Raw genomic sequence first — 55983 nt, forward strand, 5'->3', positions numbered from 1 at the left:
TGTCCAGGCGGCGATTGACAGGCTATTCGGCAAGGCCATCCGGCTGTTCGGGCTGAACGAGGAACAGCGCTACGAAACACTGTCGATTTCGCGGCTCCTCCGGGACGGGCGCAATGCGCTGGCGATTGCACCGCTGCAATATTCCGACATCGATGTCGGCGAGACGAGCCCCGTCAAATGCCTCGATAACGGCCTGTGGCTGTGCGAGCAGGACGGCCTGCGTTATGCCGTCTTGCTCAGCGCACATCGCGAATTCAGCCGCGAGCCGGGCATTCGTCTTGAAATCATCATGCCTGTGGGCACCGCGGGCGCAATCCTCGTCCAGCAATGTTTTGGCGAGTTGGAACAGGCCGTGCAAGCCGCCCGCAGCTATCGCGGCAAGATCCTCTCGCTTGATGCCGATTCCGACTATCGCGGCTACTCGCGCGGCATCACTGTGCATCGATTGCCGCCGATCGCCCGGGACGAGGTGATCTTGCCGGAGCGAACCCTGCGACTACTCGATCGCAACGTGCTGACCTTCGTTGGCACCCGCGAGCAGTTACGGCGACTTGGCCAATCCACCCGCAAGGGCATCCTTCTGTACGGCCCGCCCGGCACCGGCAAGACCCATACGATCCGCTATCTCGCAACACATCTGCCCGGGCATACGACGCTGATTATCACCGCCGAGCAGATCGGCCTGCTCGGCGCCTATATGAGCCTGGCACGGCTGCTCCAGCCGTCGATGGTGGTGATCGAGGATGTCGATCTCATCGCCCGCGACCGCGACGACATGGGGCCGTGCGAGGAATCCATGCTGAACAAGCTGCTCAACGAGATGGACGGGCTGAAAGAGGACGCGGACATCCTGTTCGTCCTGACCACCAACCGGCCCGAAGACCTCGAAGGCGCCCTCGCCGGTCGCCCCGGCCGTATCGATCAGGCGATCGAAGTGCCGCTCCCTGACGAGACCGGCCGCGACAAGCTGGTCCGGCTCTACGGCAAAGGATTGCCGCTCGACGAAGCGGTCATCGCCGAGGCAGCCCGACGCAGCGAGGGCACGAGTTGCGCGTTCATCAAGGAGTTGATGCGCCGCCTGGCGCAGGCCAGCCTCGCGCGCGACGGCGGCAACTCGGTGACGTCAGCCGATATCGACGAGGCGCTCGACGACATGCTGTTCTCCGGCGGCCGGCTCAATGCGCGATTGCTTGGCGGCGCCCAAGCGATGGCGACGGGGTAAATCAGCCGCCGTCGCGCTCTGCTGCATCTGCCTCTACGGCGCGCAGGCAAAGCTCGCGGCCTCCGTCGCCGGGCCGCTCTTGTACTGCGGCCAGGCCGGCCAGCGGCACAGCGGCAGCGCGCGCATGACCGCAAAGGAGGGTGCCTCGACCTTCTGCTCGCTGACCTCCAGGTCGCCGGGCGCCTTGCCCTTCTCGACCCAGTCGACCAGCACGCTCAGCATGTCGACATTGGCCGGCGCGCCGGAGCCGACATGGTCGACACCGGGCGCGGTGTAGAGCCGTGCGAACTCCGCCGTCTCGGCCTTGCCGAGCTTGCGCTCGACGCTCTCGAAATAGCGGATGCCGGCATAGGGGCTCTGCGCATAGTCGGCCATGTGCTCGAGCATGATCAGCCGGCCGCCGCGCCCGCGAAAACGGCTGAGATCAGGATCGGTCGAATCCATGAGATTGGAGACCTCGAGCAGCCGCGCCTTGTGGTCCTCCACCTTGTAGGTGGCGACGTCGAGCTTGGGATCGCGTGCGAATACATGTTGGATGCCGCCGGCGCCGTAGATCCAGGCGATGCCGTTGTTGGGCGCCGGCGGCTGCGCGGGCGGCGCGGTGCCGAGCCACCATGCGACCCAGCCGCCGGTCGGCCCGATCGCCGGCGTATCCTCGCCGGAGATGCCCCAGCCCGGATAATCATCGAGCCCGTTGGCGAGCGCGAACGGGAATTTGTAGGTTCCGTGCAGCGTGATCACGGCCCTGATCTGCGGCTCGGTGAGACATTGATCGCCACTCTGGCCGCTGGCGCAACGCAGCGTCTCGAGCTTGAATGCGGTCTTGCAGGCGACGGGATCGCGCACCAACGCGTTGCCGGAGCCGTCGGCCTTGTCGCAGGTCGCTCGCACCGCATCGGCGACGAGCTTGACCTGCGTTGGATTGATCCAGCCCTCGCCCATGGTCGCAAGCCCCGAGCGCGTGCCGGCATGCTGCAGGCCGACCCAGTTGATGACGGGCACGCGGGCGAAGATGCCGTCGAAATCGTCGGGGTAGCGCTGGGCCATGGTGAGGCCTTCGCGGCCGCCCTCGGACGAGCCCATGAAATACAGCTTCTCCGGCTTCTTGCCGTAGGCGCGCTCCATCAGCGTAACGGCGGCGTCGCGCACCTTCTTGTAGGCGCGATGCGCAAAGTTCTCGAAGGCTTCGTCGTTCGCCGCGAACAATTGCGGCGGCTCGCCCGGCTTGGACTCGTGCCCGGAGTCCGTGCCGTAGGTGACGAAGCCGCGCGCCAGCGGCGACGGCTTGTCGAAGGGATAGGCCGGCGGCAACCCGAGGCCCGTGATCAGCACGCCATTAAAACCGCCGCCGCCATATTGCAGCGAGCGGCCGTTCCACTCGACGGGCAGGTTGACCTGGAATTTGATCGGCGGCGCCTTGGGATCGACGGGGTCGATATGGCCGAGCACCTTGCAGAAGGCGGGATTGGCCGGCGTGATGCGGCCCGACGGCGTCGGCCCGCGCTCGGCGACGGCAATCTGCGATGGCGCCTGCAGCGTTGCGGAATCGATCTTCACGGCATCGGCCCCGCCAACGAGCCCCTTGCAGACGGTGTCGGCATCTTCGGCCAATGTCGCCGCGAACGCGCCGGTCGCGCCCAGCGCCGCTGCCGTCCCCACCAGCCACGCGCACAGCTTCGCCCTCGATAGCGTCATCGTTTCCACCCGGTTTTCTCTGTTCTGCGTCCGACAGTCGGCTGCATTCAACGCAACCTTCACGCCTGCGTCAATCGCTTCAAAACGATCCAAGCGCGCTACCCAGCGCGATCACGGCCACCAGCGCCAGCAGCGACGTCACGATGCCCACCATCACGATGTCGAAATAGCTGTCGCGATGCGTCAGGCCGCAGATCGCAAGCAGGCTGACGACGGCGCCGTTGTGCGGCAAGATATCCAGCGTGCCGGAGCCGATCACCGCGACGCGGTGCATCAGCGCAAGGTCGATGCCGGTGCGCTCGGCGAGCTCGACATAGGTCTGGCCGAGCGCATCGAGCGCGATCGTCAGGCCGCCCGATGCGGAGCCGGTCAACGCGGCCAGGATGTTGGTCGCCACCGCCAGCGACACCAGCGGGCCGCCTTCGATCGCGAGCACCCAGTCGCGCACGATCGTGAATGCCGGCAGCGCGGCGACGACCGCGCCAAAGCCGACCAGGCTGGCGACGCTGAATGCAGGCAGCACCGACGCATTGGCACCGGCATCCATGGTCTGGCGCAGCGCCGGCAGCCTGCTCCAGTTCAGCACGATGGTCGCGACGATGGCCGCGGTCAGGGCAACCGCGACCGACCACACGCCCGCCACGGCGGCGAGCGAGGTGCCGCCGAAGCGCTGTTCGGCGAGATAGGAGACATCGAGGCGCGGCAGCACGCCCAGCGACATCACGAGATTGACGGCGACGACGACGACCAGCGGCACGATGGCGCTCACGACAGGCGCGGCCGCGCTACTGCGATGGCCGTGCTTCATCTCTGCCGGATCGAATTCACGTGCCGTGGTCGCGCGTTCGCGCACGAACTCGTCGGACGCCGCCCGCTCGGTCGTATCCTCGGCGTCGTCGCCATAACCCTCCCCGGCGCGCCGAGCCCTGGCCTCGGCGCGATGCAGCCACCACAATCCCGTGCCGAGCATGATCAGGGAGGCGATGATGCCGAGGCCCGGCGCGGCAAAAGGCGTCGTGCCGAAGAACGGCATCGGGATCGCATTCTGGATCGACGGCGTGCCCGGCAGCGCCGACATGGTGAAGGTCGAGGTGCCCAGCACGACCGCGGCCGGAATCAGTCGCTGCGGTATCGCGGCCGCGCGAAACAGCGAGCGCGCCATCGGAACGATGACGAAGAATGCGACGAACAGGCTGACGCCTCCGTATGTCACCAGCGCACCGGCCAGCACGACGGCCAGCACCACGCGCCGCTCGCCCAGCCGCTTCGCCATGAAGCCGGCAACGGACGTGACCGCGCCGCTGTCGTCCATCAGCTTGCCAAAGACGGCACCGAGCAGGAAGATCGGAAAGAATTGCGCCAGGAAGCCGCCCGCGCTTGCCATAAAGACCTGAGTCAGGTTCGCCAGCAGCGGCTCGCCGCCGAACAGCGCCGCCACGAGCGCGGCGAACGGCGCGAGCAGGAGAACGCTCCAGCCGCGAAAGGCGAACAGCACCAGCAGTCCAAGCCCGACGAGAAGGCCGAGAAGCCCCATGCCTCAGCACTCCGCCAGCAGGACGTCGAGATCGGCGGTCGAGCGCTGGCCGATATCGGCGCCGTGCTCGTTGAGAAAGGCCTCGGCCGCCAGCCGGCCCTCGGCCCGGAGCATCGAGACGAACTCCCACTCCGCATTGAGCTTTGACGAAGCGCCGAACTTCGCCAGCATGTCGCTCTTGATCCGGTGCGTCCGCATCTTCGCCCAATGTACGCCCTCGCCGCTGCCGGGATCCGCGGCCTGACGCAGCAGCGCGATCATCCGCAGCTCCTTCATCAGCGGCGAGTTGAAGGAGATTTCGTTGAGCCGGTTGAGGATCTCCGCCGCCGTGCGCGGTTCCTCCGGCCGCTCAGTCGGATTGATCTGAACGAGGATGGTGTCGTAGGCGCCGCTTTCGCGCACCAGCGGCGTGATCGTCGGATTGCCGGCGAAGCCGCCATCCCAATAGAGCTCGCCATCGATCTCGATGGCCCGGAACATGGTCGGCAGGCAGGCCGAGGCAAGCAGGACGTCGGCGGTGATCTCCGCGTTGCGAAAGATGCGGCCGCGCCCGGTCCGCACGCTCGTCGCGGTGATGAACAGCTTGATCGACGAGCTCGCGAGGCGCTCGAAATCGATACTCTCGGCCAGCACCGCGCGCAGCGGATTGTAGCCGGTCGGATTGAGGTCGTAGGGCGATAGCACCCGCGACATCAGGTCGGTGAGGACGTAGAAGGGCGAGGTATCGAGCGTCCAGCGTCCCATCAGCCGGTCGAGCGGGGAGCGCTGCAGCGGGCTGAAGGCCGCGGCCCGGGAGACGCGCCGCCAATATCGATCGAGTGCCTCGCGCCCGCCCTCGGCGCCGCCGGCGGTCCAGCCATCCGCCAGCACGGCCGCATTCATGGCGCCGGCCGACGTTCCCGAGATCGCGGCGATGGTAAGCCATTTTTCTTCGAGCAGCCGGTCAAGCACGCCCCAACTGAAGGCGCCGTGCGAGCCGCCGCCCTGAAGTGCGAGATCGATCAGTACGGCGTCCCGTTCCATCGGCACCCACGCAACTGAAGCTCAAATTCGACGAGATTTGTTCCTCGCCGAAGACAGTTTAGAGAGCCGTAGCCGCACAATGCAACCGGAACGTGACGACGGGCTAGTGCTCGAAGATCAGCCTTGCGCCGACCGTGCCTTCGAGACTGCGGATCTGGTCGAGCAGCACGCCTGAATCCTGGCCGCCGAGATCGGCGTCGAGCACGACGTAGCCGAGGTCGCCGGCGGTCTCCAGATATTGCGCGGCGATGTTGATGTCGCGCTGGAGGAACACCTCGTTCAGCCGCCGCAGCATGCCCGGCACGTTGCGATGGACATGGCTGAAGCGCGCGCCGGCGGGGCGCAGATGCAGCTGCACCTCCGGGAAATTCACCGCGCCCATGGTCGAGCCCGTGATGAAATAATCGACCAGCTTGCGCGCGACCTCGCCGCCGATGCGCTCCTGCGCCTCCTCGGTCGAGCCGCCGACATGCGGGGTCAGGATGACGTTGTTGAGGCCCTGCACCGGGCTCTTGAAACGCTCCGCGTTCGAGGACGGCTCGACCGGAAACACGTCGATTGCGGCACCGGCGATGTGACCGTCGCGCAGCGTGCCGGCGAGCGCATCGAGATCGACGACCGTGCCGCGGCTGTTGTTGATCAGGAACGAGCCGGGCTTCATCGCGCGCAGCTCCTTCTCGCCGATCATGCCGGCAGTTTCCGGCGTCTCCGGCACGTGCAGGCTGACCACGTCGCTCTGCGCCAGCAGCTCTTCGAGCTTCTCGACCGGCTCGGTGTTGCCGTGGCGGAGCTTGTCGGTGCGATCGTAATAGATCACGCGCATGCCCATGGCCTCGGCCAGCGTCGAGAGCTGCGAGCCGATATTGCCATAGCCGATGATGCCGAGGGTGCGGCCGCGCACCTCGCGGCTGCCGGCCGCCGACTTGTCCCAACCGCCGCCATGCGCCGACACCGAACGCGGAAAGATCTGGCGCAGCAGCATCACGATCTCGCCGATCACGAGCTCGGCAACGCTGCGGGTGTTGGAGAACGGCGCGTTGAACACGGGAATACCGCGCTTGCGCGCGGCCAGCAGATCGACCTGGTTGGTGCCGACGCTGAAGCAGCCGACCGCAAGCAGCCCGTCGGCCGCCGCGAGCACCTTGTCGGTGATCTGGGTGCGCGAGCGGATGCCGAGCAGCGACACGCCCTTGAGCGCCCGGCGAAGGTCTTCGCCATCCAGCGCCTTGGTCAGCCGCTCGACATTGGTGAAGCCCGCGCTCCGGAACAGGTCCACGGCGCTGTCATTGACGCCTTCCAGCAGCAGCGCCTTCGCGCTCCGCTCAGGGCTTTGGCCTGGGGCTGACATAGAATCTCCATAGATGACGGCTTTGCCGCAGCTCTTAGACCGCGTACGGTGGGCAGCACAATAGGCCTTGGATATGGGAGGAAGATGGCGGGGCGGGAGGGTGGGCTTGGTATCCCACCAGCTCCGTCCTTCCCGCGCTCACAATGACCGTCCGTCATCCTGAGGTGCGAGTGGCGCGATGCCAAGCATCGCGCCGGGAGCCTCGAAGGATGAACGGCCCCGATGCAGCCGGGCCGTCGCCCTTCGAGGGCCGCCAAGAGGCGGCCACCTCAGGGTGACGGTGCTACTCGGTCGTCCGTCAAATCACATAGAATCCGTGCGTGCCGTCCAGGCGGAGCTGCTCGACGAGACCATACTCCCAGTCGAGATAGGCCTGCATCGCGCGCTCGGCGACTTCGGTGCCCTCGTAGGGACGGCGGTAGCGGTGCGCCGGGTCCAGCTTCGGCAGCACGAGCGGCGGGGCGATCTCGAGCGCGCCGTCATAGCCGCCTTCGAGCACGTAGACCTCCCAGCCCATCTGCGCGAGCCAGGACGCCGTCATGTCGGCACGGACGCCCTTGTCGTCGGTGAGGACGATCCGCGCGCCGCGCACCGGCGCGGCCATGTCGGTTTCCTGGACGAGCTGGCCGCCCGGATAATGGCGAAAGCCGGGGAGATGGCCGGCCGCATGTTCCTCGGCATCGCGCACGTCGAAACGATAGAGCGTGCGATGGGTTTCCGCACGCAGCGCCGACATCTCGCTCGCGCCGATGTGGCGAACGCCGGCGCGATAGGCGACGTCACGGGCATTGGCCGGGCCGCCCGCGAACGATCCGATCCCGCCGCGCTTCTCCGCACCGTGGTTGAGCGTGTGCCGCGCCAGCGTCCAGCCGATCGTGCCGTTGCGCAGCGCCCGCACCTTGTTGGGCACGCCGGCATTGATCAGCGACTGGGTGCCGATGATCGAGCGGGTGCGGCCGGCGCAATTGACGATGATGGTGGTCTCGGGATCGGGCGCGGCCTGACCTGCCCGCAGCACCAGTTCCGCGCCGGGTACGCTGACCGAGCCCGGAATGTTCATGGTCGAATATTCATCGAAGCGGCGGACGTCGAGAATGGCGATGTTGGCCTTGTCGGCAATCAGCTTCGCGACCTCGTCGGCGCTGAACGACGGCGTGTGGCGGCGCGCCTCGACCAGTTCGCCAAAGGCCTTGGAGTAGGAATTGACGTCCTCGAACATCTGATAACCCGCATCGCGCCAGGCCATCAGCCCGCCATCGAGCGCACGGACGTTGGTGTAGCCGAGCCCGGCCAGCCGTTCGGCGCCGGTCGCGACGAGCCCCTCGCCGTCATCATAGAGCACGATCGCCACGTCCTTGCGCGGCAGCCTCACCGCGGCTTCGATCTCGATCCGGTCCGCAGCCATGTTGGCGGCGAACAGGGGATGGCCGGTGGCGAAGGCGGCCTCGTGCCTGAGATCGAGCAGCGCGACCTCCTCGCGCAACAGCAGCGCGCGACGGATATCGGCGGGAGAGACGGTCGAGAGCTTCATGGCAAGAACCCTAGCAAGAACCCTAGCGAGGACAGGCCAAGGCTTTTGAACGATTAGGGGCGCGTTGGCTAGCCTTCGCGCACGCTCACTCGCCCGGAACCAGCCGCCCGAGCGGTGGCTGCGCCGGGCGCCGCAGCTTGCGGCGCGACAGATAGAGCAAAATGCCGGTGACCGAGAACAGCGGCATCAGCGCGGCGGCGATCATGAAGGCGAGCTTGCCGGGCCAGCCCAGGAATGCGCCACGGTGGATGTCCAGCACGTTGGCGATGATCTTCTCGCTGAACGTCTTGTCGGCATAGCGTTCGGCCGAGATCACTTGCCCCGTGATGGCATCGATGCGGAATTCGTCGCGCGTCGTATCGAGCGTCGAGTCCTTCGGCCACGACCGGATCCGGATCACCGTTCCCGGCCCGCTGGGCAGCGCCAGCAGCACCCTGGAGAAACGGCCGGCCTCCTCGCGCTGGATCGTCGTCCAGGCGCGATCGAATCCGATCGGCTGGGCCGGCTGGTCACGACCGGCCGCGCGCGGCGCCTTCGCAGCCATCTTCGGCTGCATCTTTGCGGCAGCGATCTCGGGGCGCGACAGCAGCCAGACGACACCGTCCTTGTACCAGTCGAACGAGTACCACAGCCCGGTCAGCGTCATCACCAGATAGACCGGGAGCACCCAGGTGCCGATCACCGCGTGCAGCGAGCGATGCAAGCCGCGGCCGCTGAGGCCAATATTGGGCTTCAGCCACATCTTCACGCTGCTGGCGCGGCGCGGCCAGCGCAACACCAGGCCCGTGATCAGCATGACGATCAGGCCGATCGCGGCAATGCCGGTGATCGGGCGACCCCAGCCCTTGGCCTCGCCGGGAATGAGCAGCCAGCGATGCAGTTGGCGGACGGTGACGAAAAACTCTTCGCCGCGCGGCACGCCCAACACGCGGGCATCATAGGGATCGACATAGAGCGAGCCGCGCCGGGCGCCCTGCTCGTCGCGGCCGAAGCGGACACGCACCGCCGCCGACGGATCGCTCGACCGCGTCAGGGATGCGACCTTGCCGATATCAGGCATCGCCTGCAACCGCGCGACCAGCTCGTCGGGCATCAGCGCCGGCGTCTGGCGCGGCGCGACCTGCATGATGCCGTTGTTCAGATAGTCACCGATCTCGTCCTCAAAGCTCATGATCGAGCCGGTCAGCGCGATCAGCGCGAGCAGCAACGCAAGCACCAGGCCGGCGATGGAATGGACCTGGTGCAGGACGGCCTTGATGGTGTGCCCGACCCTACTCATCGAATCCCGCCTTCTTGATGAGCGCGATCGCGGCTTTCTGGGCTGCGGAGATCTCGTCGACCGGCAGCGCATCGGCATTGAATGAGCCCATCTCGGCAACCACGGGCGCGCGTTCAGCCGTGGCGACCACGGGATATTCCAGCTCGGCGGCGGCAAAGATCCGTTGCGCCGCCGGGGTCACGAGGAATTCGAGGAATTTTCGTGCGTCGGCGGGATGGGGCGCGTGTTTCGCGATGGCCGCGCCGGTGAGATTGACGTGCGTGCCGCCGCCCCTGAATGCCGTCGGCACCGCCTTGACGTCCGCCGCCCAGTTGCGCCAATCGGCCCCCTCCCGTCCGTCGCGCAATTGCGCCAGGGCCACGGTGTTGCCGATGCCGATCTCGCACATGCCTTGCGCGATCTCGCGGACGACGTCGTTGTCCTTGCCATCGGGCTTGTGGGCGAGATTGGCCTTCAGGCCGGCGAGCCAGCCTTGCGTCGCGGCTTCGCCGTGATGGACGAGATAGGCCGCGACCAGCGCGACATTGTTCTGGTGAAGCGGCGCGCGCATGCAGAGTTTGCCGCGCCATTGGGGATCCGCGAGGTCTTCGTAGTCGATTTGCGCAAGCGCGCTGTCCTTGCGGGCAAAGACGACGCGCGGGCGGATCGCGAGCGCAAGCCATTGCGCGTCGCTGCCGCGGAGATTTGCCGGGACAGCCTGCTCGATGCGCGCGGACGAAACAGCCTGTGTGAGCCCAAGGGCCGAGAGCTCGGTCGTCTTGTCCAGTCCGATCGTCAACAACACGTCCGCGGGCGACGCTGCGCCTTCCGACGCAAGGCGCTTGACGAGCCGATCCTCGACGAAGACCACGTTCACCTTGATGCCGCTGGCTTCCGTGAAAGCGGCAACGACAGGCGCGACCAGGGCCGCTTCCCTGGTCGAATAGAGTATGATCTCCTCGGCGCGGCTCGCACCCGTGGCGGCAAGGCAGGCAGCCGCCAGCGCGATCAGGACCCCGATGGCTTTGTGCCGCGCCGCCATCGCTAGAAGTTCACCGTTGCCGACAGCGAGAAGCGGCGGGCATCGCCGATGGCGACGGCTAAAGCGCTCCCGGTAGTGGACGTATAGTAGAGCTTGTCGAACAGGTTCTTGACGTTGAACTGATAGGTCACCGGCAGCTTGTCGATCTTCGTGTCGTAGGTCGCAAAGACGTCTGCGACGGTATAGGCTGGCAGGAAGAACGAGTTGGCGGAATCGGCCGGCCGGTCACCGACATAGTGCGCGCCGCCGCCGAGCCGCAGACGTCCGGGCAGCCGCTCGCCGAAATCGTAGACGAGATAGAGCGAGGCCGTGTTCATCGCGGCGTTGAACAGCTTGGCGTTCCCGACATCGGGATCGTTGATCAAGCGCGCATCGGTATAGCCGTAACTTCCGATCATGCTCCAATCGTCAGTCAGCTTACCGGTCACGTCCAACTCGACTCCGCGCGACCGGGCCGCGCCGGACGTTCGCGCCGAAACCGTGCCGTTGCCGAGATCGTCCCTGACCAGCACATTCTTCTTCTGGATGTCGTAGAACGCCAAGGTGCCCGACAGCCGCTTGTTGACGTCGAACTTGAAGCCGGTTTCCCACTGCGTACCTTCCTCGGGCGGGAGATTTCCGGTGACCACAAAGCCTATGGTCGTCCCCGCGAACTGCGCAATCGTCGAGGTCGGCTTCAGCGACTGCGTATAGCTCACGTAATAGGAGAGCTGATCGTTCAGCTTGAAGATGACGCCGCCGAGCGGCAGCACCTTGTCGCCCGCGAGATTCGTGTTGGTGATGAATTTGGGCCGGCCCTTTCCGGCGAGTTGCTCATATTCCATCCAGCGCACGCCGCCGACCACGGACAGCCAGTTGGTCACATGGAACGTGTCCTGGGCGAAGAAGCCGCGGGTGCCGAGCAGGTCGGTCTGCTCGCTGTCGACTGCAGAAATGGTCGTGCCCGGTGTGACCAGCCCGTAGACCGGATTGTAGAAATTGAAGCTCGGGGTCGCCTGGCGGATCAGGTCGCGACGATCGATGGTGCGATACAGCGCCTCGCCCCCGAACAGGATCTCGTTGCGGAAGCCGCCCACCCAGACGTCACCCTGGAGATAGGAGGTGCCGTAGCTGGCGTTGCTCAGCGAGTTCTGGGTACCGTCATTGCTGCGGGTCTCGACGCCGGTCTTGGCGTTGACGCCGGTGATGCGAAGCTGATTGGCGCTGTAGGTCTCGGTGTTGTAGCTGTAGGCCGCCGTGACCTTCCAATTGTCGTCGAGCTTCTGCTCGACGGAGGCCTGTATCAGGTCCGAGTTACCCCACATGTTGTTGAAGGGCTCGTCGAGCCGGCGCGTCTTCGGGATCGCCAGCGGCGCGCCGTTGACGAAGGCCGTGCCGCGGTCGAACGGAAAGATGAACTCGCGGTGCTCATAGGTCAGCTGGACCGTCGTGGTCTCGCCGTACCAGGCGAGCGACGGGTTCACCAGCATTTCCCGGTGGCGGCCAAAATTGCGCCAGTAATCCTCGCTGACGCCGTAGCCGATGAAGCGATAAGCAAGGCCGCCGTCACCGATCGGACCGGTGATGTCGAGCGTGCCGTCGGCGCCGCTCCGGTTGTTCGCGTAGGTCGAACCGAGCAGCGTGACCGAACCGTGCTGATAGAGCTCGGGGCGCTTGCTGATGGTGTTGACGATGCCGCCGGGATCCATGATGCCGTAGAGCAGCGAAGCCGGTCCCTTCAACACCTCGACGCTGTCGACCGCGGCGTTCAGGCTGCGGCCCTGCACCAGCGGCATGCCGTTGCGCATGATCGAGCCGTCGCGGTTGTCGCCGAAGCCGCGGCGGATCACCGCGTCCTGGGTGCCGGCCAGCGTGTTGGTCTGCGTGATCCCGCTGATGTTGACCAGCGCATCGTCGATGTTGCGCGGCAATTGGTCCTTCAGCACTTGCGCTGGCACGACGTTGACGGTCTGCGAGGTATCGAGCGGCGAGGCGCCGCTGCGCAGCGTCGTCGCGCTCGGCATCGCACGGTAACCGAGCTTTGCGGCCTCTTGCGCGGCAGCCGCCGCGGCGGCGCGCTCCGAGAGCGTCGGCTCCACAGGGGCGGCCGTCGCATTGCGGCTGCGCTGACGTGCGGCAGTTTGCTTGCGACGCGGAGACTGTTCCGCGGCACGGGCCGCCGGTTTCGGCCGCTGCGCCGGTGCTTCCACCGTCACCGGCGGCAGCGCCGATTGCGCCTGTGCGCTCGTCGTGTTGGCGGGAGTTTCGGCGAACAGCACGGCTGCGCCGATGAGAAGACCTGCACGGCTCTTGCCGGCACGAAGACGATGGCCGCTGACGCGCTGGCCATCCACGAAGGCACGCACTTTCATTCCACTTCAAGTCAAGAACGTTGAAGTGTCGGCCTGTAACAGTCGCTGCGAGCGAAGAGAACCGCAGCCGGGCTTGAATAGCTCTAGTGTTGAATCGTTCTAAGCGCAGAAGCGCGCCGAACGTCAATCAAGGATTGATCTCGCAACAATCGTGACACGCTGGGCGCGAATTCGCGGCAACGTGTCACGGATTTGTGCGATCTCACACGGCGGCGGGAGCGGTCAGCTCGTCGAGCTTTTGCTTGAACGCCGCGCCATCAGACCAGGCGCGGAGCGGCGGACGAACGCGCAGCCATGCCGCATCCCCGGTCTGTGCCGCGAGGATCGCCTTCAGCGTCGCGGTGAATGACGGTGTCTTCAGCACGATGTCGACCGCGGCCTTCATGCGCGCTTCGACATCCTTGCCGTCGACCATGCCCTTGACCAGCTCAGGCACGACATTGGCCATGCCGCAGATGGTGCCGGCGCCGCCGCCGGCAATCACGCGAGTGATATCGGTCTCGTTGCCGACGGTGATGGCGAGCTCGGGCGCGGCGGCACGGAATGCCTGGAACTGCTTGAAGTCGCCGCTGGAGTCCTTCAGGCCGGCAACCACCTTGCCGTAACGCTTGCGCAAATTCGCGGCGACGCTGGTCGGGATCGCGACGCCGGAGACCTGCGGGATGTGATAGAGATAGGCGCGCAGGCGATCGTCGCCGACACCGTCGAAGATCGCAGCGAACGCATCCTCAATGCCCTCGGGCGAGACGCCGCGATCGAAATAGGGCGGCAGATACAACACGTGGCGGAGGCCAAGGCCGAGCACGGCGCGCGTCAGCGCGATGCTGTCGCTGATGGCGGGAAAGCCGCCGCCGATGCCGATGCGCTCCGGCGCGATGCCAGCCTTGAGCACGGCTTCGATGGTCGCGACGCGCTCGGCGACATTGAACGAGGTGCCCTCGCCGGTGGTGCCGAACAGCACGACACCGTCGACGCCCTTGCCGAAGAGTTTTTTGGCGTGAGCTGCGAGCTTGGCGGAGTCCACACCGCCGTCCGCCAACAGCGGCGTTGCCGACGCCACCCAGAACCCGCGAATCGCCTCCGTCATCTCACCACCCTTTGCTGCAACCTCGGAACCAAGCCCCTGATCTCCAACGATCTTGGCGGCCTTCCGAGCCTTGTTTTTGCTTTACTTTTCATGTTGTACCTTACATACAAGACCGACGCAAACCCTTTCCACCGTCGCTGCACGCATGAGGCGCAGCCGAATTTAGAGGAGGTCTCGCATGAACATGGTGACCCCCATCGAGCGTCCCGACCAATTGCTCGGCGCGTTGCGCGACAAGCTCGGCGCAGCCGCGGTGCTGACCGGCGCGGATGTGCCGGCGCGCAATTGCAACGACTGGAGCGCGAGCCTGCCGCAGACGCCGCGCGCGGTGATCCGCCCGCTCGATGCGCAGGGCGTTGCCGATGCGATCCTGACCTGCCGGCAGGCGCGCCTGCCGTTCGTGCCGCAGGGTGGCTTGACCGGGCTGTGCCGCGGCGCCTCGCCTGAAACGGGCTGGGTCGCGATCTCGCTGGAGCGCATGACCGGCATCGAGGAGATCGATCGCGCGTCGATGACGATGACGGTGAAGGCGGGCACACCGCTGGAGACGATCCAGAAGGCTGCGGACGAAGCCGGCTTCTTCTTTCCGCTCGATCTCGGCTCGCGCGGCTCCTGCGCGATTGGCGGCAACCTCTCCACCAATGCCGGCGGCAACCGCGTGATCCGCTACGGCATGACGCGCGAGCTGGTGCTCGGCCTCGAAGTGGTGCTGCCCGACGGCACCATCATCACCAATCTCAACAAGCTGATGAAGAACAATGCGGGCTATGATCTGAAGCATCTCTTCATCGGCTCGGAAGGTACGCTCGGCATCATCACCCGCGTCGTGCTGAAGCTGTTCCCGAAGCCGCGCTCGACCATGGCCGCGCTCTGCGCGCTGAAGGACTATGCCGCGGTGATCGCGCTGCTCGATGCCGCGCGCAGCGGACTCGGACCTTTGCTGTCGGCCTTCGAGGTGATGTGGCCGGACTATTGGGACGTGATCACGACGCGCGCCGGCGTGAAGCCGCCGGTCGCTGCGGGTCTCGGCCTTTACGTGCTGGTCGAGGCGCAAGGCACCGACGAGAGCATCGATGCACCGCGCTTCCAGGCCTGGCTCGAAGAGCTGATGGAGCGCGGACTGCTGGCCGATGCCGCGGTGGCGCAATCGCTGGGCCAGACGCAGGCGTTCTGGCGTGTGCGCGACATCTGCGCCGAGTTCGGCCAGGTGCTGGGGCCGCACATCTCCTACGACATCGGCCTTGCGGTGGCGCGGATGGACGAGTTCGCCACGCGCTGCAAGGCCGCGCTCGCTGACGGCATCAAGGGCTGCGAGAGCGTCTATTACGGCCATATCGGCGACGGCAATCTGCATCTGGTGTCCTGGGTCACCGGCCTCACCGTCGAGCAGCAGCCGAAGGAAGAGATGGACGCGATCATCTACGGTCTCGTGCGCGAGATGGGCGGCAGCGTCTCCGCCGAGCACGGCATCGGCACCTTGAAGAAGAAGTGGCTGGGGCATGCCAGGAGCGAGCCCGAGATCGCGCTGATGCGTACCCTGAAGGCTGCGCTCGATCCCGATCATCTGCTCAATCCCGGCAAGGTGATCTGAACGGGAGAGCGCATGAGATCGCTCAAGCTCGATACGCCGAAATCGCTGTCGCAGCGCGTGATGCAGAGGCTGCGGCAGGCCATCATCGAGGGCGAGTTCTCGCTCGGCGCCGCGATCTCCGAGGAGATGGTGGCGAACTCCTTCGGCGTCAGCCGCACGCCGGTGCGCGAGGCGATGGGCCAGTTGCAGGCGCAGGGGCTCGTGGTGATCCGGCCGCAGGTCGGCAGCTTTGTCTTCACCCCGAGCGCGGACGACATCACCGCGCTCTGCACCTTCCGCATCGCGCTTGAACCCAAGGCGGCCGAGCTTGCCTTTCGCCATGATCGCGCCGGCGCGCTCGCATCGATGAGCGAGTCGATCGCGGCAATGGAGCCTGCGGTCGAGGCCAGGGACAACATCGCCTATGGCCGCGCCGACGCCGCCTTCCACGAGGCGCTGTTTGCCCATTGCGGCAACCGCTATCTCGCCGAGTCCTACCAGCTCGTCGCGGGCCGCGTCGCCGCGCTGCGCACCAATCTGACCTCGCCGATCGACGTGCGGACGCGCTCCTCCTTCGACGAGCACCGCAAGCTGCTCGACCTGTTCGCGCGCGGCGAGTTTGCGGCGTTCGAAGCGAGCATGACCACGCACATCACCAATTCGGCTGTGGTCTATGCCAAGGCCTTGAAAGTGGACGCGCTGAAGGCGGATTGACCGTTACCGCCCGTCCTTCGATTCCGGCCGGTCCAGGAAGTCCAGCGCGGTGTTGATCTGTTCGAGTTGGTGCTCGATCCTGTCGCGATCCTCGACGGCGTGCGCCTTCTCGAGTTCCTCGACGAGCTTCTGCTTCCGAGCCAGCAAGTTCTCTATGACCGTACTCACAAGACCCCCATCGCCCCGAAGCGAGCATCGGGGCAAAAACCGGTTGCGGACACTGGCGCCGGAGTTGCCGAGGCGCGCGGGAGCGTGGCTCGCGCGGGTGCCTAGGTCAGAATGTCCACGGGGGCGGATGGTTCCTGCAAATGAACCCGAGCCGATGCAACTATTTGTGGCGAAACTCCAGCACCAGAAGCCGCATCATGATCTGCATCACAAATGTCCTTGCTCGCGGAGCGCCCGCAGATCCGATGCCGGCCGCAGTGAGAAGGCGGACGAGGGATCGCTGAAGACGCAGCCGGCCGGTATGTGGATGGAATCACATAGCCGAGCGCGCTGGCCTCGCGAGGCGGGCGTGATACGGTCCTGCAAAACAAGCATCGTCAGTTCGGGCGGATGAGGGAGGCGCACCATGCACAAGGTCTGGATCGAAGCGGCGTTGAACGGACCGTGGAGCCGCGCGCTTCAGCCCGGCATCCCCGACACGATCGAGGCGATCGTCGCCGAGGGCATCGCCTGCGCGGAAGCGGGCGCGGCGATCATTCACACCCATGCCTATGACGGCGGCGGGCCGCAGACGTTCGACTGGCAAATCTATGCCCGCATCATCGAAGGCATCCGCGCCAAGGTCGATGTGCCCGTCTATCCCTCCATCCCCGGCCTCGATGCGCTCGGCAATGTTGCCGATCCCAAGGCGCGCTTTGCCCATATCGAACGGCTTGCCGAACGCGGCCTGCTCGAATTCGCGGTGGTCGATCCCGGCAGTGTCAATTTCACGCTGACCGCGACCAATGCGCAGGCGAAGCCGGCGGAGACCTATCTCAATCCGGAGACCCATATCCGGCACGGGCTTGATGTCGCCAAGCGCCACGGCATCCACCCCGCCTTCGCGATCTACGAACCCGGCTTCATCCGCGCAGGTGCCGCACTGGCCCGCGCGAGCGGCGTGAAGTCGCCGGTCTACCGCTTCATGTTCTCGGAGCAATTCGCCTTCTGCTTCCCGCCGAAGCCGTATGGCCTCGCCGCGCTTGTCACGCTGGCGGAGGAGGAAGCGGCGGGTGCGCCCTGGATGGTCTCCGGCCTCGGCGTCGACATCACGCCGCTGATCGGCGAGGCCGTGGCCCGCGGCGGCCATATCCGCGTCGGGCTGGAGGACGCGCTGCTGGGCTCCACAGTGACCAATCTTGGCCTGGTCGAGGACGCGGTGCGGAGGGTCCGCGAGCATGGCGGCGAGCCGGCGACGACGGCCGAGGTGCGGCAGGCGCTGGCGAAAGGTTAACCCGACCGAACGACTACGGAACCTCAATCTTTCACGCGTCCGTCGGTTGAATTCGCGGGGCCGGGGTCTTATCCCTTGGCCCCATGGACACCCAGATCATCGCCGCCGAAAAGCCCCTGATGGCCCAGGCATGCCCGCGCAAGCCGGCGCCGTTCCTTCCCATGAGCCGCGCCGAGATGGACGCGCTCGGCTGGGATGCCTGCGACATCGTGCTGGTGACCGGCGATGCCTATGTCGACCATCCCAGCTTCGGCATGGCCATCATCGGCCGGCTGCTGGAGGCGCAAGGCTTTCGGGTCGGCATCATCGCGCAGCCGGACTGGCAGTCGGCCGAGCCGTTCAAGGTGCTGGGCAAGCCAAAAGTGTTCTTCGGCGTCACCGGCGGCAACATGGACTCCATGGTGAACCGCTACACCGCGGACCGGCGCCTCCGCCATGACGACGCCTATACGGCCGGCGGCGAAGGCGGCAAGCGGCCCGACCGCTGCACCGTGGTCTACGCCCAGCGCTGCCGCGAGGCGTTCAAGGATGTGCCGATCATACTCGGCGGCATCGAGGCCTCGCTGCGCCGGATCGCGCATTATGATTACTGGTCCGACAAGGTGCGCCGCTCGGTGCTGGCCGACGCGAAGGCGGACCTCTTGCTCTACGGCAATGCCGAGCGCGCCGTCGTCGAAGTCGCGCAGCGGCTTGCCACAGGTGAAGCGCCGCGCGAGCTCAACGATATCAGGGGCGTCGCACTGTTCCGCCGCGTGCCCGAAGATTATTCCGAGCTGCACGCCGACGATCTCGATTCCGCCGACGAGGGCGCAACGCGCCAGAAGGGCGCGACCGTGATCCGGCTGCCGGCGCTGGAGCAGGTGGAGCAGGACAAGGAAGCCTATGCCCGCGCGTCACGCGTGCTGCACCGTGAGAGCAATCCCGGCAATGCGCGGCCGCTGGTGCAGCGTCACGGCGACCGCGACCTCTGGCTCAACCCGCCGCCGATCCCGCTGACCAGCGACGAGATGGACGCGGTCTACGACCTGCCCTACGCGCGCGCGCCGCATCCGTCCTATGGCGATGCGAAGATCCCGGCGTGGGACATGATCAAGTTCTCGGTGACGATCATGCGCGGCTGCTTCGGCGGCTGCACCTTCTGCTCGATCACCGAGCACGAGGGCCGCATCATCCAGAACCGCTCGGAGGGTTCTATTCTGCGCGAGATCGAAAAGATCCGCGATAAGACGCCGGGCTTCACCGGCGTCATCTCCGACATCGGCGGCCCCACCGCCAACATGTACCGGATGGCGTGCAAGGACCCGAAGGTCGAGGCGGCGTGCCGGCGGCCGTCCTGCGTGTTCCCCGAGATCTGCCCCAACCTCAACACCTCGCATGACGATCTGATCCGGCTCTATCGCAAGGTGCGCGAGACCAAGGGCATCAAGAAGGTGATGGTCGCCTCGGGCGTGCGCTACGACCTCGCGGTCGAGAGCCCCGAATACATCAAGGAGCTCGTCACCCATCACGTCGGCGGTTACCTGAAGATCGCGCCTGAACATACCGAGCGCGGCCCGCTCGACAAGATGATGAAGCCGGGCATCGGCGCCTATAACCGCTTCAAGCGGATGTTCGATGCCGCCGCCGAGCAGGCCGGCAAGAAGTACTATCTGATCCCGTACTTCATTGCGGCGCATCCGGGCACGACCGACGAGGACATGATGAACCTCGCGCTCTGGCTCAAGAAGAACCGCTACCGAGCCGACCAGGTGCAGACCTTCCTGCCCTCGCCGATGGCGACGGCCACGGCGATGTACCACACCGGCGTCAATCCGCTGCGCGGCGTGCGCCACGGCGGCAGCGACAAGGTCGATGCGATCAAGGGCCTGCGCCAGCGCCGCCTGCACAAGGCGTTTTTGCGTTACCACGACCCCGACAATTGGCCGGTGCTGCGCGAGGCCTTGATCGAGATGGGCCGCCGCGACCTGATCGGCTCGCAGCCGCACCAGCTCGTGCCCGCGCACCAGCCGCCCGGCACCGGCAAGGCCGCCGGCACCAGGCGCCCCGTCCGCCCCGGCGGCAAGACGCAGAAGTTCACGACCAAGGGCGTGCGCATCATGAAGTAGCGGGCGACCCGCCCGCTAAAGATCGAGCACCACGTCTCCCGACACGGCGTCTGTGACACCGCGCCCGTTGCCCTGGTCCTCGAGCACGGACCTGAAACTGTTGAGGGTCTTGATCATCGCCGATCGTGCCGCGATCAGCGCGTCCTGACTGGACCACGTGCCGATCAGGCAGAAGGTTTGCTCACCGGTCTGGATGATGACTCCGCGCTCGAGTCCCGGCCATTTCGCCTTGCCGTCGCGGTGCGCATCGAGGAAGGCGGCCTCCTTGCCCCGCTTCACCCTGAACTTCACCACGTTATAGACTTGCATGATGCGCCTCCCAAAAATCGGCTGATGAAAGCGGGCGCCGTTCGAGGTCCAGGACGAAACGTCCCTACGGCCGCCTCGGCCGATTGTTGCCCTCGGGTGCAGCGACGTCACCGTGACAAATCATCATGGCGAAACGGCGCACTGGCGCGACGCAAGCCAGCCAAAACAAAAATGTCGAAAACAACCCCATGCACAGTAGACGGCATGAGCGGGATCAATGACTTAGGCACGGTGCGGCGAATGTTGACCCGTCGGGCAAAACGGGAGCATGATGTCACCATCGACTGCGTGCGCTAACGCGGGCCGTACAGCTACTCCGCATCGATATCCTGAAGCTTCACGCCGCGTCCCGCGCGCAGGTGATTGCGCGCCTGTACTCCGGTCTCATCCCACACCTAGCCTGTATCGAGGCCAGCGCGGCGACGGCCTGCCGAAAGCGGTTGACCTCTCCGCCATCATGCAACATATATAGTTACATGAAACGCGACAGCCGCTTGTCCGGCGTGCTCCATGTGCTCCTCCACATGGCGCAGCAGCCGGGCCCCTTCACATCCGAGACCCTGGCGAAGGCCATGGACACCAATCCGGTGGTGATCCGCCGCATCATGGCGGGGCTACGGGACCTCGGCTATGTCCGCTCGGAGAAGGGACACGGCGGCGGCTGGACGCTCGCTTGCGATCTTTCGAAGGTGACGCTGCGCGACGTCTACACCGCGCTCGGCAGTCCCGCGTTGCTGGCCATGGGCAACCGGACCGAGGCGCCCGGCTGTCTCGTCGAGCAGGCCGTCAATGCCGCGCTCGACCAGGCATTTGGCGATGCAGAGGCGTTGCTGCTGGCGCGCCTCGGCGAGGTGACGCTGGCGCGGCTGGCCGACGATCTGCGCAAGCGCCTCGGATCCCGAAAGCATCAAGGCATCAGCGCGCATCACGCGTGACCGGCGCCATTCAACAGGACAACATCGTGACCGACATTCAGAGCGCGTTCGCCGATCCGAAAATGGTGGCGACATACACCGAAGGACCGCCGCGGTTCGTACCCGGCTACAATTCCATGCTGTCGATGGCGGCGATCCTGCTGGCCGAGCATGCGCGTGAGGATGCACGAATCCTCGTCCTCGGCGCCGGCGGCGGCCTTGAGTTGAGGGCCTTTGCGCAAGCGCAGCCGCGCTGGAGTTTTGACGGCGTGGACCCGTCGGCGGCGATGCTGGCTCTCGCCAAGCAAACGCTCGGCGCGCTCGCCTCGCGCGCGCATCTCCGTCAGGGCTATATCGACGATGCGCCGGAGGGACCGTTTGACGGCGCGACGTGCCTGTTGACTCTGCACTTCGTCGATATCGCGGAGCGGCGCCGCATCGCCTCGGAAATCCACCGCCGGCTCAAGCCGGGCGCGCCGTTCGTGGCGGCCCATTTCAGCATCCCCGGCGGCGACGATGAGCGTCCGATCTGGCTTTCGCGCTATTCCGCGTACCTGGCTGCATCCGGCATCGAGCCCGACAAAGCGGCGGCCGCCCGAAAAGCGGTCGACGGACAATTGAGCATTCTGGCGCCGGAGCAGGATGAAATGATTTTGCGGCAGGCCGGCTTCTCGGGCGCATCCCTGTTCTACACCGGCTTCACCTTCCGCGGCTGGGTCGCTTACGCCTGAAGCCTCGCGCCTTCAAATGCGCTGCGGCATTCCGTCTGTCGTCACAGCACCTTGACATGTTTGGAGAAGATGCGCACCGGCTCGACCTTGCGCTTACCCTGCCGTTCGAACGCGACCAACGCAAGGCGCTCGACCGTTTCGCGCAGGCGCATGAATTGGGCCTCCCTTTCGCCGGGCAGCGTGCCCTTCGTACCGTCGAGATCATCCAGCGCACTGCTGCTGATCTCGCAATCGACGACTTTTGCGCCGTGCATCATCGTAAAGAGAAATGCCATGCGCTTGGTGTCGTACGCTACTGGCTGGCCGCGGGTCAGCAGCATGGCCTGTCCCGATTTGGAACGCGCACTGAAATTGGCAATTTCAGTGCTCCATGTCGCCGACCGCACACAGCGGCACCTCGGCCAGGCGACTCGCCCGCGACGCAAAATCCTCGAAGGTTGCGACCGCATCGCTCATGTTATGGCAGCCTCGACTGTCGCGTGATGCATGAACGCGAAGGTCGAACAGCTCCATCCAGAACAACGGGCTCCCGGGTAAGCCCGCTCCCAGCGCTTCGAACATGCTGATCTCGCAATCCCCGACACGTTCGAGCGCAACCATCCGCGAACCATGAGCGATATCGGGAAGTCCGAGCAACTTTCCGTACCCTCGCAATATCTTCACGTTGATGGGCGGCGCGGCGCCGTCACTGCTGGACATCAAGGCCATCGTAGCTTTCGGGGAAAGGGGCTGCCCCGAGAACGCAAGACCAGTCTGAGGGCAGACGAGCGATTTAAGTCACACGACACCGAGTTTCTTGTTATCTTGAGCCAATAACTTGATTTTGCGTGCCGCGATCGCGCCCCCGACAACAACAGAATGTCGAAAGGGTTCGCTGTGCCTGCTGCCCGTTCGCCTCAGTTCCAATCGCTGCCCAGTGCCACCGGGGCAATCGCACGCCTCGTCTGGGCCCGCCTGCTGGAGGCCGGCATTCAGGCAGACAGTCTGCTGTCCAGGGTCGGATTGACGCGCGCGCAGATCGAAGATCGCAAGGCGCGCATTGGCGCTGAAAGCCAGATCCGATTTCTGGAGCTTGGTGCCGAGACGCTGCAGGACGACACGCTCGGATTTCATCTGGCACGTGACTTCGACCTGCGTGAAATCGGCCTGCTCTACTATGTCGCGGCATCCTCCCGCACGGTCGCCGAAGCCTTGTCCAAGGCCGAGCGCTATTGCCACCTCGCCAATGAAGGGGTTTCGCTGCAATTTGCCGCGAAGGAGATGAAAATTGCGCTGAGATATGTCGGCGTAGACCGGCGGTCGGACCGGCACCAGATCGAGTTCTGGCTGACCACCATCATTCGAATCAACCGCGTCCTGACCAATCGCCGGCTGGTCCCGAGCCAGGTCCGGGTCGCCCATCGCCGCCGCACGACGCCTGCGGGCGTGAAGTCGTTCATGGGGTGCGAGATCGAGTTCGGTCGCGACGTCGACGAGATCATCTTCCCTCAATCAGCGGGCCTCACCCCGATCGAGAGCGCCGACCACTATCTGAACGATCTGCTGGTCACCTATTGCGAAGAGACGCTGGCGCACCGCAAGTCCCGCGCGACCTCGCTCAGGTCGAGCGTCGAACATGCGATCGCGCCTCTGCTGCCGCATCGCGAGGCACGGGTCGAAGAGATCGCCCGCCGCCTGGGGATGAGCCATCGCACACTGGTGCGGCGTCTCGCCCTGGAGGGATTGACCTTCAGCGGCGTCCTCGACGAGATGAAGATCGACCTCGCCAAGAGCTATCTGAAGAACGACGAACTGCCGATTTCGCAAACCGCCTGGCTGCTGGGCTACGGAGAAGTCAGCGCATTCACCCATGCCTTCAAGCGCTGGACCGGAATGACACCAAGGCAATGGCGTGCCCTGGACAGCCCCGAACGGGCCAACGACGCAGGCGACGGCGCCGCTCGTGACCAGGTTTCCTCCGAGATGCCCATCGCAAATCGGCGCGACCATCCCTAGATTGCCCCCATGAAGAAAATCGGATTCTTGTCCTTCGGACATTGGACACCCTCGCCGCAATCGCAGACCCGCTCGGCCGGCGACACGCTGCTGCAATCGATAGAGCTCGCCGTCGCGGCGGAGCAGCTAGGGGCCGACGGCGCCTATTTCCGCGTGCATCATTTCGCGCGGCAGCTCGCCTCGCCCTTCCCGCTGCTTGCCGCGGTCGGCGCCAGGACAAGCAAGATCGAGATCGGCACGGCCGTGATCGACATGCGCTACGAGAACCCGCTCTACATGGTGGAGGACGCGGGCTCTGCCGATCTCATCGCCGGCGGCCGGCTGCAGCTCGGCATCAGCCGCGGCTCGCCCGAGCAGGTCATCGACGGCTGGCGCTATTTTGGCTATCGGCCGGCCGAGGGCCAGAGCGACGCCGACATGGGCCGGCGCCATGCCGAGGTGTTTCTCGACCTGCTCCGCGGCGAAGGTTTTGCCGAACCCAATCCGCAGCCGATGTTTCCGAACCCGCCGGGACTGTTGCGCCTCGAGCCGCACGCCGCAGGATTGCGCGAACGGATCTGGTGGGGTGCCGGCTCGAACGCCACCGCAGTGTGGGCCGCGAAACACGGCATGAATTTGCAGAGCTCGACGCTCAAGAACGACGAGACCGGCGAAGCCTTTCACGTGCAGCAGGCCGCGCAAATCCGCGCCTATCGTGCCGCGTGGAAAGACGCCGGCCACAGCCGCGAGCCCCGCGTCTCAGTCAGCCGCAGCATCTTTGCGCTGATGGACGATCGCGACCGCGCCTATTTCGGCGGCGAGCGCGGCGGCGAAGACCAGATCGGCTTCATCGACCCGCGCACCCGCGCGATCTTCGGCCGGAGCTATGCCGCCGAGCCGGACGCGCTGATCGAACAATTGCGACAGGACGAGGCGATTGCAGAAGCGGACACGCTGCTGCTGACGATCCCGAACCAGCTCGGTGTCGACTACTGCGCGCATGCGATCGAGGCGATCTTGAAGCACGTCGCGCCGGCGCTGGGGTGGCGGTAAGGCGTATAATGGGTTGAGCGATGCCGGACGATATCCGCATTGAGCCATTGTTGGTCGAAATAGCAATTGAGCCAGCGTCAAAGGCCGATCGAGACAAGCTCGATATCGCTCTGGCCAGGCTCGCTGCCGAAGATGCATGCTTCGGATTCGCGACCGACCGCGAATCCGGCCAGACGGTCGTGAAGGGAACGAGCGAAAACCATCTCGCCGACAAGACCGATAATCTCAGGCGCATTTGCGGGATCGACATCAAAGTCGGCGCGCCGATGGCGGCGCTGTTGGAACGTCCGACGCGGCGCGCCGAGGTGGAATTCACCTACAAGAAGGCGCTGGGCCCCAAGGGCGATTTCGCGGCCGTGAGGCTCTTGGTCGAGCCGAACGAGCCCGGCACAGGTTACTGGTTCTCATCGCGCGTCTCCAGCCGCGCCGTGCCCGACGAGTATATCCCCGGTGTCAAAGAAGGTCTCGAAAGCGTTCTCTCTTCGGGAGTGGTCGCAGGCTTTCCGGTGGCCGATGTAAGGGTCGAATTGGTCGATGGAAAATATCACGACGTGGATTCTTCGCCCAATGCCTTCAGCGTAGCCGCGCGTGCGGCGTTTCGCGAAGCGCTCCAGAAAGCAAACTCGGTGCTGCTCGAGCCGATCATGGAGCTCGAAGTGACGACACCCGGCAATCTTGTCGGCGCTATTCTCGCCGATCTGAAGTCCCGGCGCGCACGAATCATTGGCCAGGAGACCTCCGACAACGCCACCGTCGTCAAGGCAATGGCGCCTCTTATGACCATGTTCGGATACGAAAAAGCCCTGCACGCATTGTCGGGCGGGCTAGCTTCGTTCACATTGCGATTCGTTCACTACGCACCGGCACCTTCGCCCGGAGATGATCCGCCGTTTCGTCCCGCGGTCGGGATGCGGGCTTGACCCACGGTGGACGGCGCTGGTCAGTGCCCTGTCTTACTGCCCTTGATCTTTTCGAGCCAGGCCGCCAGACGCGGATGTCCCGTGTATCGGCCTCCCAGGCTTGCCAGTTCCTGCTGAAACACCGGCAGCGACAATAGCCTTTCGATGTCGGGCTCCCTGATCTTCCAGATCGCCGGTGGAAAGAAGCCATGCACCTTGAGCTCATAGAGCTCGAAGATCGAGTGGATGATCTCGTGCACGGCCTGCCGCTCTTGCGCCGTGATCTCGATGTCGCCGGCGGCGCCGCGATCGAGGAACACCGAGACCGGAAGGCGGCGCCGCAGGTCGGAGACACGATCGGAATAGCGCAGGAAGATGTCGGCGCCCAGCCGCCGGTTGTTGGTGTGGAGCGCGGCGTAGATCGCAGCCATGCCGACGATGACCGTCCCGAGCGTCATGAATCTGAGGATATGGTCGAGCACGCGTCTGTCTCCTTGCGCCAGGCACCGGAGCAATAGAGATAGACCAGACTGCGGGCCGATCAAATGGGTCGGCCGCGTTGTCCCCGCACCGGGGCGGCGCTCGGTCTACGTTCAGGCCACGGATGCAGACCACGAAGAGTTGAAGAAGCAGTTCACCGACGAGGAGATCGCCGATCTCACCGTCCTCATCGGCATGTGCTACGTGCACGATGTGAGCTGACGCGACCGGGCCGGTGTCGTGCTATCCTCGTCTTCCTGGCGGCGAGCTTGCCGCCATCACCCGGGTCGCGCGATGAACCAGCATCTGTCCCTCGTCAGTCTCGTGGTCGCGGATTATGACGAAGCGATCGCCTTCTTCACGCGCGCTTTGAATTTCGAGCTTTGCGAGGACACGCCGCTCGGTGGCGGCAAGCGCTGGGTGGTGGTGCGGCCGCGGGGCAATCTTGGCTCTGGCCTGCTGCTGGCGCGGGCGGACGGACCGGAGCAGGCGGCGCGCATCGGCGACCAGACCGGAGGACGCGTCTTCCTGTTCCTGGAAACGGACGATTTCGAGCGCGATCATGTGCGCATGATCGCCGCCGGCGTGCGTTTCGTCGAGACGCCACGACATGAGGCCTATGGCGTCGTGGCCGTTTTCGAGGATCTCTACGGCAACCGCTGGGACTTGATCCAATCCATCAAGCGCAGTTGATGCCCGCCGCCAAGAGGGTGCACGCCTTGATGACGTAGCCCGCAGCGTCGCCACATGTGCGAGCGCCGGCCGCTTGCGCATCAGGCGCGCGCCTGCACCACTCCAGTCGCCGAAGAGCCGCAGCAAGTCAGTGCAAAGAATAATATCTCAAAATGGAATGGATGCCCTTCCACGGAAAGTCCAGATTTGCGCCTTGCTGCCGATACCGCCGAGTTCGGCGCCCACGGCAACACTGGCTTCGTTGCCGAGACGAACCGCCAGCCCTCCGGTTGCCCGCGCGGACCAGCCATCGAGCAGCGGGACCGAAGCGAGCGGCATTGCCCCGGCCAACGCCGATGCAGCGGCGTCATCGCCGGTGAAGTAGTAATCCGCATAGAGGCCCGCATAGGGCGCGAGCGCCACGGCCGCGCTGGCGACCCAGGGATAGCTGACCTTGAGACCGGCCGAAGCACGACCGGTAAAGAACCAGCGATCCGCCTGAGGCATGCCGAGCGAGTCAGTGTAGGCGTTCTCACTTTCCCAGAGCGCATAGATCTTGGCTGAAGGCTCGATCCCAAAACCATAGGCCTTGGTGTCACCGGTCAGACCGCCCGACACCAGCCAGCGGTGGCTGCCGAACTTGCCGATCGCGGTGTCTGCAATGGCGTTGTAGCCGATCCCGGAATACGCCGCGGCCGCGTCGAGGCGCAGTCCCGGCGCGAACCTCCAGCCGAGGTATGAACCGGCCGTCCAGCCATCGCCCTTGAGATGCCCGCTCAATGCGTCGGATCGATAGTCGAAGGTTTCGTAGCCGCCGAGCGCGCCGACCAGAAAATTCGGCGTGAGCCTGCGCGTCAGGCCCAGCAGCGCGTTGATCTGGGTGCCGTACAGAATCGGTGTCGAAGTCGACGACTCCCAGCTGTCGATGCGGCTGCCTCTGACATCCGCCCATAACAGCCAGTCCTTCGGCTCGACGTAGCGCAACGCGGGCACCTTGACCGGCATCGCATTGCGATTGATCGCCGCGAAGGCATCGTCGACACCGGATGCGCCTTGCGGCAATTTTGACGGCGCATGGCTGTCGGCACTGCCCGGCAGGCCAGTTGCGGCCTCACGCTGCGCCGGATCGGCGGAGAAATTGAAACGGACGCCGCTTGCGCCCGGCGTGATCAAATCGCCACCGTCGCTAAAACCTTCCGAGATCGCGGCATCGACCGCGCCTGTAATGGCAGCACCCGAGTTTTGCGCCACGGTCTTGGTTGCGATGACCTGCAGGGCTCGCAGCTTCAGACTGTCCTGGGACGTGCTCACGGCCTGCAGCAGCGCCGCTGACGTGCCGGTCGCATTGCTGGTGTCGCCGCTGTAGACGGCGGTGATCGCATGTGTTCCGGACGTCAACGCCGATATGGTCAATGTCGCCCGCCCGCTGCTCAGGATACCGGTGCCGAGCGTCGTCGCGCCGTCCCTGAAAGTGACCGTGCCGGTGGGTGACAAGCCCGATACCGTCGCCGTGAAGGTGACCGCCTGCCCCACGAGGCTCGGGTTGGGCGAGGCGACCAGCGCGACGCTGCTGGTCGTCAAGGCGAGGGCGACGTTCCGGGTCACCTGGCTCGCTGCCGCGTAAGTGGTGCCGTTGCCGGCCTGATCGGCAGCCAGCGTGCAGGTGCCGGCGGCGATCATCGTCACCGTGCTGCCGCTCACCGTGCAGACGCCCGTCGTCAGCGAGGAATAGGTCACCGCCAGGCCGCTGCTTGCCGTGGCCAGTGGGTTGATCGCGAACGTGCCGCCGGAGACAAAGGTCTGCGGTGCCTGGGCGCCCAAGGTGATGGACTGACTGACCGGACCGACCGAGTAGTTGTTCGAAACGGCGGTGCCGCTGCCGGTCTCGAGGCTTCCGTTCATCACGCCGGGCAAGTCCACTACCACATGGTTGGTTGGCACTGCCACGCCCGAGGCAGCCGTGAGCGTGGTGGTATAGGTGACGTTGTCCGGGGTCGACAGACCCGACAGGGTAGCGTTGCTGAAGGTCAAATCACTGAGGTCAAAGCCGGTCACGGGTTGGGAGAATGTGATTGTCACATTGGCCGTTTGACCGGCGCCCAGTTGAGTTGGGCTGACAACGACGACCGCCGTCGGGGGTGCCGCTTGGGCCGACGTCGAAATCGCAAGAAAGGTGGAGACGACGAGTGCGACCAGCTTGATGCAGCGAACGATACGACCAGACACATGAACCCCAAATCATTGCCGATACGGCAAGCGCGCCCGGAATTTTCATCACATCCCGCCGAGCCGCCTCACGCGGTTCGTCGACCGGTTGAGCCCGCGGCATCCTACGAGCTGCCGCCGGCTTTGGCCGAACTCCGCTGCACATCGCGCGAGATCGACGCGAGCCCTAGCAGGCCGGCCGTCCCCGCGATGTGCCGGGCGTCTCAAGCGCAGATTTTTGCGGATACTGGTGCGTGCAGGACACACGCATGCAAGACGGGCAGCCGTAGATCAGTGCGGCTGCGACATAGGCCAGGCCGGCATCGTGGCGCGCAAAATACCATCAACGCGACATCACCCCGCCTTCACGCTCGCATCGATCAGCAGCTTCGCGGCCGCGACCGCCGATTGCGCGGGGCCGTCTTCGGATTGCTGGCCGGTGACGTAGATGCCTTCGATCAGGAGCAGCAGCGCGTCGCCGAGCACGTTCGGCTGGCGCGCGCCCATGCCGGCGGCGAGCTCGCGCAGACGCTTGCGGAACACCTTCTTGTGCGCTTCGGCGACCTGGCGGGCTGGATTGTCGCGCGCGGGATATTCCACCGCGGCGTTGCTGAGGCCGCAACCGCGATAGCCCTTGGCGACGGCGCGCGACGAAAGCTGGCTGATATAGGCGAGCACGTGATCGCGCGCATTGGGATAGGTCTTGCCGCCGGGGCGCTCGAAATTCTCCCAGAAGCTCAGATCGTAGTCGCGCAAATAGGCGGCGGCGAGATCGTCCTTGGAGGCGAAGCTGCGATAGAGGCTCGGCTTGGTGACGCCGGCCCGGTCCACCACCTCGTCGACGCCGACGGCGCGGATGCCCTCGCGGTAGAACAGCTCGCTGGCGGAGGCGCGAATGCGGTCGGCGGCCCGGACGGGCGCTTCAGTGGGCTTTTCGGCTTTTTTCGTCATGGGGCGTCGTCCGACTTCAGGCACGGGACTTGACAATGTTACTAACCGGTACGTACTAATGCGGCATCGCAATACGTACCGGTAAGTAACATGCCCCAGCCCTCGGTTCAACCTGCCTCTCAATCCTCCTCCGTCTCCCGGCGGCCGTTCGGCCAAAACTACGCCTTCGTGGTCGTCGCCGTGATTTTCCTCGCGCTGCTTGCCTCGGCGGGACTGCGCTCGACGCCGGGCGTCCTGATGCTGCCGCTGCAGAAGGCGTTCGGCTGGGACGTCAGCGTGATCTCGTCCTCGGCCGCGATCGGCATCTTCCTCTATGGCCTCGCCGGTCCCTTCGCCGCAGCGGTGATGCAGCGCTTCGGCATCCGCCGCACCGTGCTGGGCGCGCTGGCGCTGATGTCGGCCTCGACGGCTGCGAGCTACTTCATGACCGCGCCGTGGCAATTGCTGATGACCTGGGGACTGCTCTCCGGCATCGGCTCGGGCGCCGTCGCCAACGTGCTCGGCGCCACCATCGTCAACCGCTGGTTCACCACCAATCGCGGCCTCGTCATGGGGCTTTTGACCGCGAGCACCGCGACCGGCACGCTGATCTTCATGCCGGGCCTTGCAGCGCTGGTCGAATGGGGCGGCTGGAAGCCGGTGGTGCTGACGGTGGCCGCGTGCTGCGCGGCGCTGATCCCGCTGGTCTATGTCCTGGTGCCGGAGCGGCCGGCCTCGATCGGCCTGCGCTCCTATGGCAGCACGCATGACGACCAGCCCGCACCGCCTGCGCAGGGCAATCCGTTCGTCGCGGCCATCAGCAACCTCGTGCGCGCGGCGAAGACGCAGACCTTCTGGTTCCTGTTCGCGACCTTCTTCATCTGCGGCTTCACCACCAACGGCCTCGTCGGCACCCATCTGATCGCGTTCTGCGGCGACCATGGCATCCTCGAGGTGCAGGCCGCGAGCCTGCTGGCGCTGATGGGATTCTTCGACCTGTTCGGCACCACGCTGTCGGGCTGGCTGACCGACCGTTTCGATCCGCGCAAGCTGTTGTTCTTCTATTACGGCCTGCGCGGACTGTCGCTGATCTACCTGCCCTACTCGGATTTCTCGTTCGTCAGCCTGTCGGTGTTCGCAGCGTTCTACGGGCTCGACTGGATCGCCACGGTGCCGCCGACCGTGCGAATCGCCAACGAGACGTTCGGCGACAAGAACGCACCGTTGATCTTCGGCTGGGTCGTCGCCGGCCATCAGTTGGGCGCGGCGTGCGCCGCCTTCTTCGCCGGCTTCATGCGCTCGTCGCAGGGTGACTATCTGCAGGCCTTCATGATCGCCGGCCTAACCGGCATCGTCGCGGCCCTGCTGTCGCTGCTGATCGGCCGGCGGCCGGCACAGCCGGCGCTCGCGCCGGCGTGAGGGGACGCATCGGGATCGCAAGCTAGGTCCGGGGCAGGCGAATTGGCTGCCCCGGACCCTGTCGTCTTCGGAGTGCGCGTCAGCCGGTCTTCGTTCCCGTGACGACGGCAAGCGCCTCGACGAGACGGTCGAGATCGGCCTCGTCGGTGAAGAGCGCCGGCGTCACGCGAATGCACTGCCCCTTGGCGACGCCGGCGCGGCGCACCGTCATGATCTTGTGGCCGTCCCTGAGCTTCGCCACGATGGCGTCGTTGTCAGCCTTGCTGGTCTTGCCTGCGAGACGGAAGGACGTGATCGCACCATATGAGCCGGCTTCGTCCGGCGTCAGGATCTCGATGTCCTTGAAGCCGCGGGCGCGGCTCACCCAATAATCGCGCAAGTAACGCAGGCGGGCCTGCTTGGCCGCGGCGCCGATCTGCTGATGCAGCGCCACCGCCGTCGGCACCGTCAGCACCGTGGCGAAGTTGACCGTGCCGGTGTGAACCCGCGAGCGGATATCGGTCTCGGCAAAATCCTCGTCGCCCATGTCGCGGTCGATGTCGGCGAGGCGGTCCTTCCTGATGTAGAGGAAGCCCACCCCGAGCGGCGCGCCGATCCATTTGTGCAGATTGAAGCCGGCGAAATCGGCCTCGAGTTCGCCGACCCGGAAATCCATCTGCCCCCAGGAATGCGCGGCGTCGACGATGGTGTCGATGCCCTTGGCCTTCGCCATGCGGGCGATCTCGGCGATCGGCATGACGAGGCCGGTGCGATGGCTGACATGGGTCAGCAGGAGAAGCCGCGTTTTCGGGTTGGCCTCGATGGCGCGGGCATAGGCGTCGAGCACGGCCTGGCGGGTGGCGGGCTCCGGCACGTCGAACTTGACCACGTCGACGCCGCGGCGCGCCTTCAGCGAATTCATCGCATATTGCATCGAATCATAGTCGAGGTCGGCATAGAGCACGCTGTCGCCGGGCTTCAGCCTGTTGTAGCCGCCGATGAGGAGCTGCAGCGCTTCGGTCGCGCCGCGGGTAAGCGCGATCTCGTCGGTCGCAGCACCAACCGCCTCCGCTACCTTGGTCCGCACGGCCTCGAAATCCGTGCCCGCGCGCTGCCGCGCATAATAGGTGTTCTGATAGTTGATCATGCCGGACTGGCGGATGAACTCGCGCCTCACCGGTTCGGGCATGATGCCCCAATAGCCGTTCTCGAAATTGACGATTTCGGGCGTCACGGCGTAGAGCCCCTTCACCGCCGCCCAATAGGCCTTGTCGGTGGCGATGGCAGCCGGCGTGCCGGTCGGCGCCGCCGGGAGGCTTTCCGCGGCAAACGCCGGTGCCGCAAGCGGCGCCACCGCTGCGGCCACAAAACCCTTCAGGATCGACCGGCGGTCGGACGACATGGTCTCAGTCAGATGCATTTCAACTCTCCACGATGCGCGGCGAAGGGAACAGCGATCAGTAGAGCGCGAATGACGGAGCGATGACAGTACGATGATCGGCACGCCGCCGGCGGCGACCTCGCCGATCGCTGCGGCAAGATCCGTCTGACGCGAACACCCGTTGCACGACTTCTGGTCGCGATTGACTTCAACCACCACCCAAGCCAATGATGCCGCGGGGATATCTGGAATTGTGGGGCGAGAATGCGTTTGGGTGTGGGGGTTCTGGTCGTGGCCACGTTGCTTGCGGGCTGCGCATCCGGGCCGATGGGCAGCGCGGCACTGACCGACAACGTCAAGTCGAATACGGCGCGCCTCATCATCTACCGTTCGTCGTCACTGGGATTTGCGGTCATGCCCAACTACGCCGTCGATGGACGCGTGATTGGCGGAAGTCAGGCTGCCGGGTTCTTGTCGTGCGATCTGCTTCCGGGTCGCCATGAAGTTGCCGTCAACAATCTGCCGCTGAGCAGCAATCTGTTCGGGCAGGGCAGCGAGAAGGTCAGCGTCGAGCTGCGCGCCGGCAGCACGACCTACCTGGCCGCGCAGCCGCAGATGGGAATCGTGACGCTCGGCGCGGTCACGCTGATCCAGGTCACGGAAGGCCAGGGCCGCGCCGATGTCGCCAGCCTGCGTCAGAGCAACAGCTCATGCGGCAACGCATGATTCGCATCATTCCGCCGACGAGTGGATGAGACGCCTCGTCCTGAAGATCATCCTGCGTCTTGGTCGCTACGCGGTGCTGCCGGTCGTCGCGTTGGCCTGCGTGATCCTCGCCCTCTGGCTCTTGGCCATGGATCGTTACACGATCACTGCGCTGGGCACGGCACCGGTCGTATTCTCGATGTTCCTGGGCGCATTGGCGCTCGCGATCGGCCTCCTGCTGCTGCCCTCGCGCAAGCATCAGGATTTCGAGGCCAATGAGGAGACCGCCCCCGGCCTTTGGGCGATGTGGAGGGAGCTCGATCCGACCTTCGTCCGGTCGCGGCGCACCCTGCTGATCAGCACCGACTTCAACGCCTCGATCGGCGAGGTGAGCCGATATGCCGGACTGTTCAGGCGACACGTCACGATGACCGTCGGCTTGCCGATGCTGATCATCCTGGATGAGCGCGCGATCCGTGCCATCGTCGCCCATGAGGTCGCGCACGCCCGGCTTCAGCATACTTCGGGAAGCATCAACCTCGCGGATTTCATCGCGGCTTCGGAGAACGTCTTCCTCTACGCGAATCCGGAGTGGACCGTCACCGGGCGCATTCTCCGGGTGCTGCTCCATTCCATGCTCGAATGGCTCGAGAGGGAATATCGCGCGCTGTCGCGGGAGAACGAGCTTTATGCCGATCTCGGCTCGGCCGAGCAGGTCGGACACGCCGAGGCGGCGCGTGCCCTGGTGCTGATGGAAGCATGCGGAACGCGCCTCGCCGATCTCGTGTACAAGCCTCTGGAAAAGGAAATGCTGGGCGCAATCAACGCGCCGCGCCCGCCCTTCGAGCGCATCGTCAAGCAGCTTGGGGACATCACGGCGCCAGAGCCGATGGCGGCCGCTGCCACCGCCGGCCTGACGCGCGAACACGATCCGGACTCGACACATCCGCCTTTCGCCAAACGGCTCGCCAATCTTGGTTATGCCGGCATTCCCGGGATCGACGAGGTTCGCACATCCGCCATCGATCAGCTTTTCTCACGCGATGCCGCAAAAGACATCCCCGCCCGCTTTGACGCGGACTGGCGGAAGAAGGCGCAGGCCTGGGTCACGATCGGCAGGTGAACGCCGTCACCCCTGGTACTTGACCACGCCCTTGCCGGCATAGCTGCGCGTGACATTGGAGAACTCGCCTTCGAACGTTGCGGCGATGGCCCAGCCGTTGAACCAGCTCTTTTCCGCTGATGCCGTGACGAGCGCAGCATCAACGGCTTGCGCGGCGCCGTTGACGACGAGCTCGCGCCGGGCAGCGCCTGGAACGTCGCGCCGGTCGAACGGTTCCGATTGAAGTCATGTGCCCAGGCGAGGCACCAGCCAACAGAGCCAGCTCGTCGCCATGCTCAAGATCGTGCAGACACCGCTGCCGCGCTAAAGCTCGACCTTGCGCCAGGCTTGCGCCGCGACGGCAACGCGCGGCCGTCCAGCTTTCGACGCTCGCGAGAATCGTGCATTTCTCGACGATCCAGACATCGAAAGCCGAGCGAGAATTGACCGGACATCGCGAGCACTTCGCCGCCAGCATGAGCTCGATGACGGCTGTGCCGGCGGTCGGCACGCCCGCCACCCTCTGCGAAACGGGCCTTCAGCATCTCAAGGCAGGACGGCATCCCGAGGCGCGCGCCTGCTGCGGGCAGGCCCTCGCGATCGATGCGGAGAACGCGGACGCCCAGCATCTCATGGGGCTGCTGCTTCTCCACGCCGAACAATACAACGATGCCCTGGCGTGGATCGTCCGCGCGATCCAGCGCGCGCCCAAGCCCGAGTTTCTTGCAAGTTTCGGGACGGCCTTGCTGCGGCATGGGCGCTTCGCGGAGGCGCTCAACGTCTTCGACAAGGCGATCCAGCTCCGACCTGACGACGCCGGGCTGTGGCAACAGCATGGCGACACGCTGGTTCAGCTTGCGCGCCTCGACCAGGCGCTCCTGAGCTATCAGCATGCGCTCGAGCTCGATCCGCATCATCACGACGCCCTGCGCAACAGCGGGATCGTCCTGCACAAGCTCGAGCGGAACGAGGAAGCCATTGTGCGTCTCGATCTCTGCGACAGCCTGTTCCCGAACTATGCCGCGACGCTGCACGCGCGCGCATGGGTTCTCTTCAACCTGAAACGATTCGAGGAGTCCGTGACCGAGGGCCGGCGGGCGCACGAGTTCGCCCCCGACAATGCCGACACCTGCAACAATCTCGGCCTGTCGTTGCGGCGGCTCGGCAAGGATGAAGAGGCGCTGGCGTGGTTCGAAAAAGCCGTCGCGCTTCAGCCGCGCCGTGTCGATGCCCTCAACAACAAGCTGACGGCGCTCTACCATCTGCATCGCTTCGACGACGTCTTTGCACTGGCCGATCGCATGAAATCGCTCAGGCTGAGCGATATCGTGACAGAATGGAACGTGGCCCTGGCTCAGCTCCTCACCGGCGATTTCGAAGCGGGCTGGCGCGGACACCACACCCGGTTGAAATTGCCCTCGGCAAAATACCCTGCGTTTCCGCAACCCATGTGGCTCGGCGAGGAAGACGTTGCAGGAAAGACGATCCTTGTCGCCGCGGACGAGGGCCTGGGAGACACCATTCATTTCGTCCGGTACGTGCCACTGCTGGCGGCGCGCGGTGCACGCGTTCTTCTCGTCGTCCAGGCCCCGCTGCTTCGCCTGATGTCGACCCTGAGCGGTGTCTCTTACTGCGCGCCGACGTCGAATCTCACCACGTTGCCGGCGTACGATTTGCACTGTCCGGTCTCCAGCCTGCCGCTCGCCTTCAAAACCCGGCTCGATACGATCCCTGCGCAGATACCGTATCTGCCCTCTCCTCCGGACGACCGCATTCAGGCCTGGGACAATCGTCTTGGTCCGCGCACCAGGCTGCGGGTCGGGCTGGTCTGGTCCGGCGATCCAAACCACGTCAACGATCGCACCCGCTCCATTCCGCTGCGGACGCTGTGCCGGATCCTCGACGTCGATGCCACCTTCGTCAGCCTGCAGAAGGGCCCGCGCGCGAGCGATGCGGCGGTCCTGCGGGAGCGAAACGACATTCTCGACCCGACCGCTGATCTCGCCGACTTCACCGAAACCGCCGCTCTGATCAGCTGTCTTGATATCGTGATCACCGTCGACACCAGCGTCGCCCATCTCGCCGGCGCGCTTGGCCGTCCGACCTGGATCCTGCTGCCATGGACGCCGGACTACCGCTGGCTGCTCGATGGCGCGGACAGCCCCTGGTATCCCGGCATGCGGCTGTTCCGGCAGACCGAGACGCGCGACTATGACAGCGTGCTCGATCGCGTCCGGGACGAATTGCGGATTGAGGCCGCAAAACGCGGGGCCCTTTCGCGCAGCGACGAAGCTTAGCCGGGTCTTCCTACGTAGAGCGAGATAAACCGGTCGATCATCGGGTTGATCTGCTCCGGCACTTCCAGCGACAGGAAATGCCCGGAGCCGACGGCCTTGGCCGTCACCAGTTGCGGGCACAGCGCCGCAAAACGATCCAGATCCGCGAGCCGATGGGCCGCTTCGATGTAGAGCACCGGGACCCGGCACGCCTGGGCACACTCACGCGCCCGATGCACGTCCCAGGGGAACAGACTTGTAAACGTGGACACCAGCACGTGCTGTGGCGTCGCCAGAAAGGTCTGTTCGACATGCGCGCGGCATCTGTCGGTCGGCAGACAGGAGTCCGCCACGATCTTCCGTGCCTCGTCGGCAAAATCCGCGCCCTTCAAGCCCTCCAGATATCCGGCAAACACCGTCCCTGCCGAGGCAGGGAAGAGCACCCCTGAATCGAGCAGCACCAGGCCTGCAGGAAAGTCCGGATAGCGGGCGGCGATTTCGAGCGCCATGTTGCCACCCATGCTCTGACCCACGATGATCGGCTTGGTGATCTGCTGTCGGTTGCACAGAAAGACGAGATCATCGGCGAAGCCTTCGATCGAATACGCCTGTTGCGGCTTATCGCTCTCACCATGCCCCCGCAGTTCGGCATTCAACGCCCGACCTTGACGGGCGAAATACTCCATCTGCGGCGCAAAATGCGTGCGATCCCCGCCCAGTCCATGGACGAACAGGAATTGAAGCGGTCCCGCCCCGGCGACGTCGAAGGAGAGCTGGATTCCGTCGTGCGCGAGCTTCATGGGTCATCTCCACCGACATGTTCAGGTGTCTCTGGCGAGTCCTGATCCAAGTGGCGCACCACGGCCGATGAAGATGGGCGCGACTGCTCGCCGTGGCGCTATGATGGACCGGCCGACACCGCGATCAAGATGACCATTGCGCGCTGCGGTTGCCAAGGGGCACGGGCCAACATTCAGATTAAGGCGATCCGGGGTGGCTCGCGCCGGTGTCGGCGCGTTGGATCGAGGAGACTTCAAGGAATTTGAGAATATCGAGGAGCTGCAAACTCTTTTGAATGACCTCATCATGGCAGACCTTGGCACGCTCCATCTTGAGCGATGGGGTCGTTGTGGACGTCATTTCCGATGGACCGAGCCGCGACATAATTGAAATTACATGCGATTTTCCTGCCCCTAGCGGTCGACCGCCGCGACGCCGACTTCGGCCCCGCCAGCAATCATAGGGAAATTCAGTACGCCTCACGACGCAGCGCGCTTTTCGCTGCGGGATGGTGTATTGTCGCCGAAAGCTTCGATACCGCGGATCAATCGATCGCGGCGCTCGAAGAGATGCACTCCAGAATCAAGCCGATGATCGCAACAGCGATCGGACGGCGCGGCAAATGGAGGACATTATGGCGTGGCGCGACGACAAGGCCCGGGCAACCCTGATCCGCGATGCAGCGGGCAGCGTGCCAGCGGGCAAGAGCCCCCGGGCCTTTGCCGAGCCTTTGTTCGGCTACACCAACATCGAGGATCTCGCCAATTACGATGCCGCCTCGCTTGCGCTCCTGGCGGAGCAGGCTTGGGAGCACGTGCAGCGGCGCACGGCCGGCAGTGCCGATATCCGCGTCGTCAACCCGACATTGCCGAACGGGCGCGAGATTTCCGTGGTCGAAATTCTCAACGACAATATGCCTTTCCTGTTCGATTCCACCATGGCGGAGCTCGCCGAGCAGGGCATCGAAGTCAGCCTCGTCGCTCACCCGATCATCGCCGTGGAGCGCGATCATGAGGGCAAGCTGCTGCGGTTCTACGGGGAAGCACTGCCGGAGGGGGCCAACGGCGCACGCGAGAGCCTGATTCATCTCCACATCACCCGCCTGGACGCGGATGCCGATCGCCAGAAGCTGATCGACGGCCTGACCAGGACCTTGAGCAATGTCCGCGCCTGCGTCGCCGACTGGCGCACCATGCGAGACCGCGTCGAGGAAGCGATCAAGACGTTCTCTTCCAACCCGCCGCCGCTGCCGATCGACGAGGTCGCCGAAGCCAATCAGTTCCTGCAATGGCTCTGCGCGGACAATTTCACCTTCCTCGGCGTGCGCGAATATCGCTTCTCGCCCGACAGCGAAACGTCAGACGACATCACGACCGGCGAAGGCCTCGGCATCCTGCGCGATCCGGAGGTGAAGGTGCTGCGCCGCGGCACCGAAATGGTGGTGATGACGTCGGAAATCCGCGAGTTCATGCGCGAGCCGACCCTGCTGATCGTCTTCAAGGCCAATGTCAGCAGCCGCGTCCATCGCCGCATCCGGATGGATTATGTGGGTATCAAGCTCTATTCGCCCGACGGCCGGCTCGAAGGCGAGTTGCGCGTCGTCGGCCTTTTCACCTCGGGCGCCTATACCCGCTCGGTACGGCAGATCCCTTATGTGCGCCACAAGGTTTCGCGGGTGCTGCAGCGCGCCGGCTTCGACCCGAACGGCCATTCCGGCAAGGCGCTCATGCATATTCTCGAAGATTATCCGCGTGACGAATTGTTCCAGATCGACGTCGACACGCTCTACAATTTCGTCATCGAGATCCTGATCCTCTACGAGCGCCCGCGCGTCCGGGCGCTGGCGCGGGTGGATAAGTTCGATCGCTTCGTCTCCATCCTCACCTTCATTCCGCGCGACAAATACGACACCGACGTCCGCACGCGCGTCGGGGCCTTCCTGTCGCAAGTCTACAAGGGGACCCTGTCCGCCTCCTATGTATCGTTCCCTGAAGGCGCGCTTGCGCGCGTCCATTTCATCATCGGGCGCTATGAAGGCAAGACGCCCGTCGTCGAGGCCGCCGCGCTCGAAGCCGGGATCAGCGCCATTGCCGCGACCTGGGCCGACAAGCTGAAGGCCGCGCTCACGGCGTCGACCGATGGCATGCGGGCACGCATGCTCACCAACCGTTATGCCCGTGCCTTTGCCGGCGGCTACACTGAAATCTTCAGCGCTGAGCAGGCCATCGCCGATATCGCCACCATCGAAAGGCTGACGCCGGCCCGCCCGGTAACGATTTCGGTTCACCGCGCCGCGGGGGACGATCCCAGGCGCCTCGGCCTGAAGGTGTTTTCGGACGCTGCACCGCTGTCGTTGTCATACCGCGTGCCGGTGATCGAGAATCACGGCCTGCGCGTGGTCGACGAGCGCACCTATCAGATCGTGCCCGGTAACCGGCCGGAGCCGGTCTGGCTGCACGACATGACGATCGAGACCAGTGACGGCCAGCCGATCGAGATCAACCCGGGACTCAGCCATCGCCTGGAAGCCTCGATCATGGCGGTCGTCACCGATCGCGCCGAATCCGACGGATACAACGCCTTGACCTTGCGCACCGACCTGGGCTGGCGGGAGGTCTCCACCATCCGGGCGCTGTCGCGCTATTTGCACCAGATCCGTGCTCCGTTCACCCAGGATTACATGTGGGAGACCTTGCGCAAGAACGCCGCGATCACGGCCGACCTGGTCGCGCTGTTCCAGACCCGCCTCGATCCGCGCCTTGCGCTAACGGATCGCGAGCGTTCGGCGCGCGAGACGGCCCTCCTTGCCGAGATCGAGGAGCAGCTCAAGTCCGTCGCCTCGCTCGACGAAGACCGCATCCTGCGCCGCTTCACCAATCTGGTGCAGTCGGCCATCCGCACCAATTTGTGGCAAGTCGGCAGGGACGGACATCCGCGTCCGGTGATCTCCTTCAAGTTCGACGCGCGCCGGATCGAGGACCTTCCCCCTCCCCGACCACTCTACGAGATCTTCGTTTATTCGCCCCGCGTCGAAGGCATTCACCTGCGTTTCGGCAAGGTGGCGCGCGGCGGCCTGCGCTGGTCCGACCGGCCACAGGATTTCCGCACCGAGATCCTCGGCTTGGTCAAGGCCCAGCAGGTCAAGAACGCCGTGATCGTGCCGGTCGGCGCCAAGGGCGGCTTCGTGCCGAAGCGACTGCCGTCGCCTTCCAATCGTGAGGCCTGGTTCGCGGAAGGCACCGAAGCCTACCGCATCTTCGTTCGCTCGCTGCTCGAGCTCACCGACAATCTCGATGGCGACGTCGTCGTGCCGCCCGACTCGACCATGCGCCACGACGGCGATGACCCCTACCTCGTCGTCGCCGCCGACAAGGGCACCGCCACCTTCTCCGACGTTGCCAACGCGATCTCGGCCGAGGAGAACCATTGGCTCGGCGATGCCTTCGCCTCCGGCGGCAGCCAGGGCTACGACCACAAGAAGATGGGGATCACGGCGCGCGGCGCCTGGGAGGCGGTCAAGCGCCACTTCCGCGAGCTCGGCACCGACATTCAGACCATGCCGTTCACCGCGGTCGGCGTCGGCGACATGTCCGGCGACGTTTTCGGCAATGGCATGCTGCTCTCACCGGTGACATGGCTTGTGGCGGCTTTCGATCATCGCGACATCTTCATCGATCCCTCGCCCGATCCGGCCATCAGCTTCGCCGAACGCAAGCGGCTGTTCGATCTGCCGCGATCGAGCTGGCAGGACTACAACAAGTCGCTGATCTCGCAGGGCGGCGGCGTGTTCTCGCGCCAGCTCAAGGCGATCCCGCTTGCGGCGGAAGTGCGCACCCTGCTCGATCTCGATAAGCCGCAAGCGACGCCCTCCGAGGTGATGACGGCGATCCTGAAGGCGCGCGCGGACCTGCTGTGGTTCGGCGGCATCGGCACCTATATCCGCTCCTCCGGGGAAAGCGACGATCAGGTCGGAGACCGCGCCAACGATCCGATCCGCATCGCGGGTGGCGACGTGCGCGCCCGGGTGATCGGCGAAGGGGCCAACCTCGGCGTCACCCAGCGCGGCCGCATTGAAGCGGCGCAGAAGGGCGTCAAGCTCAACACGGATGCCATCGACAATTCGGCCGGCGTGAACACGTCCGACGTCGAGGTCAACATCAAGATCGCGCTGGCGCGCCCCGAGCGTGAGGGACGCCTCAGTCCCGCCGACCGCAACAGCCTGCTTGCCGCGATGACCGACGAGGTCGGCACGCTGGTGCTGCGCAACAACTATCTGCAGACACTGGCGCTGTCGCTGGCCGAGCGCAAAGGTGTGGCCGAGACCGGCTTCCTCACCCGCCTGATGCAGTCGCTCGAACGGCGCGGCTTGCTCAGCCGTGCCGTCGAATTCTTGCCCGACGATGCAGCGATTACCGAGCGCACAAGGCGCGGACAGTCCCTGACACGGCCCGAGCTTGCCGTGTTGCTGGCCTACGCCAAGCTGACGCTCTACGACGACCTGCTCGCCACCAGCGTGCCGGACGATCCTTATCTTGCCCGCAGACTGTCCCTTTATTTTCCGCGTGAGCTTCTCGACAAATTCCCGACTGCGGTCGAACTCCATCGCCTCCGACGCGAGATCATCGCAACCAGTCTGGTCAATGCCGTGATCAACCGCGGGGGCCCGGCCTGCATCGTGCGCCTGACTGACGAGACCGACGCCGATATTTCGACCATCGTCATGGCGCAAGTTGCGGTGGACGCGATCTACGAGCTCAGGCGGCTCAATGACGCGATCGACGCCCTCGACACACGAATCGACGGGCAGTTGCAGCTCAGCCTCTACGCGGCGATCCAGGATCTGCTGCTGTCCCGCATGGTCTGGTACGTCCGCAATGTCGATTTCAAGGTCGGCCTGGAGACAGTGATCGCGCGATTCGGCCCGGGCGTCCGCGAGATCGCGACTTCTCTCGACAACACCCTCCCGCCGGATTTGCAGGCCGCGCGCGGCAAGCGCCGGCAGGACCTTGCTGATGCCGGTGTCCCGGCCGGCCTTGCCGGCGAGCTTGCCGATCTCGACGCCCTGGTCGCGGCACCCGATATCGTGACGGTGGCCGAGCGCACCTCTCGCGCCATCGGCGATGCTGCCGCGACATTCTTCGCTGCGGAAGCAGATTTCCGTCTCGACCGCATCATCGCCGCCGCACGCAGTGTGCCGGCGAACGATTATTTCGAACGTCTCGCCATCGACCGCGCCGTCGACCAGATCGCAGCCGCCGAAAGAAGACTGGCCGCGGACATGCTGGCAACCGGCCAGTCCGGCCAGCAGGCGGTCGAGGCCTGGCTCGCGGCCCACCCCGAAGCGACGCGTATCCGCCGCGCGGTCGAGGAGATTGCCGCCAGCGGCCTGACGCTCGCCAAGCTGACGGTGGCGGCGAACCTGCTGGGCGACTTGGTCAAGGCTTGAGGGTATGCGAGGCCGCGATGTGAGAAGCGCAATGCCAGCGCAGGCGAACGGAGGAATCCAATGATCCACGCCACTTGCCATACCGCCGACAATGTCCGCTGCATCGAGTTCGATGCCACACCGTGGTTCAGCGAGGCCGACGCTCCGAGCATTATCGATCTGGCCCAACGCGGATGGACCAGCCCGGCGATTGCAGAATCCCTCGAGCACCGACGCGGATATGAAGGCTTGCACGACCTCGTTGAATACGCGGCGAAGCGACTGCAGCTGGAATCGCTGGAGGACCCGACCTGGGAAACCTTCGAATGCGTCGTCGATGGACCCGAGGCCGTCGCCTGGCTCGAGAAAAATCGGCCCAACCTTATGGCAAGGATCCCGTAAGCCACGGCGAGCGCAGCAAGGGCCGCAATGGATTGGCGGCATACGAAGCGGAAATAGCGCGCCTGGAACCCGTCGAACGTCCGACCCAATTGCTGGATTCGATGACAAGGCCTATGCTGAAGTCCGGCAATCACGCGGCCGCCCATCGTGCGGCGGGGGCAGCCTCACGGTGGATGGCTCGCATACCCATCCGGAGGCTACGCCATGTCCATTGCCCTCACGCTGCACCGCTATCTGGCTGCCGAGAACATCCAGTATGCCGAGATCCCGCACGATCTCACCATGTCATCCACGCATACCGCGCAGGCCTGCCACGTCTCGGGCGATCGTCTCGCCAAGGCCGTCGTGCTGCGGCATGACGGCGGCTATATGCTCGCGGTCGTTCCCGCATCGCACCATCTCAACCTGCCCGACCTGAAGGACAGGCTTGGCGACGATCTCGTGATGGCCAACGAAACCGAGATCAACCGGCTGTTCGCGGATTGCGCGCACGGGGCGGTTCCGGCCGTCGGCCGGTGCTACGGGCTCGATCTCATCGTCGATGACAGCATCCGGGCCCAGCCCGAGGTCTATATCGAAGCCGGCGATCACGAGACGCTGCTCCAGCTTACCCATGCGCAGTTCGAGCGACTGACGGCCAATGCGCCGCATGGACGCTTCAGCATGCACGACTGACACGGCATGACGGCGAGATGATCGCGGCTACGCCCTCGTCGCGGTGCGCGTGCGGTCACGCCTGGTTCGTTGTATAGTCACGTCACGGGGCTGCGCTCGCAACGGAGGTCCTCCATGAAGGTCAAAGACGTGATGCACAAGGGCGTCGATTGGGTCAGCCCCGATACCCCAATCACCGAAATCGCGAAGTTGATGCAAGGACACGACGTCGGCTGCATTCCGATCGGCGATGACGACCATCTGATCGGGATGGTGACCGATCGCGACATCGTCTGCAAAGGCATTGCCAGCAAGGACTTCAACGCCGCGCGCATGACAGCGCGGGACGTGATGACCGAAGGCATCCATTGCTGCCGGGAAGACGACGATCTCGTGAAAGCCGTGCATCACATGGAGACGCTGAAAATCCGCAGGCTGCCTGTGATCAACAAGAGCAAGCGGATGGTCGGCATGATCAGCCTGGGTGACGTCGGCCGATTCGCCACCGCTGATCTGTTGACCCAATGCGTCAAGGGCGTGTCGGCCCATCATTGAGGCAAAGCCGGCCCGATTCCGGACCTCCGTCACCGCGATCGCCACGACGAACGATCGCGCAGTGGCGCTGTCTGGGCAAATCGCAGGTGGAGTGACCAGGGTCGGCGCCGCCGCGAAGGCCGCCATCGAGCGTCTCGGCGTGCGCGCGGTTGTTGCGGCTTCAAGCGAAAAACGGCAGGTTTTGAAGTGCCTGGCTTTGTACATCCCCAGGCGGGGAGGACGCCGATGCATTCGCACAATCGCAAGAAACTCGATGACCGAGTGAGGAGGGCGGCTGAGGCGTCGCTTGAAGCCCGGAAGTATGTGAGTTCAGTTGATGTGCTGGTCGGGATCGGATGGCTCGATCCCGGTGCGCTCAAGCGTTGGCAGCAAGGGCAGGTCGCGTATCTCGAGGAAGTCGTGCAAACAGAGCTGCCGCGCATTTCCGAGGCCATGAAGCTGTTTCGGTCATGGGCGGCAGCGAAAGAGCTGAGGCCAAGCGAGACGGCCTACATCGCGCGGACGCCGGCGCGGCAGATGCTGCGCTTCAGCAAGAGCGGTCATCCGACCATCGAAAAGCTATACCGCACTCATTGGATCTCGGGCGACATTCCGCAGAAGGAGCAGGAGCGCCTGGCGGAGAGGGCGAGCCGTGCGCCTGAGCTTGTCGTGATCCAACCGCTCAACGACGCCTGGAAATGCCACCGCTGCGCTGGAGCGGGCGATTTTCTCATCATGGAGGGGCCCGGTCCGGCGTGCTTGCGATGCGCAGGTCTTGACGACCTCGAATTCTTGCCGGCGGGGGATGCGCTACTCACGCGTCGCGTCAAGGCGAACAGCACCCGGCATGCGGTGGTGGTGCGCTTCAGGAGGAGCCGGCGCCGCTATGAGCGACAAGGCTTGCTGGTCGAACCCCGCGCTCTATCGGAAGCGCAGCGTGAACTGGAGCAGCACAACCGCGAGTGCTCGTAAGTGTCTTAGTGCATGATCCGGAAAAGTGCGCAGCGGTTTTCCGAAAAGATCATGCTCAAACAACAACCTAAAGCGCGATGACGATTCACCCTAATCTCATCGCGCTTTAGCGCGCGATTGTCGCGGGCAGTCCAGAGAAACCGCCTCAAGCGCAAAATCGGCAGGTTTTGGAGTGCCCAGTTTTGTACCGAAATGGCGCGCCCGGAACGATTCGAACGTCCGACCCTCAGATTCGTAGTCTGATGCTCTATCCAGCTGAGCTACGGGCGCGTTTTTCGCAAACAGCGCGGGCGTGGCCCGCGGCGCATCTCCCGGAGCCGGGAGGGTTGCGAAAGAGCGTTTTGACTAACCGCTCTTGTCCCGATTGGCAAGGTCCGGGATGGGGAGATTTTCGCGTATTTTCACAGCCTCTGTCATTCCGGGATGGCCCGAAGGGCCAGGCCCGGAATCCATAACCCCGGCTGGTGGCTATGGATTCCGGGCTCGCGCTACGCGCGCCCCGGAATGACGGAAGTATTGGAGATTATGCCCCGGATCGCAGGCTCGGCCTTTGGCCGAGTTACGCCCGCTGCCGCTCGTTGCGGATGGAGAGGAGTTCCACAGGGCGGTCGGGGATGACGATCCGGAAGGTGGCGCCGATGGTACCTTCGACGAGGTGAATCTCGCCGCCATGGGCGCGGACGAGCTCGGCGGCAATGGCGAGGCCCAGCCCGCTGCCGCCGGGGCGGCCGGAGGTCTGGAACGCCTCGAACAGATGGTCCCGCGTCTTCTGGGGCACGCCGGGGCCGGTGTCGGAGACCTCCAGGATGGCGACGGCGCCCTCGCGCTTGCCTGTGATCCGGATCTGCTGCACGCCGCCGTCGCCGGAGGAATGGCTTTCCAGCGCCTGGGCGGCGTTGCGGACGAGGTTGAGCAGCACGCGGAACAGCTGGTCCGGGTCGGCATCGATCGCCAGCCCGCGTTCGATCGCGGCGACCCAGGCGATCGAGGCATCGCTGGCCAGCCCTGCGGTCTCGCGCACCTCGAGCACGACAGGCTCGATCATAATCATGCGGCGGTCGGGCGCGGCCTCCTGGGCGCGGCCGTAAGACAGCGTCGACTGGCAGAAGGCGATGGCCCGCTCGAGCGAGCGCACCAGCTTCGGCGCAAAGCGCTGCACCCGCGGATCCGGCACGCTGGCGAGCTGGTCGGACAGAAGCTGCGCCGAAGCGAGCAAATTGCGCAAATCGTGGTTGATCTTGGAGACCGCGAGGCCCAGCGCGGCGAGCCGGCTCTTCTGATGCAGCATCGACATCAGATCGCGCTGCATGTCCGACAATTCGCGCTCGGCGACCCCGATTTCGTCGCTGCGCTGGCTCGGCACGATGATCCGCGCCGAGCTCTCGGGGTTTTCGTGGAAGCCGACCAGGCTCGCGGTGAGCCGCCGCATCGGCCGCACGAAGAGATAATGGAGCGCGAGATAGACCAGACCCGCGGTCAGCACGCCGATGATCAGCGCGACCACCACGACGTTGCGGGAGAAGCGGTACATCGACTGCCGCAACGGCAATTCGTCGGTCACGATCTCGACGAACTGGGCATTGCCGACGCCGGGGCCGACGATGCGGATCGGCTGGTTGCCGGTCTCCAGCATCATCTGGAACGAGCCGGTGATCGCCTCCCACACCGTCATGTCGCGCAAGTCGACGTCATGCTCGATCGCGGTGGGCAGATTGTCGCTGGCAAGCAGCCGGCGCTGCTGGCCCATCTTGATGGCGACGGCGCGGGCATTGATGCTTTTCAGGATCTCGCGCGACAGCGAATCGGGGACCATGCCGAGCGGCGCGGCATCGAGCACCAGCGCCGCCGTATTGGCGGCCGCGACACGGTCGTTCAGCCGGTTGACCCAGAAGTTGGCGATGGCGGGCACGTAGAGCAGGATCGCCGCGATCATCACCAGCGGGACGGTGAGCAGCAGCAGCTTGCCTGACAGCCCGAGCCCGGCCGTCCCACGCGGCCGCGCCGCCGGCGGGTCCGGCTGATCCACGTCCTGGATCGGCTGGCGGTCTGTCGTTGCCACGAAATGAGCCCCTGTTGGCCTAGGCTAGTGGAAGATGCGACCCGTCCCTGGCCCCGGTCAAATTACGGATCGCTAATCTGCCAAGGTGGGATGTAGGTGCTGATAGGGCGAGTCGCTACCTCTAGGGTTAAAAACCCCGCACAAACAGCGATATTCACCGGAATCCTGCGCTTGTGCCACGTTGACGAAAACAAGACGCTCCCTTATAAGCCGCGCAAATTGTCCGCGATGACCCGGTGTGACGCCGGGAGCGGCTCTCTTGGGGCCGAGAAAGGCCCGTTTTGGGCCGCATCTTCCGGACTTTCCTATCAATTCTACAGGCAAATTGCCCGGTCAGCGGAGAAAAACCCGTGAAGCGGACTTATCAACCCAGCAAACTGGTGCGCAAGCGCCGTCACGGTTTCCGTGCTCGTCTCGCTACTGCCGGCGGCCGCAAGGTTCTCGCCGCCCGCCGCGCCCGCGGCCGCAAGCGTCTGAGCGCCTGAGCCGGACCCCCATTTTGGGATTTCATCATGGATCGGCTGAGGCAGCGAGCGGATTTCCTCGCCGTTGCCAATGGCGCGCGGGCGAATAGTCCCGCGTTTGTCCTGCAAAGCCGCCGCCGCGACGACAGCGGCCCGATCCGGATCGGCTTCACCGTTACCAAAAAGAACGGCAACGCCCCCGAGCGCAATCGCATCCGGCGCCGGCTTCGCGAACTGGTGAAGCGGCTCGATCCGCTATCGATGCAGCCCCATCATGATTACGTACTGGTCGGCCGGAGGGACGCGCTCTCGCGCGACTTCACGACCATGCTCGACGATCTGCGCATAGCGTTCACGAAGCCCGCGCGGCATACGCCCAAGGGACCAAGCAAGGGATCTGCGAAAGCACGTGGCCCGAGGCCAGGCGCCACCGCCCCTGCCAGCCGCAAACCGGATTGATGACGAGACAATAGAGATGACCGACAATCGCAATACCATCCTCGCCGTCATTCTATCGGGCCTCGTCCTGATCGCCTGGCAGTATTTCTACAACGTGCCGGCGATGGAGAAGCAGCGCGCCCAGCAGCAGGCGCAGGCCGAGCTCCAGAAGAACGCCCCGCAGCCGACCGCGTCCGCAACGCCGGGCGCGACGCCGCAGGCCGGCGGCGCGGCCCAGCCTTCAACCGCTCCGGCCGCGAACCAGCAGGCTCAGCCGGTCGTTGCCCGCAGCGCCGCGATCGAAGCCAGCCCGCGCGTGAAGATCGACACCCCACGGCTTTCCGGCAGCGTCTCGCTGAAGGGCGGTCGCATCGACGACCTCGCGCTGGTGCAGTACCGCGAGACGGTCGACCCGAAATCGCCGCCGATCATCCTCTATTCGCCCTCCGGCACGGCAGAGCCCTATTACGCCGAGTTCGGCTGGGTGGCCGCAACGGGCGTGACCGCGAAGATGCCGGACAAGACCACCGTGTGGCAGCAAGACGGCAGCGGCAGCCTGACGCCGACGACGCCGGTGGTGCTGAAGTATGACAATGGCGAGGGCCTCACCTTCCGCCGCACCATCTCGGTCGACGACCATTATCTCTTCACCATCAAGGACGAGGTGAGCAATGTCGGCAACGCGCCGGTCACGCTCTACCCTTATGCCCTGATCTCACGTCACGGCACGCCGCAGGTCTCCGGCTATTACATCCTGCATGAAGGTCTGATCGGCTATCTCGGCGAGCACGGCTTGCAGGAATACGCCTACAAGAAGATCGATGAAGCCAAGAAGGTCGACTTCAAGGCCACCAATGGGTGGCTCGGCATAACCGACAAGTACTGGGCCTCGGCGCTGCTGCCCGACACCAATGCCCAGCTCCAGGCGACTTTTTCATCGACCCTCGCCAACAACATCCGGGGCTACCAGACCGACTATCTGCTCGATCCCGTCACCGTCGCGATCGGCGGCACCGCGACCGCGAATGCGCGGCTGTTCGCCGGCGCCAAGGAAGCCGGCGTCGTCGGCGTGTTCCCGTTCGCCGGCCTCGGCGGCTACAACAAGGCGCTCGGCCTCAACCATTTCGATCTGTTGATCGACTGGGGCTGGTTCTACTTCATCACCAAGCCGATGTTCCTCGGCCTCGACTTCTTCTATCGCTTCTTCGGCAATTTCGGCATCTCGATCCTGCTCGTGACAGTGATCGTGAAGCTGCTGTTTTTCCCGCTGGCGAACAAGTCCTACGCCTCGATGGCGAAGATGAAGTCGATCCAGCCGCAGCTTCAGGCGCTGAAAGAGCGCTACCCCGACGACAAGGTGAAGCAGCAGCAGGAGATGATGGAGATCTACCGCAAGGAGAAGATCAATCCGGTCGCCGGCTGTCTTCCCGTGGTGATCCAGATTCCGGTGTTCTTCTCGCTCTACAAGGTGCTGTTCGTCACCATCGAAATGCGGCACGCGCCGTTCTACGGCTGGATCAAGGATCTCTCGGCGCCGGATCCGACCAATTTGTTCAACCTGTTCGGGCTGATCCCGTTCGATCCGACCACGATCCCGGTATTCGGCCATTACCTCGCGCTCGGCATCTGGCCGATCATCATGGGCATCACGATGTGGTTCCAGATGAAGCTGAACCCGACGCCGCCGGATCCGACGCAGCAGCTCATCTTCAACTGGATGCCGCTGATCTTCACCTTCATGCTGGCCGGCTTCCCGGCGGGCCTCGTGATCTACTGGGCCTGGAACAATCTGCTCTCGGTGCTCCAGCAGAGCTTCATCATGCGCCGCAACGGCGTGAAGGTGGAGTTGTTCGACAATCTCAAGGCGACGTTCGCGAGGAAGGCGACGTAGGCGCCGTCTTTGCGAGCGCTTCGCTTCCGCCTTCGCTCTTCGAGCTACGGCGGACAAGTCGCTCGCAATGACGTGGGGAAACAGCGAGCCTTCGCATGACCGACGATAAAGATGCGAAGCTGATCGAAGCCGGGCGAAAGCTGTTCGCGCGCGACTGGCAGTTCATCTGGGCCTCGCCCTCGATCCAGACGCTGCCGCCGATGGCGGGGCTCGAGATCGCCTTTGCCGGCCGCTCCAATGTCGGCAAGTCCAGCCTGATCAACGCGCTCACGGGGCGCAACGCGCTGGCGCGCACCTCGCATACGCCGGGCCGCACCCAGGAGCTGATCTTCTTCGAGGTCTCCGGGAAAACCGACCTGCGCCTCGTCGACATGCCCGGTTACGGCTACGCCAAGGCGCCGAAGAGCCAGGTCGCGTCCTGGACCGAGCTGATCCACACATTCCTGCTGGGCCGCGCCTCACTCGCGCGCGTCTATGTGCTGATCGACGGGCGCCATGGCCTCAAGGACGTCGATCTCGAGATCCTGAAGACGCTCGACCGCTCCGCGGTCAGCTACCAGATCGTGCTGACCAAGGCCGACCAGGTGAAGGCGTCCGAACTGCAATCGCGCATTGCGGAGACCGAGGCTGCGCTCGCCAAACATCCGGCCGCGTTCCCGAACGTGCTCGCGACCTCGTCGCGGAGCTCGACCGGCATGGCCGAACTGCGCGCCGCGATGGCGAAGCTGCTGGAAGAGCGGACCAAGTGATGGCTCGCCTGCTGATCGCCTTTGCCGGTTTGATGGGCGCCGCTGGCGTCGCGCTGGCCGCGGCCTCCGCCCACGGCGCCGACGCCAGCCGGCTTGCCTCCGCGAGCGCCATGCTGCTGTTTCATGCAACTGCCATACTTGCAACCGTCGCCCTGCTCGCACGCGGCCTTCTGCATGGCGGAATTGGCCTCATCGCCGCATTCGGCTTAGTGATCGGCGCCGCATTGTTCGCGGGCGACCTGACCTTGCGGCAATATGCGGGGCACTCGCTGTTTCCGTATGCGGCGCCGACGGGCGGAACGGTGATGATTCTGGGCTGGCTGGCGGTGACGTTGGCCGCAGTGGTGGCGAAGCGCAGTCCGTAGCGTCCGTAGCCCGGATGGAGCGAAGCGCAATCCGGGGCCGGTGCCTGCGGTAAGAATCCCGGATTTCGCTTCGCTCCATCCGGGCTACAAGGCTCCCAGCTACGCAGCGACATGCCAGCCACACTTTGCGCCGCGCCCGCCAATCGGATAGAACGCAGGCCGCGTTAGTCCCGCCAGCGAGATCCGCCTCATGACCGAAATCTCCCCGCTCGACCAGGCCCGCATCCTGTCCGAAGCGCTGCCGCACATGCAGCAGTACGACGAAGAAACCATCGTCATCAAATATGGCGGCCATGCCATGGGCGACGAGGAGACCGCGAAGAATTTTGCCCGCGACATCGTGCTGCTCGAGCAGACCGCGATCAATCCGGTGGTGGTGCATGGCGGCGGCCCGCAGATCGCGACCATGCTCAAGCGCCTCGGCATCGTCTCGGAGTTCGCCGCCGGCCTGCGCATCACCGATGCGGCGACGATCGAGATCGTCGAGATGGTGCTCGCCGGCTCCGTCAACAAGCAGATCGTCGGCTACATCAACGAGGCCGGCGGCAAGGCCGTGGGCCTGTCGGGTAAGGACGGCAACATGGTGAAGGCGTCGAAGACGACGCGGACCATCATCGATCCGGGCTCGCATATCGAGAAGGCGGTCGATCTCGGCTTCGTCGGCGACCCCGAGAAGGTCGATCTCACGCTGCTCAACCAGCTGATCGGCTACGAGCTGATCCCTGTGCTGGCGCCGCTCGCGACCTCGAAGGAAGGCCAGACGCTGAACGTCAACGCCGACACTTTTGCCGGCGCGGTCGCCGGTGCGCTGAAGGCCAAGCGCCTCTTGCTGCTCACCGACGTGCCGGGCGTGCTCGACAAGTCGAAGAAGCTGATCCCGCAGCTCTCGGTGAAGGACGCGCGCAAGCTGATCGCCGACGGCACCATTTCCGGCGGCATGATCCCGAAGGTCGAGACCTGCATCTACGCGCTCGAGCAAGGCGTGGAGGGCGTCGTCATCATCGACGGCAAGATGCAGCACGCGGTGCTGCTCGAGCTCTTCACCAACCAAGGCACGGGCACGCTGATCCACAAGTGAGGCAGGAGCGGACAAAGAAAGCCGTCATGGCCGGGCTTGTCCCGGCCATCCACGATCTTTCGACCCGCACCAAGAACGTGGATGCCCGGGACTTGTCGGCCGAGACGCGCTCCGCGCTTTTGCCCGGGCATGACGAGGTCAGGGTTCAGCGCCCCCGCCGCTCGCCTCTGACGCGTCTCCTGATGACGCTTCCGGCCGCAGCCGTCTCGTTCGTCTTCTCCTCCGCGCCCGCCTTCGCCGATCTCAAGATCTGCAACCGCATGTCCTATGTCATCGAGGCCGCGATCGGCATCGACGACAAGGCCGCCACCGCGACGCGCGGCTGGTTCAGGATCGATCCCGCCACCTGCCGCGTGGTGGTGCAGGGCACGCTGTCCGCGGACCGCATCCTGCTCAACGCCCGCGCGCTCGGAATCTATGGCGCTTCCCCGATCCCGCAGAACGGCAGCGACATGCTGTGCGTGGCGCAGGACAATTTCGTCATCGCAGCCGCGCGGCAGTGCCGCAGCGGTCAGACCCAGGCCGCCTTCACCCAGGTGACGCCGACGCAAGGCGACGACGGCAACCTCATTGCCTATCTCGCCGAGGATTCCGAATATGACGACGAGCAGGCGCGCCTCGCCGGCATCCAGCGGCTGCTGGTGATCATCGGCTACGACGTCGGCGCGATCGACGGCGTCGACGGACCGAAGACACAGGCCGCGCTCGCCGCGTTCCTGAAGAGCCGCGGGCTGTCGTCCGACGCCGCCTCGTCGCCGAACTTTTTCAGGACCATGGTCGATGCGACGCAGACACCGTCCGCAAGCGGCCTCACCTGGTGCAATGACACGCCGCACAAGGTGATGGCGGCGATCGCCACCGACGACGGCAAGTCCGTGACCAGCCGCGGCTGGTACCGCATCGACCCCGGCAAGTGCCTGCACCCCGATGTGAGCGGCCAGCCGAAGCAGATCTTCAGCTTCGCGGAAGCGATCGATGCCGACAACCGCACCATCAAGCTGAAGGACAGGCCGCTGAACTGGGGCGGCGAGAAGCAGCTCTGCACGCGCGAGACCAAGTTCGAGACCAACGAGCAGACCGATTGCGGCGCGCGCGGATTTGCGGCGATGGGCTTTGGCACGGTGGATATGAGCAGCGGCGGCAAGACGCTGCGCTTTGCAATGCCGTGATTGAGAGAGTTGCGATGAACCACCCCCGCGCCTTCGACCATGTCGACACCTGGGTGTTCGACCTCGACAACACGCTCTATCCGCATCACGTCAATCTGTGGCAGCAGGTCGATGCGCGGATCGGGGAGTTTGTGTGCAACTGGCTCAATGTCGGCCCGGAGGAAGCGCGCAGCATCCAGAAGGACTATTACCGGCGCTTCGGCACCACCATGCGCGGCATGATGACCCTGCATGGCGTGCGCGCCGACGATTATCTCGCTTATGTGCACAAGATCGACCACTCGCCGCTGGAGCCGAACCCGGTGCTCGGCGAGGCCATTGCCAAGCTGCCAGGGCGCAAGCTGATCCTGACCAACGGCTCGGTCGACCATGTCGATGCGGTGCTGGCGCGGCTCGGTCTCGGCTCGCATTTCGACGGCGTGTTCGACATCATCGCGGCCGGGTTCGAGCCGAAGCCGGCGGCGCAGACCTACCAGAAATTTCTCGGCGACCATGCGGTGGATCCGACCCGCGCCGCGATGTTCGAGGACCTCTCCCGCAACCTCACCGTCCCGCACCAGCTCGGCATGACCACGGTGCTGGTGGTGCCAGACGGCACCAAGGAAGTGGTGCGTGAGGATTGGGAACTGGAGGGCCGGGACGCCGCCCATGTCGATCACGTCACGGATGATCTCGCGGGGTTTTTGGCCAGGCTCTCTCGGTGAAGCCGTAGCCCGGATGGAGCGCAGCGAAATCCGGGGCCCATCACCGCGGAGAGACCGTCCCGGATTGCGCGGAGCCTGTCATCGGGCGCGCATTCGCGCGACCCGTTGGCTCCATCCGGGCTACGAGGCTGCTCCGCTTGTCCGGGACGACGGTGGAGTATGCCTTGACTCCGCCCCGCCAAATCCCGAAAAAGCGACCCAATCCCCTCAAAATCCCTGATCCCAAGAGGAAATCCCGATGTCCCTGTCCGCCCTCGAATCCACCATCAACAGCGCCTTCGACGCGCGTGACGGCATTTCGACCTCGACCAAGGGCGAGGTGCGCGAGGCGGTGGACCAGGCTCTGGAAACCCTGGACAAGGGTGAGGCGCGTGTCGCCGAGCGCGGCGCCGACGGCAAGTGGAAGGTCAATCAATGGCTGAAGAAGGCCGTGCTGCTGTCGTTCCGCCTCAACGACATGGACGTGATTCCCGGCGGTCCGGGCAAGGCGAGCTGGTGGGACAAGGTGCCCTCGAAGTTCGAAGGCTGGGGCCCGAACCGCTTTCGCGACGCCGGTTTTCGCGCGGTGCCGGGCGCCGTCGTGCGCCGCTCGGCCTTCATCGCCAAGAACGTCGTGCTGATGCCGTCCTTCGTCAATCTCGGCGCTTATGTCGATGAGAGCACCATGGTGGACACCTGGGCGACCGTCGGCTCCTGCGCGCAGATCGGCAAGCGCGTGCACATCTCCGGCGGCGCCGGCATCGGCGGCGTGCTCGAGCCGCTGCAGGCCGAACCCGTGATCATCGAGGACGACTGCTTCATCGGCGCGCGCTCCGAGGTCGCCGAAGGCGTCATCGTGCGCAAGGGCGCGGTGCTGGCCATGGGCGTGTTCCTGGGCGCCTCGACCAAGATCGTCGACCGCGAGACCGGCGAGGTCTACATGGGCGAGGTGCCGGAATATTCCGTCGTGGTGCCCGGCGCGCTGCCCGGCAAGCCGATGAAGAACGGCCAGATCGGCCCGAGCACCGCCTGCGCCGTGATCGTCAAGCGCGTCGACGAGCGCACCCGCTCGAAGACCAGCATCAACGAGCTGCTGCGGGATTAAGTCGGCCCGCGAAATGTAATCCGTCACCCTGAGGTGGCCGTCTCTTCGGCGGCCCTCGAAGGGCGACGGCCCGGCTGGCGGCTGCATCCCGGCCGTGCATCCTTCGAGGCTCCCGGCGCTATGCTTGGCATCGCGCCACTCGCACCTCAGACCGTATGTCCCTTTGCGGAACGGGGCGACTCACCCTCGATGCGACTGCGAGGGTTACCCGGATGGTCCGGGCAGAGCCTCACGCAAGGAGGGCGAGTCATGGGTGATTATAGCG

At 64.9% G+C, this 55983-nt stretch carries 49 protein-coding genes, 1 tRNA gene and 1 pseudogene (1 of these 51 only partly in view); 30 read left to right on the plus strand and 21 right to left on the minus strand.

The window, feature by feature from the left end:
• A protein-coding gene (locus RAD16_RS36160) for an ATP-dependent Clp protease adaptor ClpS (RefSeq protein WP_458162644.1) crosses the window boundary here: on the plus strand, nt 1-1222 show its 3' portion. It extends 506 nt beyond the left edge of the window; the window shows 1222 of its 1728 coding nt (coding positions 507-1728); its start codon lies beyond the left edge, outside the window; its stop codon occupies nt 1220-1222.
• A 33-nt stretch (nt 1223-1255) separates the two neighbouring features.
• Here the strand turns inward: RAD16_RS36160 and RAD16_RS36165 are convergent, their stop codons facing one another.
• The 9 genes from RAD16_RS36165 to RAD16_RS36205 all read right to left on the minus strand — a co-directional run bounded on the left by RAD16_RS36165 (nt 1256) and on the right by RAD16_RS36205 (nt 14091).
• Complete coding sequence (locus tag RAD16_RS36165) at nt 1256-2917, minus strand: tannase/feruloyl esterase family alpha/beta hydrolase (protein WP_458162645.1); 1662 nt, start codon at nt 2915-2917, stop codon at nt 1256-1258.
• Between the two features lie 79 nt (nt 2918-2996).
• The gene (locus tag RAD16_RS36170; RefSeq protein ID WP_458162646.1) at nt 2997-4451 is read right to left on the minus strand and encodes a GntP family permease; all 1455 of its coding nucleotides are present in this window, start codon (nt 4449-4451) and stop codon (nt 2997-2999) included.
• 3 nt (nt 4452-4454) lie between these two features.
• On the minus strand, nt 4455-5474 hold the full coding sequence (locus tag RAD16_RS36175; protein ID WP_458162647.1) for a patatin-like phospholipase family protein: 1020 nt from the start codon (nt 5472-5474) through the stop codon (nt 4455-4457).
• A 103-nt stretch (nt 5475-5577) separates the two neighbouring features.
• Complete coding sequence (gene serA / locus RAD16_RS36180; protein WP_458162648.1) at nt 5578-6822, minus strand: phosphoglycerate dehydrogenase; 1245 nt, start codon at nt 6820-6822, stop codon at nt 5578-5580.
• A gap of 298 nt (nt 6823-7120) precedes the next feature.
• Nucleotides 7121-8353 (minus strand): rhodanese-like domain-containing protein, encoded by a 1233-nt coding sequence (locus tag RAD16_RS36185; RefSeq protein ID WP_458162649.1) that lies wholly within the window; start codon nt 8351-8353, stop codon nt 7121-7123.
• A gap of 85 nt (nt 8354-8438) precedes the next feature.
• Nucleotides 8439-9632: a PepSY-associated TM helix domain-containing protein gene (locus RAD16_RS36190; protein ID WP_458162650.1), complete on the minus strand. Its 1194-nt coding sequence runs from the start codon at nt 9630-9632 to the stop codon at nt 8439-8441.
• On the minus strand, nt 9625-10653 hold the full coding sequence (locus RAD16_RS36195) for an extracellular solute-binding protein (RefSeq protein WP_458162651.1): 1029 nt from the start codon (nt 10651-10653) through the stop codon (nt 9625-9627). Before RAD16_RS36195 ends, RAD16_RS36190 begins: the two co-directional genes overlap by 8 nt.
• Nucleotides 10654-10655: 2 nt before the next feature.
• Nucleotides 10656-13004 (minus strand): TonB-dependent siderophore receptor, encoded by a 2349-nt coding sequence (locus RAD16_RS36200; RefSeq protein WP_458162652.1) that lies wholly within the window; start codon nt 13002-13004, stop codon nt 10656-10658.
• 202 nt (nt 13005-13206) lie between these two features.
• Nucleotides 13207-14091 carry a dihydrodipicolinate synthase family protein gene (locus tag RAD16_RS36205; protein WP_458162653.1) on the minus strand — a complete coding sequence of 295 codons (885 nt, stop codon included), beginning with the start codon at nt 14089-14091 and terminating at the stop codon, nt 13207-13209.
• A gap of 178 nt (nt 14092-14269) precedes the next feature.
• Between RAD16_RS36205 and RAD16_RS36210 the strand changes: the two genes are divergently transcribed.
• Nucleotides 14270-15682, plus strand: coding sequence for an FAD-binding oxidoreductase (locus tag RAD16_RS36210; RefSeq protein ID WP_458162654.1), 1413 nt, complete (start codon nt 14270-14272; stop codon nt 15680-15682).
• Between the two features lie 12 nt (nt 15683-15694).
• Nucleotides 15695-16375 carry a GntR family transcriptional regulator gene (locus RAD16_RS36215; protein WP_458162655.1) on the plus strand — a complete coding sequence of 227 codons (681 nt, stop codon included), beginning with the start codon at nt 15695-15697 and terminating at the stop codon, nt 16373-16375.
• A gap of 3 nt (nt 16376-16378) precedes the next feature.
• On the opposite strand, the gene RAD16_RS36220 is transcribed toward RAD16_RS36215, so the two are convergent.
• Nucleotides 16379-16543, minus strand: a complete 165-nt coding sequence (locus tag RAD16_RS36220; protein WP_458162656.1) for a hypothetical protein — start codon at nt 16541-16543, stop codon at nt 16379-16381.
• Nucleotides 16544-16949: 406 nt separating this feature from the next.
• On the opposite strand from RAD16_RS36220, the gene RAD16_RS36225 reads away from it, so the two are divergent.
• Both RAD16_RS36225 and RAD16_RS36230 read left to right on the plus strand, forming a co-directional pair.
• Nucleotides 16950-17816, plus strand: a complete 867-nt coding sequence (locus RAD16_RS36225) for a 3-keto-5-aminohexanoate cleavage protein (protein ID WP_458162657.1) — start codon at nt 16950-16952, stop codon at nt 17814-17816.
• 83 nt (nt 17817-17899) lie between these two features.
• Nucleotides 17900-19921: a YgiQ family radical SAM protein gene (locus tag RAD16_RS36230; protein WP_458162658.1), complete on the plus strand. Its 2022-nt coding sequence runs from the start codon at nt 17900-17902 to the stop codon at nt 19919-19921.
• Nucleotides 19922-19936: 15 nt separating this feature from the next.
• Here the strand turns inward: RAD16_RS36230 and RAD16_RS36235 are convergent, their stop codons facing one another.
• Nucleotides 19937-20230: a DUF718 domain-containing protein gene (locus tag RAD16_RS36235; RefSeq protein ID WP_458162659.1), complete on the minus strand. Its 294-nt coding sequence runs from the start codon at nt 20228-20230 to the stop codon at nt 19937-19939.
• 476 nt (nt 20231-20706) lie between these two features.
• Between RAD16_RS36235 and RAD16_RS36240 the strand changes: the two genes are divergently transcribed.
• Complete coding sequence (locus RAD16_RS36240; RefSeq protein ID WP_458162660.1) at nt 20707-21165, plus strand: Rrf2 family transcriptional regulator; 459 nt, start codon at nt 20707-20709, stop codon at nt 21163-21165.
• A 62-nt stretch (nt 21166-21227) separates the two neighbouring features.
• Nucleotides 21228-21875 carry a class I SAM-dependent methyltransferase gene (locus RAD16_RS36245; protein WP_458162690.1) on the plus strand — a complete coding sequence of 216 codons (648 nt, stop codon included), beginning with the start codon at nt 21228-21230 and terminating at the stop codon, nt 21873-21875.
• A 41-nt stretch (nt 21876-21916) separates the two neighbouring features.
• Here RAD16_RS36245 and RAD16_RS36250 read toward each other — a convergent pair whose 3' ends face one another.
• Entirely contained in the window at nt 21917-22195 is a 279-nt protein-coding gene (locus RAD16_RS36250; protein WP_458162661.1) for a DUF1488 family protein, read from the minus strand.
• A gap of 40 nt (nt 22196-22235) precedes the next feature.
• The gene (locus RAD16_RS36255; protein ID WP_458162662.1) at nt 22236-22574 is read right to left on the minus strand and encodes a hypothetical protein; all 339 of its coding nucleotides are present in this window, start codon (nt 22572-22574) and stop codon (nt 22236-22238) included.
• A 159-nt stretch (nt 22575-22733) separates the two neighbouring features.
• Here RAD16_RS36255 and RAD16_RS36260 point away from each other — a divergent pair, with 159 nt between their 5' ends.
• The 3 genes from RAD16_RS36260 to RAD16_RS36270 are packed head-to-tail and all read left to right on the plus strand — an operon-like array spanning nt 22734 to nt 25822.
• Nucleotides 22734-23870: an AraC family transcriptional regulator ligand-binding domain-containing protein gene (locus RAD16_RS36260; protein ID WP_458162663.1), complete on the plus strand. Its 1137-nt coding sequence runs from the start codon at nt 22734-22736 to the stop codon at nt 23868-23870.
• A 9-nt stretch (nt 23871-23879) separates the two neighbouring features.
• The gene (locus RAD16_RS36265) at nt 23880-24902 is read left to right on the plus strand and encodes an LLM class flavin-dependent oxidoreductase (protein WP_458162664.1); all 1023 of its coding nucleotides are present in this window, start codon (nt 23880-23882) and stop codon (nt 24900-24902) included.
• Between the two features lie 20 nt (nt 24903-24922).
• Nucleotides 24923-25822, plus strand: a complete 900-nt coding sequence (locus RAD16_RS36270; RefSeq protein ID WP_458162665.1) for a hypothetical protein — start codon at nt 24923-24925, stop codon at nt 25820-25822.
• 20 nt (nt 25823-25842) lie between these two features.
• Here RAD16_RS36270 and RAD16_RS36275 read toward each other — a convergent pair whose 3' ends face one another.
• Nucleotides 25843-26283 carry a hypothetical protein gene (locus tag RAD16_RS36275; protein ID WP_458162666.1) on the minus strand — a complete coding sequence of 147 codons (441 nt, stop codon included), beginning with the start codon at nt 26281-26283 and terminating at the stop codon, nt 25843-25845.
• A gap of 292 nt (nt 26284-26575) precedes the next feature.
• Here RAD16_RS36275 and RAD16_RS36280 point away from each other — a divergent pair, with 292 nt between their 5' ends.
• Nucleotides 26576-26974, plus strand: a complete 399-nt coding sequence (locus RAD16_RS36280) for a VOC family protein (protein WP_458162667.1) — start codon at nt 26576-26578, stop codon at nt 26972-26974.
• Between the two features lie 147 nt (nt 26975-27121).
• Here RAD16_RS36280 and RAD16_RS36285 read toward each other — a convergent pair whose 3' ends face one another.
• Nucleotides 27122-29179, minus strand: a complete 2058-nt coding sequence (locus RAD16_RS36285) for an Ig-like domain repeat protein (protein WP_458162668.1) — start codon at nt 29177-29179, stop codon at nt 27122-27124.
• A 333-nt stretch (nt 29180-29512) separates the two neighbouring features.
• Nucleotides 29513-30109 (minus strand): TetR/AcrR family transcriptional regulator, encoded by a 597-nt coding sequence (locus RAD16_RS36290; RefSeq protein ID WP_458162670.1) that lies wholly within the window; start codon nt 30107-30109, stop codon nt 29513-29515.
• 90 nt (nt 30110-30199) lie between these two features.
• Here RAD16_RS36290 and RAD16_RS36295 point away from each other — a divergent pair, with 90 nt between their 5' ends.
• Nucleotides 30200-31507 (plus strand): MFS transporter, encoded by a 1308-nt coding sequence (locus RAD16_RS36295; RefSeq protein WP_458162671.1) that lies wholly within the window; start codon nt 30200-30202, stop codon nt 31505-31507.
• Between the two features lie 79 nt (nt 31508-31586).
• Here RAD16_RS36295 and RAD16_RS36300 read toward each other — a convergent pair whose 3' ends face one another.
• Nucleotides 31587-32906 (minus strand): aminotransferase class V-fold PLP-dependent enzyme, encoded by a 1320-nt coding sequence (locus RAD16_RS36300; RefSeq protein ID WP_458162672.1) that lies wholly within the window; start codon nt 32904-32906, stop codon nt 31587-31589.
• A 252-nt stretch (nt 32907-33158) separates the two neighbouring features.
• Between RAD16_RS36300 and RAD16_RS36305 the strand changes: the two genes are divergently transcribed.
• Together RAD16_RS36305 and RAD16_RS36310 are read left to right on the plus strand one after the other, a co-directional pair.
• Nucleotides 33159-33593, plus strand: a complete 435-nt coding sequence (locus RAD16_RS36305; RefSeq protein WP_458162673.1) for a DUF2846 domain-containing protein — start codon at nt 33159-33161, stop codon at nt 33591-33593.
• 25 nt (nt 33594-33618) lie between these two features.
• A complete protein-coding gene (locus RAD16_RS36310; RefSeq protein WP_458162674.1) occupies nt 33619-34695 on the plus strand; it encodes a M48 family metallopeptidase in 1077 nt (358 codons plus the stop codon).
• 6 nt (nt 34696-34701) lie between these two features.
• Here RAD16_RS36310 and RAD16_RS36315 read toward each other — a convergent pair.
• Nucleotides 34702-34937, minus strand: a pseudogene (locus RAD16_RS36315) (autotransporter outer membrane beta-barrel domain-containing protein); the annotation flags it as partial.
• A gap of 222 nt (nt 34938-35159) precedes the next feature.
• Between RAD16_RS36315 and RAD16_RS36320 the strand changes: the two are divergent.
• Complete coding sequence (locus RAD16_RS36320; RefSeq protein WP_458162691.1) at nt 35160-36971, plus strand: tetratricopeptide repeat-containing glycosyltransferase family protein; 1812 nt, start codon at nt 35160-35162, stop codon at nt 36969-36971.
• On the opposite strand, the gene RAD16_RS36325 is transcribed toward RAD16_RS36320, so the two are convergent.
• A complete protein-coding gene (locus RAD16_RS36325) occupies nt 36968-37750 on the minus strand; it encodes an alpha/beta fold hydrolase (protein ID WP_458162675.1) in 783 nt (260 codons plus the stop codon). The genes RAD16_RS36320 and RAD16_RS36325 overlap by 4 nt on opposite strands.
• Before the next feature lie 366 nt (nt 37751-38116).
• On the opposite strand from RAD16_RS36325, the gene RAD16_RS36330 reads away from it, so the two are divergent.
• The 6 genes from RAD16_RS36330 (at nt 38117) to RAD16_RS36355 (ending at nt 45717) form a co-directional block, all read left to right on the plus strand.
• The gene (locus RAD16_RS36330; RefSeq protein WP_458162676.1) at nt 38117-38401 is read left to right on the plus strand and encodes a hypothetical protein; all 285 of its coding nucleotides are present in this window, start codon (nt 38117-38119) and stop codon (nt 38399-38401) included.
• Nucleotides 38353-43176, plus strand: a complete 4824-nt coding sequence (locus tag RAD16_RS36335; RefSeq protein ID WP_458162677.1) for an NAD-glutamate dehydrogenase — start codon at nt 38353-38355, stop codon at nt 43174-43176. Before RAD16_RS36330 ends, RAD16_RS36335 begins: the two co-directional genes overlap by 49 nt.
• A gap of 60 nt (nt 43177-43236) precedes the next feature.
• The gene (locus tag RAD16_RS36340) at nt 43237-43557 is read left to right on the plus strand and encodes a hypothetical protein (protein ID WP_458162678.1); all 321 of its coding nucleotides are present in this window, start codon (nt 43237-43239) and stop codon (nt 43555-43557) included.
• A 204-nt stretch (nt 43558-43761) separates the two neighbouring features.
• Entirely contained in the window at nt 43762-44232 is a 471-nt protein-coding gene (locus RAD16_RS36345; RefSeq protein WP_458162679.1) for an aminoacyl-tRNA deacylase, read from the plus strand.
• Between the two features lie 114 nt (nt 44233-44346).
• A complete protein-coding gene (locus tag RAD16_RS36350; RefSeq protein WP_458162680.1) occupies nt 44347-44766 on the plus strand; it encodes a CBS domain-containing protein in 420 nt (139 codons plus the stop codon).
• 225 nt (nt 44767-44991) lie between these two features.
• Nucleotides 44992-45717, plus strand: a complete 726-nt coding sequence (locus tag RAD16_RS36355) for a hypothetical protein (RefSeq protein WP_458162682.1) — start codon at nt 44992-44994, stop codon at nt 45715-45717.
• 193 nt (nt 45718-45910) lie between these two features.
• Here the strand turns inward: RAD16_RS36355 and RAD16_RS36360 are convergent.
• Together RAD16_RS36360 and RAD16_RS36365 are read right to left on the minus strand one after the other, a co-directional pair.
• A tRNA-Arg gene (locus RAD16_RS36360) sits at nt 45911-45987 on the minus strand.
• A gap of 289 nt (nt 45988-46276) precedes the next feature.
• The gene (locus RAD16_RS36365; protein WP_458162683.1) at nt 46277-47776 is read right to left on the minus strand and encodes an ATP-binding protein; all 1500 of its coding nucleotides are present in this window, start codon (nt 47774-47776) and stop codon (nt 46277-46279) included.
• Between the two features lie 350 nt (nt 47777-48126).
• Between RAD16_RS36365 and rpmH the strand changes: the two genes are divergently transcribed.
• The 9 genes from rpmH (at nt 48127) to dapD (ending at nt 55718) form a co-directional block, all read left to right on the plus strand.
• Nucleotides 48127-48261: a 50S ribosomal protein L34 gene (gene rpmH / locus RAD16_RS36370; RefSeq protein ID WP_008542748.1), complete on the plus strand. Its 135-nt coding sequence runs from the start codon at nt 48127-48129 to the stop codon at nt 48259-48261.
• Between the two features lie 27 nt (nt 48262-48288).
• Nucleotides 48289-48699, plus strand: coding sequence for a ribonuclease P protein component (rnpA, locus tag RAD16_RS36375; protein ID WP_458162684.1), 411 nt, complete (start codon nt 48289-48291; stop codon nt 48697-48699).
• Nucleotides 48700-48715: 16 nt separating this feature from the next.
• Complete coding sequence (gene yidC, locus RAD16_RS36380; RefSeq protein WP_458162685.1) at nt 48716-50569, plus strand: membrane protein insertase YidC; 1854 nt, start codon at nt 48716-48718, stop codon at nt 50567-50569.
• Nucleotides 50570-50664: 95 nt separating this feature from the next.
• Nucleotides 50665-51318 (plus strand): ribosome biogenesis GTP-binding protein YihA/YsxC, encoded by a 654-nt coding sequence (gene yihA / locus RAD16_RS36385; RefSeq protein ID WP_458162686.1) that lies wholly within the window; start codon nt 50665-50667, stop codon nt 51316-51318.
• A complete protein-coding gene (locus RAD16_RS36390; protein WP_458162687.1) occupies nt 51318-51683 on the plus strand; it encodes a DUF423 domain-containing protein in 366 nt (121 codons plus the stop codon). Before yihA ends, RAD16_RS36390 begins: the two co-directional genes overlap by 1 nt.
• A gap of 190 nt (nt 51684-51873) precedes the next feature.
• The gene (gene argB, locus RAD16_RS36395; protein ID WP_326903157.1) at nt 51874-52761 is read left to right on the plus strand and encodes an acetylglutamate kinase; all 888 of its coding nucleotides are present in this window, start codon (nt 51874-51876) and stop codon (nt 52759-52761) included.
• A 182-nt stretch (nt 52762-52943) separates the two neighbouring features.
• On the plus strand, nt 52944-53930 hold the full coding sequence (locus tag RAD16_RS36400) for a DUF1036 domain-containing protein (protein WP_458162693.1): 987 nt from the start codon (nt 52944-52946) through the stop codon (nt 53928-53930).
• Nucleotides 53931-53944: 14 nt separating this feature from the next.
• A complete protein-coding gene (locus RAD16_RS36405) occupies nt 53945-54634 on the plus strand; it encodes a pyrimidine 5'-nucleotidase (RefSeq protein ID WP_458162688.1) in 690 nt (229 codons plus the stop codon).
• A 238-nt stretch (nt 54635-54872) separates the two neighbouring features.
• Complete coding sequence (gene dapD, locus RAD16_RS36410) at nt 54873-55718, plus strand: 2,3,4,5-tetrahydropyridine-2,6-dicarboxylate N-succinyltransferase (protein ID WP_458162689.1); 846 nt, start codon at nt 54873-54875, stop codon at nt 55716-55718.
• Nucleotides 55719-55983: the final 265 nt, after the last annotated feature.

This window comes from Bradyrhizobium sp. 18BD, assembly GCF_054185225.1.

Coding starts and splice junctions, on each gene's coding strand:
- RAD16_RS36165 (WP_458162645.1), bottom strand. CDS start 2,917: ATGACGCTATCGAGGGCGAAGCTGTGCGCGTGGCTGGTGGGGACGGCA.
- RAD16_RS36170 (WP_458162646.1), bottom strand. CDS start 4,451: ATGGGGCTTCTCGGCCTTCTCGTCGGGCTTGGACTGCTGGTGCTGTTC.
- RAD16_RS36175 (WP_458162647.1), bottom strand. CDS start 5,474: ATGGAACGGGACGCCGTACTGATCGATCTCGCACTTCAGGGCGGCGGC.
- serA (WP_458162648.1), bottom strand. CDS start 6,822: ATGTCAGCCCCAGGCCAAAGCCCTGAGCGGAGCGCGAAGGCGCTGCTG.
- RAD16_RS36185 (WP_458162649.1), bottom strand. CDS start 8,353: ATGAAGCTCTCGACCGTCTCTCCCGCCGATATCCGTCGCGCGCTGCTG.
- RAD16_RS36190 (WP_458162650.1), bottom strand. CDS start 9,632: ATGAGTAGGGTCGGGCACACCATCAAGGCCGTCCTGCACCAGGTCCAT.
- RAD16_RS36195 (WP_458162651.1), bottom strand. CDS start 10,653: ATGGCGGCGCGGCACAAAGCCATCGGGGTCCTGATCGCGCTGGCGGCT.
- RAD16_RS36200 (WP_458162652.1), bottom strand. CDS start 13,004: ATGAAAGTGCGTGCCTTCGTGGATGGCCAGCGCGTCAGCGGCCATCGT.
- RAD16_RS36205 (WP_458162653.1), bottom strand. CDS start 14,091: ATGACGGAGGCGATTCGCGGGTTCTGGGTGGCGTCGGCAACGCCGCTG.
- RAD16_RS36210 (WP_458162654.1), top strand. CDS start 14,270: ATGAACATGGTGACCCCCATCGAGCGTCCCGACCAATTGCTCGGCGCG.
- RAD16_RS36215 (WP_458162655.1), top strand. CDS start 15,695: ATGAGATCGCTCAAGCTCGATACGCCGAAATCGCTGTCGCAGCGCGTG.
- RAD16_RS36225 (WP_458162657.1), top strand. CDS start 16,950: ATGCACAAGGTCTGGATCGAAGCGGCGTTGAACGGACCGTGGAGCCGC.
- RAD16_RS36230 (WP_458162658.1), top strand. CDS start 17,900: ATGGACACCCAGATCATCGCCGCCGAAAAGCCCCTGATGGCCCAGGCA.
- RAD16_RS36235 (WP_458162659.1), bottom strand. CDS start 20,230: ATGCAAGTCTATAACGTGGTGAAGTTCAGGGTGAAGCGGGGCAAGGAG.
- RAD16_RS36240 (WP_458162660.1), top strand. CDS start 20,707: ATGAAACGCGACAGCCGCTTGTCCGGCGTGCTCCATGTGCTCCTCCAC.
- RAD16_RS36245 (WP_458162690.1), top strand. CDS start 21,228: ATGGTGGCGACATACACCGAAGGACCGCCGCGGTTCGTACCCGGCTAC.
- RAD16_RS36250 (WP_458162661.1), bottom strand. CDS start 22,195: ATGCTGCTGACCCGCGGCCAGCCAGTAGCGTACGACACCAAGCGCATG.
- RAD16_RS36255 (WP_458162662.1), bottom strand. CDS start 22,574: ATGTCCAGCAGTGACGGCGCCGCGCCGCCCATCAACGTGAAGATATTG.
- RAD16_RS36260 (WP_458162663.1), top strand. CDS start 22,734: ATGTCGAAAGGGTTCGCTGTGCCTGCTGCCCGTTCGCCTCAGTTCCAA.
- RAD16_RS36265 (WP_458162664.1), top strand. CDS start 23,880: ATGAAGAAAATCGGATTCTTGTCCTTCGGACATTGGACACCCTCGCCG.
- RAD16_RS36270 (WP_458162665.1), top strand. CDS start 24,923: ATGCCGGACGATATCCGCATTGAGCCATTGTTGGTCGAAATAGCAATT.
- RAD16_RS36280 (WP_458162667.1), top strand. CDS start 26,576: ATGAACCAGCATCTGTCCCTCGTCAGTCTCGTGGTCGCGGATTATGAC.
- RAD16_RS36290 (WP_458162670.1), bottom strand. CDS start 30,109: ATGACGAAAAAAGCCGAAAAGCCCACTGAAGCGCCCGTCCGGGCCGCC.
- RAD16_RS36295 (WP_458162671.1), top strand. CDS start 30,200: ATGCCCCAGCCCTCGGTTCAACCTGCCTCTCAATCCTCCTCCGTCTCC.
- RAD16_RS36300 (WP_458162672.1), bottom strand. CDS start 32,906: ATGCATCTGACTGAGACCATGTCGTCCGACCGCCGGTCGATCCTGAAG.
- RAD16_RS36310 (WP_458162674.1), top strand. CDS start 33,619: ATGAGACGCCTCGTCCTGAAGATCATCCTGCGTCTTGGTCGCTACGCG.
- RAD16_RS36320 (WP_458162691.1), top strand. CDS start 35,160: ATGACGGCTGTGCCGGCGGTCGGCACGCCCGCCACCCTCTGCGAAACG.
- RAD16_RS36325 (WP_458162675.1), bottom strand. CDS start 37,750: ATGAAGCTCGCGCACGACGGAATCCAGCTCTCCTTCGACGTCGCCGGG.
- RAD16_RS36335 (WP_458162677.1), top strand. CDS start 38,353: ATGGAGGACATTATGGCGTGGCGCGACGACAAGGCCCGGGCAACCCTG.
- RAD16_RS36340 (WP_458162678.1), top strand. CDS start 43,237: ATGATCCACGCCACTTGCCATACCGCCGACAATGTCCGCTGCATCGAG.
- RAD16_RS36345 (WP_458162679.1), top strand. CDS start 43,762: ATGTCCATTGCCCTCACGCTGCACCGCTATCTGGCTGCCGAGAACATC.
- RAD16_RS36350 (WP_458162680.1), top strand. CDS start 44,347: ATGAAGGTCAAAGACGTGATGCACAAGGGCGTCGATTGGGTCAGCCCC.
- RAD16_RS36355 (WP_458162682.1), top strand. CDS start 44,992: ATGCATTCGCACAATCGCAAGAAACTCGATGACCGAGTGAGGAGGGCG.
- rnpA (WP_458162684.1), top strand. CDS start 48,289: ATGGATCGGCTGAGGCAGCGAGCGGATTTCCTCGCCGTTGCCAATGGC.
- yidC (WP_458162685.1), top strand. CDS start 48,716: ATGACCGACAATCGCAATACCATCCTCGCCGTCATTCTATCGGGCCTC.
- yihA (WP_458162686.1), top strand. CDS start 50,665: ATGACCGACGATAAAGATGCGAAGCTGATCGAAGCCGGGCGAAAGCTG.
- RAD16_RS36390 (WP_458162687.1), top strand. CDS start 51,318: ATGGCTCGCCTGCTGATCGCCTTTGCCGGTTTGATGGGCGCCGCTGGC.
- argB (WP_326903157.1), top strand. CDS start 51,874: ATGACCGAAATCTCCCCGCTCGACCAGGCCCGCATCCTGTCCGAAGCG.
- RAD16_RS36400 (WP_458162693.1), top strand. CDS start 52,944: ATGACGCTTCCGGCCGCAGCCGTCTCGTTCGTCTTCTCCTCCGCGCCC.
- RAD16_RS36405 (WP_458162688.1), top strand. CDS start 53,945: ATGAACCACCCCCGCGCCTTCGACCATGTCGACACCTGGGTGTTCGAC.
- dapD (WP_458162689.1), top strand. CDS start 54,873: ATGTCCCTGTCCGCCCTCGAATCCACCATCAACAGCGCCTTCGACGCG.